Annotated in this window: 33 protein-coding genes; 19 read left to right on the forward strand and 14 right to left on the reverse strand. The window is 45.4% G+C overall.

Annotation, left to right across the window (positions count from 1 at the left end; all coding sequences use genetic code 11):
- Window positions 1–186: 186 nt before the first annotated feature.
- Window positions 187–771: an NADPH-dependent FMN reductase gene (locus PJF56_RS16195; protein WP_283763730.1), complete on the reverse strand. Its 585-nt coding sequence runs from the start codon at window positions 769–771 to the stop codon at window positions 187–189.
- Window positions 772–944: 173 nt separating this feature from the next.
- Window positions 945–1,670 (reverse strand): pirin family protein, encoded by a 726-nt coding sequence (locus tag PJF56_RS16200; RefSeq protein ID WP_283763731.1) that lies wholly within the window; start codon window positions 1,668–1,670, stop codon window positions 945–947.
- A 101-nt stretch (window positions 1,671–1,771) separates the two neighbouring features.
- Between PJF56_RS16200 and PJF56_RS16205 the strand changes: the two genes are divergently transcribed.
- A complete protein-coding gene (locus PJF56_RS16205) occupies window positions 1,772–2,107 on the forward strand; it encodes a winged helix-turn-helix transcriptional regulator (RefSeq protein ID WP_283763732.1) in 336 nt (111 codons plus the stop codon).
- Window positions 2,108–2,167: 60 nt separating this feature from the next.
- Here the strand turns inward: PJF56_RS16205 and PJF56_RS16210 are convergent, their stop codons facing one another.
- The 5 genes from PJF56_RS16210 to PJF56_RS16230 all read right to left on the reverse strand — a co-directional run bounded on the left by PJF56_RS16210 (window position 2,168) and on the right by PJF56_RS16230 (window position 12,315).
- Window positions 2,168–3,394, reverse strand: a complete 1,227-nt coding sequence (locus PJF56_RS16210) for a DUF790 family protein (protein WP_283763733.1) — start codon at window positions 3,392–3,394, stop codon at window positions 2,168–2,170.
- Window positions 3,395–3,741: 347 nt separating this feature from the next.
- The gene (locus PJF56_RS16215) at window positions 3,742–4,332 is read right to left on the reverse strand and encodes a D-glycero-alpha-D-manno-heptose-1,7-bisphosphate 7-phosphatase (protein ID WP_347179566.1); all 591 of its coding nucleotides are present in this window, start codon (window positions 4,330–4,332) and stop codon (window positions 3,742–3,744) included.
- A 117-nt stretch (window positions 4,333–4,449) separates the two neighbouring features.
- Window positions 4,450–6,369 carry a GTPase family protein gene (locus PJF56_RS16220; RefSeq protein WP_283763735.1) on the reverse strand — a complete coding sequence of 640 codons (1,920 nt, stop codon included), beginning with the start codon at window positions 6,367–6,369 and terminating at the stop codon, window positions 4,450–4,452.
- A 27-nt stretch (window positions 6,370–6,396) separates the two neighbouring features.
- A complete protein-coding gene (locus PJF56_RS16225; RefSeq protein WP_283763736.1) occupies window positions 6,397–11,679 on the reverse strand; it encodes an AAA family ATPase in 5,283 nt (1,760 codons plus the stop codon).
- Window positions 11,680–11,706: 27 nt separating this feature from the next.
- The gene (locus tag PJF56_RS16230; RefSeq protein ID WP_283763737.1) at window positions 11,707–12,315 is read right to left on the reverse strand and encodes a DUF8166 family protein; all 609 of its coding nucleotides are present in this window, start codon (window positions 12,313–12,315) and stop codon (window positions 11,707–11,709) included.
- A gap of 217 nt (window positions 12,316–12,532) precedes the next feature.
- Between PJF56_RS16230 and PJF56_RS16235 the strand changes: the two genes are divergently transcribed.
- The 11 genes from PJF56_RS16235 to PJF56_RS16285 all read left to right on the forward strand — a co-directional run bounded on the left by PJF56_RS16235 (window position 12,533) and on the right by PJF56_RS16285 (window position 28,499).
- Window positions 12,533–12,817 (forward strand): helix-turn-helix domain-containing protein, encoded by a 285-nt coding sequence (locus PJF56_RS16235; RefSeq protein ID WP_283763738.1) that lies wholly within the window; start codon window positions 12,533–12,535, stop codon window positions 12,815–12,817.
- 288 nt (window positions 12,818–13,105) lie between these two features.
- A complete protein-coding gene (locus tag PJF56_RS16240; RefSeq protein ID WP_283763739.1) occupies window positions 13,106–13,744 on the forward strand; it encodes a COP23 domain-containing protein in 639 nt (212 codons plus the stop codon).
- 7 nt (window positions 13,745–13,751) lie between these two features.
- The gene (locus tag PJF56_RS16245; RefSeq protein WP_283763740.1) at window positions 13,752–14,666 is read left to right on the forward strand and encodes a S1 family peptidase; all 915 of its coding nucleotides are present in this window, start codon (window positions 13,752–13,754) and stop codon (window positions 14,664–14,666) included.
- A 55-nt stretch (window positions 14,667–14,721) separates the two neighbouring features.
- A complete protein-coding gene (locus PJF56_RS16250; protein ID WP_283763741.1) occupies window positions 14,722–15,660 on the forward strand; it encodes a S1 family peptidase in 939 nt (312 codons plus the stop codon).
- Between the two features lie 259 nt (window positions 15,661–15,919).
- On the forward strand, window positions 15,920–16,888 hold the full coding sequence (locus tag PJF56_RS16255; protein WP_283763742.1) for a DUF4344 domain-containing metallopeptidase: 969 nt from the start codon (window positions 15,920–15,922) through the stop codon (window positions 16,886–16,888).
- A gap of 136 nt (window positions 16,889–17,024) precedes the next feature.
- Complete coding sequence (locus tag PJF56_RS16260; RefSeq protein ID WP_283763743.1) at window positions 17,025–19,322, forward strand: VWD domain-containing protein; 2,298 nt, start codon at window positions 17,025–17,027, stop codon at window positions 19,320–19,322.
- 483 nt (window positions 19,323–19,805) lie between these two features.
- Complete coding sequence (locus PJF56_RS16265; RefSeq protein ID WP_283763744.1) at window positions 19,806–21,158, forward strand: C1 family peptidase; 1,353 nt, start codon at window positions 19,806–19,808, stop codon at window positions 21,156–21,158.
- Window positions 21,159–21,256: 98 nt separating this feature from the next.
- Complete coding sequence (locus PJF56_RS16270) at window positions 21,257–23,605, forward strand: dynamin family protein (RefSeq protein WP_283763745.1); 2,349 nt, start codon at window positions 21,257–21,259, stop codon at window positions 23,603–23,605.
- 63 nt (window positions 23,606–23,668) lie between these two features.
- The gene (locus tag PJF56_RS16275; RefSeq protein WP_283763746.1) at window positions 23,669–24,745 is read left to right on the forward strand and encodes a TRAFAC clade GTPase domain-containing protein; all 1,077 of its coding nucleotides are present in this window, start codon (window positions 23,669–23,671) and stop codon (window positions 24,743–24,745) included.
- A gap of 77 nt (window positions 24,746–24,822) precedes the next feature.
- A complete protein-coding gene (locus PJF56_RS16280) occupies window positions 24,823–27,858 on the forward strand; it encodes a sigma-70 RNA polymerase sigma factor region 4 domain-containing protein (protein ID WP_283763747.1) in 3,036 nt (1,011 codons plus the stop codon).
- 14 nt (window positions 27,859–27,872) lie between these two features.
- Window positions 27,873–28,499: a hypothetical protein gene (locus tag PJF56_RS16285; RefSeq protein ID WP_283763748.1), complete on the forward strand. Its 627-nt coding sequence runs from the start codon at window positions 27,873–27,875 to the stop codon at window positions 28,497–28,499.
- A gap of 95 nt (window positions 28,500–28,594) precedes the next feature.
- Here PJF56_RS16285 and apcD read toward each other — a convergent pair whose 3' ends face one another.
- Window positions 28,595–29,080: an allophycocyanin subunit alpha-B gene (gene apcD, locus PJF56_RS16290; protein WP_283763749.1), complete on the reverse strand. Its 486-nt coding sequence runs from the start codon at window positions 29,078–29,080 to the stop codon at window positions 28,595–28,597.
- A 91-nt stretch (window positions 29,081–29,171) separates the two neighbouring features.
- On the opposite strand from apcD, the gene rlmD reads away from it, so the two are divergent.
- Window positions 29,172–30,542: a 23S rRNA (uracil(1939)-C(5))-methyltransferase RlmD gene (rlmD, locus tag PJF56_RS16295; RefSeq protein WP_283763750.1), complete on the forward strand. Its 1,371-nt coding sequence runs from the start codon at window positions 29,172–29,174 to the stop codon at window positions 30,540–30,542.
- Between the two features lie 191 nt (window positions 30,543–30,733).
- Here rlmD and PJF56_RS16300 read toward each other — a convergent pair whose 3' ends face one another.
- A complete protein-coding gene (locus tag PJF56_RS16300) occupies window positions 30,734–32,572 on the reverse strand; it encodes a sensor histidine kinase (RefSeq protein WP_283763751.1) in 1,839 nt (612 codons plus the stop codon).
- A gap of 185 nt (window positions 32,573–32,757) precedes the next feature.
- On the opposite strand from PJF56_RS16300, the gene PJF56_RS16305 reads away from it, so the two are divergent.
- Window positions 32,758–34,701, forward strand: a complete 1,944-nt coding sequence (locus PJF56_RS16305; RefSeq protein WP_283763752.1) for a C1 family peptidase — start codon at window positions 32,758–32,760, stop codon at window positions 34,699–34,701.
- Here PJF56_RS16305 and PJF56_RS16310 read toward each other — a convergent pair.
- Both PJF56_RS16310 and PJF56_RS16315 read right to left on the reverse strand, forming a co-directional pair.
- Window positions 34,698–35,936 (reverse strand): molybdopterin molybdotransferase MoeA, encoded by a 1,239-nt coding sequence (locus PJF56_RS16310; RefSeq protein WP_283763753.1) that lies wholly within the window; start codon window positions 35,934–35,936, stop codon window positions 34,698–34,700. The genes PJF56_RS16305 and PJF56_RS16310 overlap by 4 nt on opposite strands.
- 113 nt (window positions 35,937–36,049) lie before the next feature.
- Window positions 36,050–36,439, reverse strand: coding sequence for a hypothetical protein (locus tag PJF56_RS16315; protein WP_283763754.1), 390 nt, complete (start codon window positions 36,437–36,439; stop codon window positions 36,050–36,052).
- Window positions 36,440–36,556: 117 nt separating this feature from the next.
- On the opposite strand from PJF56_RS16315, the gene hslO reads away from it, so the two are divergent.
- Window positions 36,557–37,459, forward strand: a complete 903-nt coding sequence (hslO, locus tag PJF56_RS16320) for an Hsp33 family molecular chaperone HslO (RefSeq protein WP_283763755.1) — start codon at window positions 36,557–36,559, stop codon at window positions 37,457–37,459.
- 157 nt (window positions 37,460–37,616) lie between these two features.
- Window positions 37,617–39,707, forward strand: a complete 2,091-nt coding sequence (locus tag PJF56_RS16325; protein ID WP_283763756.1) for a hypothetical protein — start codon at window positions 37,617–37,619, stop codon at window positions 39,705–39,707.
- Here PJF56_RS16325 and PJF56_RS16330 read toward each other — a convergent pair.
- On the reverse strand, window positions 39,704–40,006 hold the full coding sequence (locus PJF56_RS16330) for a YkvA family protein (protein ID WP_283763757.1): 303 nt from the start codon (window positions 40,004–40,006) through the stop codon (window positions 39,704–39,706). The two genes, PJF56_RS16325 and PJF56_RS16330, sit on opposite strands and share 4 nt — an antisense overlap.
- Before the next feature lie 196 nt (window positions 40,007–40,202).
- On the opposite strand from PJF56_RS16330, the gene PJF56_RS16335 reads away from it, so the two are divergent.
- Entirely contained in the window at window positions 40,203–40,904 is a 702-nt protein-coding gene (locus PJF56_RS16335) for a MotA/TolQ/ExbB proton channel family protein (protein WP_283763758.1), read from the forward strand.
- On the opposite strand, the gene PJF56_RS22380 is transcribed toward PJF56_RS16335, so the two are convergent.
- The gene (locus tag PJF56_RS22380; protein WP_430540894.1) at window positions 40,901–40,966 is read right to left on the reverse strand and encodes a helix-turn-helix domain-containing protein; all 66 of its coding nucleotides are present in this window, start codon (window positions 40,964–40,966) and stop codon (window positions 40,901–40,903) included. The two genes, PJF56_RS16335 and PJF56_RS22380, sit on opposite strands and share 4 nt — an antisense overlap.
- A gap of 108 nt (window positions 40,967–41,074) precedes the next feature.
- On the opposite strand from PJF56_RS22380, the gene PJF56_RS16340 reads away from it, so the two are divergent.
- Window positions 41,075–41,950: an SDR family oxidoreductase gene (locus PJF56_RS16340; RefSeq protein WP_283763759.1), complete on the forward strand. Its 876-nt coding sequence runs from the start codon at window positions 41,075–41,077 to the stop codon at window positions 41,948–41,950.
- Window positions 41,951–42,204: 254 nt separating this feature from the next.
- On the opposite strand, the gene PJF56_RS16345 is transcribed toward PJF56_RS16340, so the two are convergent.
- Window positions 42,205–43,398, reverse strand: a complete 1,194-nt coding sequence (locus tag PJF56_RS16345) for a pentapeptide repeat-containing protein (RefSeq protein ID WP_283763760.1) — start codon at window positions 43,396–43,398, stop codon at window positions 42,205–42,207.
- Window positions 43,399–43,572: 174 nt separating this feature from the next.
- On the opposite strand from PJF56_RS16345, the gene PJF56_RS16350 reads away from it, so the two are divergent.
- Window positions 43,573–44,607 carry a YdcF family protein gene (locus tag PJF56_RS16350; protein ID WP_283763761.1) on the forward strand — a complete coding sequence of 345 codons (1,035 nt, stop codon included), beginning with the start codon at window positions 43,573–43,575 and terminating at the stop codon, window positions 44,605–44,607.
- Window positions 44,608–44,847 lie beyond the last annotated feature (240 nt).

Here is a 44,847-nt window from a genome sequence, read left to right on the forward strand (position 1 = left end):
CGATGTTATGAGGTACAGTAATCGAAATGTTCCTTGAGAGTGTTGTCCCATGAAAAGCCTGAAGAATGGGCACGCATAGCGTAAAAAATGGTTTTCCCATTACCCATTACCCATTACCCATTACCGCGCGAAGCGCTGTAAGTCCCGTTAGAAAGCGGGTTGCAGAAACCCACTTTCTACCGCTATCTATTGCAACTTCATCGCCAACTCCGCCAACTTTTTGCCCAAAGCTTGCACCGACTGCTGCTGCTTTTCATCCTTCAGTTGTCCCTCACCATCAAACTGTTGAAACGCATTGGGAATCGTCTTTTGATCCGGTAAAACTATCACGCCAATATTCTGCAAAATTGCCCGTAAATGCACCAATCCCCTTAACCCTCCTATTCCTCCAGGGGAAATACTCATAATGGCTGCCACTTTACCTCGAAAACAACTGAGCGCCAAAGGCGGTTCATCCGGTTCCGAACGGGACACCCAATCAATTGTATTTTTCAATAAACCGGTAATCGAGCTATTGTATTCTGGGGAGGCAATTAACAGCCCTTGGTGAGACTTAAATAATTGCTTCAAGGCTAAAACAGACTCCGGTAAACCCTCCTTCTCTTCTAAATCCTGGTCATAAATCGGCATCGGGTAATCCCGCAAATCAATAAACGTCACTTCTGCACCCGCTTGGGTGACTCCTTGAGCCGCAATTTTCACCAATTTTTTATGAAAAGAATCCTGACGAGTGCTACCAGCAAAGGCGAGAATTTTAGTTGAATTAGACATGATTGATTCAGTGAAAAAATGAGTAGTTAACCGTTGTCCTTATCCCCCAACCCCTTCTGCTGGAGATGAGGGAATAGGGATCAATTAAGTCCCTCTCCCGTGGGAGAGGGATTGAGGGAGAGGGCATTTTCCCCCCGTGGAAGAGGAAGATAAGCAGAAGGCATTAACAAAAACTAAGCCAAATCAAACAGCAGAAACTCCGAGGATTCTTGGGCTTGTAGATTTAAGGTTTGGGTATGGGCGATCGCCGCCCCATCTCCAGTTGCCAATACTGTACCATTAACTGACAGTTTCCCGCGAATCATTTGTATCCATCCATAACGCTCTGGGGCAAACTCATACGTTAACTTTATTTCTGGATCTAACACTGATGCAAACAATTTTGCATCTTGATGAATCACCACCGAACCCTGCTCGCCATCCGGAGAAACTAACAATCGCAGTTGATTGTGTTTCGATTCTGGACTAAAATACTCTTGTTGATAACCCGGATTTAGCCCCTTTTGATTCGGTAAAATCCAGATCTGCAAAAAATGACCCCAATCCTGCTGAGAATGGTTATACTCGCTATGGGTAACCCCCGTTCCTGCACTCATAATCTGCACATCTCCCGGACGAATCACCGAGCCATTGCCCATGCTATCCTTATGCTCTAACCCACCCTCAATCACATAGGAAATGATTTCCATATCTCGGTGGGGATGGGTTCCAAATCCAGAACCGCCCTGAATTCGGTCTTCATTAATGACCAAAAGATGGCGAAATTCCTGATACTTAGGGTCATAATAATTGGCAAAGGAAAAGGTATGATTAGACCGTAACCATCCATGATTAGCTTGACCTCGTTCTGAGGATTTCCGAACCGTAACTTGGGGGGTTGTTAAAGATGCATTAACCATAATATAAACTCTCAACTCAACCATTAATTATTAGTTTAGTCCAGCCTAACTGAGCCTGTAAAGACGGCACTTGAAAGTGCCCTAGTACCCAAAAAGTAACAATGGAGAGTCAATTTAAGTCCTCAACCCGCCTAACCTGCGCCGTAGAAACGACCATCAAAGTGATTGGGGGACGGTGGAAGGTGTTGATTTTGCGCGAGTTGTTCTCTGGGGTGAAACGCTTTGGAGAGCTGCAACGGGCGATTTCTGGAGTGACACAGAAAATGCTCACTCAACAACTGCGAGAAATGGAACACGATGGCCTAATTGAGCGCGTGGTTTATGCCCAAGTACCGCCGAAAGTTGAGTATTCTTTAACCCCCACGGGAGAGAGTTTAGAGCCGGTTTTGACCGCAATGCATGATTGGGGGATTCAGTATATGGACAATGAACAATGAACAATGAACAATTAACAATTAACAATTAACAATTAACAATTAACAATGCATACAGAACTTCTACAATCTGGTTTTTTCTAAGACTTCCAGAACTAACTTAGGCAATAACTTATCCTTAAACCAGACAATGGGAATGGGACAGTCGGTAATTTTAACCCCTGCTTTTTCTAAGTTCAAGCGGTCAGAAATTGCTAAAATAACCGCCTTATCATCAAGATATTTTACTTGATAAAATTTTTTCTGTAAATAACTCGGTCGCCAATACCCTACAATTTCCAATAAAACCGATCGCCCATCGGGATGGACAAAACGAAAGTCGGGAATCATCACACTACCGGGAATGGGGATTAAATCGACTTCTCGCTCTAAGACCCAATCGGTTTTCTGCTTGGCCCAGCGCTGGGCAAAGGCAGATTCGATCATACTATCGTAGGGTTTTCCGGGGGGATAGTGACTGACTAATTGACATTGGGAATCTAAGGAAAATTTACCTTGTTTGGGTGCGCCGGTATAGAAATCACGGGTTTGTAAGTTGGCTTCGATGCTCCATTTGGTGACATGCAGGAGAGCGGGAATTAATTTGGCTAAGGCGAGTCCGTAGCGCGTACTGACCCGGAGTAAACTGGAGGGCCCATCAATGGTAATGGTAAACCCATGGTCGGCATCGCCTTCAATGTATGCCATGAGTTGAAATAGTTTTAAGTAGCGAAATAGAAGCTTATATTCTCCGGGAACATTGCGATGGGCATTAATTTTAATATGGGTGGCGCGATAAAAGATGCCTTGCACTTGGGAGAGGTTATAGCGATGCAAAAGTGGCTCCGGTTCTGGGGGGTCAAATTGGGTGAAGATGCGATTTTCGATGAGATCGCAATAGAGTCCTTGACGCAGTTCATCAATGACGATTTCACGCTTGAGTTCTTGGCTCAAACTGTGGGCAATTTGGGTTAGGGTGTGTTCTGTCGAGTCTTCTCCTGGCCGACTTTGGGCGGCTGCGGTGAAGATGCGCTCTCTGAGTAGGGGAGGGTCAAGGGGGCTGATGATTTCAAAGGCGGAAAAGCTGCTTTTGAGGATATGAGCGAGTCCGCGCTTGATGCGAAAATCGGGACTTTCGCCTTCAAATTCTTGTAAGCTGCGATCGAGGTGTTTTTGGGGTTGACCGATATGCTCTTGAAAACAGGCAATTAAATCGGTGGCTATGCCTATCCAATAGCGGTCTAGTTTTAGCCTTTTGGGGATGATGGTTTCGCCGCTATAGCGATAAATGAGTAGTTCGCTGGGGAGCATGATCGATTAAAAATTAAAAATGGGTCTAGGTAAATTATTGTAGGTTGGGTTGAGGCACGAAACCCAATCCTATTTGCCGAGTTCATATCAAATTCGGTTAATTGGATTCAAGAAGCGGGCAAGATGCCCGCACTCCTCGAATTCTTTGATATGACTGGAGTGGGAGCATCTTGCTCCCTGGATTTTTAATTCGGGTATTTCCGCTTCGCGGACATGAATAAGCGGACTTGATATCACTAGGCAACATTAGCAACCTGCAACATCCGCGACTTTTTGGATTGTGGAATTGATGTGGTTAATCCGTGGGAAGCAAAGCGATGAATTTCCCCTCCGTTATTCCCTGTTCCCTATTCCCTATTCCCTCGTCCAAGAATCCAATTTACGCCGTCGGCTAAGTCGGTGGCGATATAATCGGGTTGGGTGTGGTGCTGATAGTCTCCAGAGAGGACTCGCGAACCATAACCGGTTTGGACTAAAATTCCTTGACATCCGGCGTTATGGGCCATGTCTACGTCGGTGGCTTTATCGCCGATGACAAAACTAGAACTGAGGTCTAAGTCATGTTCCCAAGCGGCTGCGACTAACATGCCGGTGTTGGGTTTGCGCCAGGTACTCCATCGGGCAAATTCTGGGTTTATTCCGCCTTCTGGGGGGCTGAGATAGGGGCAGATGAGGAGGGCATCTAATATGGCTTCGGCTTGGGTTTGTAGGAGGTGACAGAGGCGCTGATGGAGGGCATTAACGTGATCCATACTATAGTACGATCGCGCGGGGCCCGATTGATTGGTCACTAGACAACAGAATAGGTTACGGTCGTTTAAGCGTCGCACGGCTTGAGCGACACCGGGAATGAGGTTGAGGTCTTCGACGCGATGGATATAACCGACTTCCTGGTTGAGGACTCCATCGCGGTCTAGAAATACGGCAGGTTGGCTCATGGGATGGCAGGGGGTTTTCATGGGTCTGGGGCAATCCTTAAAAGGAAAGTGAACTTTTCCCGGTAAAATTTAATTTATAAAAATCTGCTCATCTGTAGCATATATCCTAGGTTCGTGCTATTTTCGCATTTCTAGATAAAACTTGATGCGATCGCCGAGTTCATCCACGCTCAAACCTTGCAGCCAGTATTCTACCAGGGCATGACCGAAGGCCCAGGCGTTTTTATCGGGGGTTTCTGGGTTCTCTAACAGTTGGGGCCAGAGGGTCAACAGTTCAAATTTAACTTCTAACTCTGGGTCATTACTCAACAGTAAAAATAAATCGTAGGCCATCTGTAATTTGCCAATCACAACGGGTAACTGTTCGATGGGGATTTGTTCGGCTAGGAGATAGGCGAGGGTGGGGGAACCGGTGGCAAGGGTTGATACAAAGCGGAGGACGGGACTTTTCAAGAGAGCGGTTAACCCTTGGGTGGTGGCCATTTGGAAGGTGTAGCGATCGATGATTTTGGCGGCGGCGAGGGTACGGGCATCGCGATCGCGTAAAAATCGGGCTAATTTCTCCTGTTTCACGGGCCCGATCGCCTCCATCAGTAGGGCGGCAAGTTGCTCGGTATTCCAACCCTGGCGACCCATCTGAGTATCTGCGGTGACCACTGGCAGGAGGCGATCGCACCATTGGCCTAACTGTTGCTGACGATACTCCGTTGCTTCCCGGATCGCCAACTCCTTGGGCCGCTCTCCGAACTGCCAGTCATAGGGGGGCGACCATTCCCGGATCGGGCGCAAGCGGTCAACTTGAGTCACCAAGGTAATCATCGGTAACTCCCCATTCTCTTCCCGCAGTTGCTTCAAAAACTTCACATCCATTTGCAAGGCTGGATCGAGGGCAGGAGTTACCAATAAGACCAAATCGGCCTTAGCACCAAACTCCAACACCTGCTCGGCCAAGTCTGCCCGGTTCACCTGCTCGTAACCGGGAGTATCCCACAGATTTAAGCCCTCCCCATTTGCTCCCTGCCAGTGATAATTCTTAATTTTGTCTGTGCTGGGCAAAACATCGACTTCCGCCTGTTCTGCTTGAAATAAGGTGTTAATCAGACTACTTTTACCGGCTCCTGTCCGTCCGACTAAGAGCAGATTTAGGGGTTGTTGCTCGACCTGTTCCTCTGGAGAGGCTTTGGCAATAATGGCCCGTAGGGTTTCGGTTTTGGCTTTGGGTAGGCTTAATTCGGAAGCCGAAACATTGAGATCGGGGGGGGTGACATTGCCGTAGAGGGCGATCGCCTGACGACAGAGATTCCGCAAAGCCGACTCCCGTAACATTTGACCCAGGTTCACCAATAACTCCTGGGTCGCCTGATTTCCCCATTTGCGCGTCGCTCGTTTGGTTGCTGCTGCGGCAGGATTGAGCAACCATTGGGCCCAACCCCACACCTGTAGCACTTTACGCGCCGAGGGTTCCAGCTTGCGATACATTTCATAGGCTTGATAGGCTTGGCCAACGGTCACCTGATTGAGAACCGGGGAGAGTTGGGTAATAGCCCGTCCCACATCCTCCACCGTGCCTTGAACTAACCCGTAGGCTTGGGGGATATAGATATTCAGCAGGGGATATTGGGCATCCTGTCCATAGGCCTGAGCCACACAGACCACCACCGCTTGACAGCGCTGAAAAAAGGTGGTTTGATCCTCCCAAATGGGGCGATCGCCTTTCGACTCCTTCAGAATCTTCTCCAACTCTGTCTCAATCTGGGCCCCAGTTTCCGCATTGCCAATGGCAGACTGAGTTTCTTCCGTCACCGCGTCCATCTCCGCGCTCACGGCTGCCACTGCTGCTTCGAGCTGTTCTATCATGGGGCGAGTCCACAGCACCAACAACCAGCGCCATCCCAGGAACACCAGGATAAAGACCGCCCAGATCCAACTGATACCCCAAGCATGGATCTGCCACCCGGCCGCGACCAGTAGTAAAATCAGGATGGAGGCGATCGGGGTAATTAAAACAATCCATTGCCACAGCTTAAAGCGCACCATAATCAATTAAAAATTAGAAATTAAAAATTAGAGATCTTTTTCTTTCAGAACCAACAAAGTAATATCATCAAACACTTTATAGTCGCCAATAAAAGATAGCACATCAGAAATGACCGCCTCTTGAATCTCTTGGGCTGAGTGATGCCAATGCTGCTGTATCACCTCACATAATCGTTCTAATCCATATAACTGACCTGCACAATTTTCTGCTTCCGGAATTCCATCGGTATACAGAACCACCCCATCTCCGGGTTCAAGTTTCACCGTCACTTGAGCAATAAAGTCGGCAATATCATCAATTAAACCCACGGTCATCCCCAAATCCATCGTATCAATCGCTTCTAATATTCCATCCGCCCGCACCACTAATACCTCTTCATGTTGTCCACTAATACTTAAATAACTATCCGTATAATTGAGTATAGATAAAGTTAATTGCCGGTCAACTTTCATCCGTTGCACATTTTTATAGAGGGTGCTATTGACCGTATTCAAAAATCGTACCGGATCATTCTCCCGCAGTTCTTTCATAGCTCGGATCACAGTTTGAGCCATCATCATCACCAACCCACTTTCTAACCCATGACCAGTAACATCCCCAATACCAATGGTCGTTACCCCATCTTCGACCAACACATCATAGTAATCTCCCCCCACTTCATCAGCAGCAGCCATGTATCCCGCCATATCTAAGGTGGGAATGGCCCGCAGTTCTTCCGGTCTCGGTAATATCATTTCTTGCACTCTGCGGGCAATATCTAATTCCGCCCCCAAACGCAAATTTTCCGCTTTCAGTCTTTCATTCAGTTGAGTAATTTCCTCATTCGCTCTTGCCAATTGAGCCGTCCGTCGGGCTACCGTATCCTCTAGAGTTTGATAAAATCGAGCATTATTAATCGAAATCGCCGCTTGAGTTGTCAGCAGATTTAGCACCTTCATTCGATCGGCTGTAAATGCGTCTGAAGTGAGATGATTTTCTAGGTAAAGAATACCAATCAATTGACCTTGGTTCAGGATCGGAGAACAGACCAAGCTTTGGGTTGGCTGCTGCAATAAGTATGAGTCACTGCTAAACGAGTGAACTTCTGATAAGTTATTGATCAACACAACTTCTTCCGTTCGTTTTACCCAGTTAATCAAACTTTGGGGTAAACTATTCACCTGCTCAAGAGGGACAATAGACAGATTACAATTACCCTGAAGGTACTGAGCCATAATTTCCCAAGTTCCCGTATTATTTAAGATTAAAACCCCTTGAGTCGCCCCTGCATTTTCAATCAGAATATGCATGAACTTAGAGAGTAAACTATTCAGAGAAATTTCTTCCGATAGCACTTGAGACGCTTTGATGACACTGGTGAGATCTAAGGCATTTGAGCTGCCTGTAGATGTACTCGTCAGAGTTTTGCCTTTAGAAGCTTGGCTTGATCGATTAAGAATGGGAGCCAAAAGTTGGGGATATTGGGCTTCGAGGTAGTCCGTTTTAGCTTTGGCTCCCCATTGTGCATACCCATAGTAAGCTTCTTGCATGTAACCGGCTGCTACTTTTTCTTTGCCCCAGTTTAAGTAAAATTTAGCTGCAAGTTCATTACTCAGGGCTTCTTCGTGGAGAAATCCATTTTCTTTGGCTCCAGTAATGGCGCGATCGTAGAATTCTGCTGCTTCAAATAAATTCCCTAAAACTCGATGCTTTTCTGCCTCAATCAGATCGCATTTATGCTGAAAATTCATCGGAGCAAAGCCAGCCCACATTTGTAGCTTCCGTCGATCATCTTCCAGAATTTTCCACTGCTTTTCTGTTAAACTTTCCTGAGATAACAAGACTAAACTGTAATAAAATACATGCTCAGACACATAAGTAGTAGAAAGGGCTGCTCCTCTATTTTTCCAACCTTTTTCGCCAACTTCTAGGGCCCTATGATAATCTTCAAAGTAATAAAAAAGACGGCTTTGCGCCTGATAAAAACAGTAGGCTAGATGACTATTGTTTTTTTCCCACTCTTGCAGATAAGATTGACGATCGAATATAGGGCCTTCCAGAACTTCTGGATATTCCGTTTCTCCCAAAAGATTAGCAATAATCTGTCGATACAGGATGAAGAAACTTTGATGAAAATCATATTTTGCTTTGACAATAGCAGGACAATACTGTTCATGAAGTTTGCGTACTTCTTGCAGAAAACCACCCGTAAAATAGAAATAGTTAGAACGGCCCAGGGCACCATAAAAGGCAAATTCTAGATCCCCTGTTTCAAAGCCACTTTTAATGACTTCAATAAAATCATCAACCGCATTTTTAAGTGGTTCTTTCCAAGGTCGAATAAACATATTAAACATATTTCTACTCTTGGTTTCAAATTCCCGCCAATTAAATTTTTCAATTACCTTTAAGGAGAGTATTCCAAATGCATATCCCGCTTCAATTTCATCATACACTCCACACAGCACGCTCCCATGCCAAGCGTAAAAAGTTACTGCATCTTCCGACTGTCCATAGTTGATCAGGTATCGAATGCCATGAAAAGCGATCAAGGGATAGAGATTGGGTTGAGAAATATAAGCCGCAGATGCTGTATTCGTAAGAATCTTGATTGCAGTTAGTTTTTCTTCATCCTCAAGCAATGGCAGATTTTCTAAATTGGCAATTTCTTCTATGGGTAATTCAACTTCCTTACGGAGCAACTCAACATCAGCCTTGATCTCTTCTGGATCGGATGGTAAATTAATTCCTAGAGGAATTAGGGCTTGTCGAGCAAGATCAATGGCTTCATACATTTTATTCTCATTGATTTCAAATAAGATTTCAAAGGCATTAATTTTTGCGCGATCTACAACTCTTTTAACTTGCGGCAATGTTTTTGTACATAAGCTTCTAGCCGCATCTAAATTATAATTCAGATGTTCGCTTTCAATGGTTGATATTGCCAAGGAAAACATCAGATCGTAGTTCGTTTCCCAAGCTGATTCATCTAGAAATTTTTGACCTTCATAACAATAATTGCGGCTGGCTTCGTAAGCCACTGATAATTTTGCTTTTTTACTCGCTTGTAAATTGAGTCTGGCAATTTCTTCTCGCTCATTTGGGTCGCTAATTAAATCTCGCGCTTCATTGAGATGATTGACAATGTTAAAAAATTGATCTTCTTTTTCTTCTTCACTTAAATTGTTCAAGAGTTGACGACCAATTTTTAGATGAATTTCCTGTTTTTTATCTTCAGGAATCAGAGAATACGCAGCTTGTTGAACTCGGTCATGTAAGAAACGATAGCCTACTAAAAAAAAAGATTTTGTTGGGTTTTCTTCTGTCGTTGATTTTTGGAAAAATTTGTAGCTTTCATTCGTTGGTAACACCAAACCTTCTTGCAAAGCAATCCACAAATGATCCGCTACTTCTTCTTTGGTTTGTTCGCAGACTACAGATAAATTATCTAAATTAAATTGGTTGCCAATACAAGCTGCTAGTTTTAAGGTGTCTTGTGTTTCTTGCGGGAATTTCTGCAAGCGTCTCGCCAGAAAAATCACTACATCATCTGGTAATGCACGATTATAAATTTCGCTTATATTCCAAGTCCAATCGCCTGATTTTTCATCGAAGTCAATTAGATTTTCATTATATAGTCCTTTGATAAATTGAGTGGTAAAAAATGGATTACCTTGAGCATTCTGGTACACTAAATCAGTTAAGGGTTGTACTTTGTCTAAAGGGTCGTTGAGGGTATCGGCAATCAGTTGATTGATATAATCAGAGGCTAAGGGTTCTAGGGTGATTGTAGAGATTACGGCTTTTTCTTGTTCTATTTGCTCTAATTGTAACATCAAAGGATGAGAAGGAAAAACTTCATTATCCCGATAGGCTCCTAGGATTAATAAATATCCGGTTTTTGAATCTTCCATTAATAGTTTTAAAAGATTTAAGGAGGCGGAGTCTGCCCATTGTAAATCATCTAAGAATATGACTAGAGGATGGTCTTGATGGGTAAAGACATGGACAAATTTTTCAAATACAAAGTTAAATCGATTTTTGGCGGCGTTGCCTTCGAGTTCTGGAGCGGGGGGTTGGGGGCCGACAATTTTTTCTAATTCGGGAACGACTTCGATCGCGACGGCGGCATTTTCACCTAATGCTTGCAGGATTTTCTGTTTCCAGTTCTCTAATTCTTCATCGGATTCCCCTAAAAGTTGCCCCATGAGTTCTCTGAAGGCTTGGACAAAGGCGGAAAAGGGAATGTTGCGATTGAATTGGTCATATTTGCCTTTGATGAAGTAGCCTCTTTTTTTGACGATGGGTTTGTGGACTTCGTTGACGACTGCGGTTTTGCCGATGCCGGAAAATCCGGCGACTAGCATCATTTCGGTGTTGCCTTGTGCTACGCGGTTAAAGGCTTGCAGGAGGGTTTGCACTTGGGCTTCTCTGCCGTAGAGTTTTTCGGGGATAATGAAGCGATCGCTCCTATCTTCTTTTCCCAGAGCAAATAAAACCAGTTCTCCCGTGGTTTCTAGCTGCTCTAGGCATCTCTCTAAGTCATGTTTTAAGCCCAAGGCGCTTTGATAGCGGTCTTCTGCATTTTTGCTCATCAGCTTCAAGACGATCGCTTGCAGTACCACCGGCACGTCACTTTCTGGGGGAAATCCGGCGGTTTGGGCAATATGTTTATGCACTAATTCGATGGGGTCATCACTGATAAAGGGGAGTTGACGGGTGAGCAGTTCATAGAGGGTGACTCCGAGGGAATAGAAGTCGGTGCGGTAGTCAATTCCCCGGTTCATGCGTCCGGTTTGTTCTGGGGATATGTAAGATAAACTGCCTTCGAGGAGGTTGGGACTGAGCAGTTGTTGTTGTTCTTTGGGAAGCTGACTGGAAATACTGAAATCAATCAGTTTAATCTGATGAGTTTCTGGGTGAACGATCAGGTTGGCAGGTTTAATATCTTTGTGAATAATTCTTTGTTGGCTTAAATAATGCAGGGCTTCTGTCAGTTGAATGCTCAGAGTGAGAACGTCTTTGGGTGATGAGTGGAATGAGTGCCAATATTCAGAAAGAGCGATCGCCCCAGAATCGGGCAGAATCAGAGCATAGCCATTGCCGTAGCGCTCTAATGCCACGGGTTGCAAAATGTGGGGATGTTCTAGCTCGCGAGCGATGACATACTGGTTACGGAACTGCACCAACTCATTAAAGCTGGGGTTGCGATTGTGTAACACTTTAATGATGACTGGCTGGCGATCGCTCTTTCGGACTCCACGATAGACTAGAGTGTGACTACCATCATAGACCAGCTCATCTGCTTGATAACCCGCTAAATTCAGCATAATTGTCACTCCAGAATCGAGTATCTTTTAACCCTTAATCGAGCCTAACGTATTCTTCCAGGCTAATTCCTTGCGTAGGATTTCCAGCGCTCGGCGATCGCCTCCTGAAAATAGATTTTGCTCAATGAGTTCCCCAATCACTTGTTGCACCAACTGAGATGCAAACATGCCCCCACTCCGCAACACATGGGCATAGTAGCCTAAATGGGGACGACCTTGGGCATTTAAGTGAAACTGATGAATTTCTTCGGGACTCATCTTCAAGACGGGGGTATTGACGGGAACAACTACCCTAGGGATACCTTGCGCTCCGTAGAGGCGATCGCCGACTTGCGTCAATTCCCCAATTAAAATTGTACCCAGTAACACCCGTGTTTCTACAATGAGATCTGGTGTAAAAAAGGGATCTGGATCGTTGGATAACCGAGGCCCGGTATTGAGAAACTGGGGATTAAACAACTGGGAATTATAAACTAAACCGACTGCCCAATGGCGATCGCCCAGATCTTCCAATTTCACAAAACAACCAAACCCATAATCCTCTGGTGCTGGTGGATGTAAGAACTCACCCTTGGCATCTAGTTGCACCACATAATCACAATGGGAATTCGATTTAACGACTTTACCTAAACGCATGATCGATTAAAAATTAAAAATTAAAAATTAAAAATGATTGTATACCAAATTTCCCACTTCTCTACTCGCAACTTTCCACTTAGAGCCTATTGGTAATGTAACAGAACGTTACTTAAAAGCCAATCGATATTAAGATTTATCACAATTTTCTGCCCATTTGCATAAAATCACCCTGATTTTTCAGAGAGATCTATAGAAGATCTCAAATTCGGGATGAATGAACACCAAACAACTGCTACGGGTTGCAGATGCCCAGCTTTATCGCGAAACCCAAAAACACCTGACGGATATCGAGCGACAGGTGCTAAGGGCCTGCCTAGAGGGAATCTCTTATAAACAAATGAGTCAAGAAATACCAAAAAGTCAGGAGCAACTGAGGAGGGTTGGCGCTCGTTTGTGGAACAAGTTATCCCCCATATTTGGGGAAGAGATTCATAAACATAACATTCGCGGCGCTCTAGAACGTTACCTGGAAGATCGGGAGGCTGAGGATAGTTCCTGAGAGAATTTTAAGCTTTTGTGAAGTTGCACAGAACGCTACAAAACGCTACTTAATGCTACTTACAAACAAAGCATAGAAGATTACTATAGATATGGGGCATGTATGGAACTCTATGACTCAATACTTGAGGAGAACTAAGTCGGGCTGGATGACCATTACCCCTATCCTGATTCAGATTCTGGAAACCCCGATGTGAGTTTCGCCGAAATTCTGAATTTCCGCTCCTAACTCTGTTCGCAAAACTTTCTCAAGGTTTTGTGGAACTTTTAACCTTAAGGATCTTAGAAAATGATGAACCTACCTTTATCCAATTTGTTTCGTACTGGCGCACAACTGTTGAGCGTTGTGTCGCTGACTGCCTTGAGTATCGCCCTGCCCCAACCCAGTCAGGCCCAAAGCGCCCGATTTTACTGCGGAACGAGCCAGGGTTCGCCAGCTACTCTCGCCAACACTCCACGAGGTGTCGTTCCTGTGATTGTTTGGCAATCTCCTTATTTTGAAGCTTCCGGTTATTCCCCCCAAAGACGCTGCCAGGAGGTGTCCTCTCGGTTCCAGACATTTTACAGCAAGGGATCTCTAGAGTATCTGACGACAGGTATCGTGAATGGTTATCCGGTCATTTGTGTTAGTCAAACTAATGGAGGCAGTTGTGCAGATACGGAGGTCTTATTTACTCTCAAACAAGGAGACGATGCTAACCGTGTCTTACAACAAATGTTTGATGTTCGCTCTGGTGCTTCGGGGCCGTTGTATCAGAGTACAGGCCGCCGCCCCACTAAACTCTATATTGATATGGAGAATTATCTGAATACAGCGCCCGTTGAAAGTGGGTCTTCTCCTAGCGTAGCTCCAAGCCAACCCCAGCCAGCTCCCAATCCTGCTCCAGCCAATAATCCAGGTTCGGGTTCGGGTGGCTCGGTTTGGTAAATCCTTGATGACTAAGCCTGTTGTAGCATTACTGGCTTGTGGGATGTGCGGCTTGGTATGGCATTACGGGCCGCTAGAACCTGTGTTGGACGATCGCCCCTTAACCACTGTTCCCATCTCATGGCACTACGGGCCCCTACAGCCCCAGTTAGACGATCGCCCATCCTGGACAACTGTACCCACTACTCCGGTTTCCCCAGCCAAATCTCCCCAGGAACTGCGCCAAATTGCTAGGGCGATCGCCGTTAAAGTCATCGCTGGAACCAGTCATGGTTCGGGGATTATTCTCGGCCGAGAAGGAGAAACCTATCAAGTAGTGACCAACCGTCATGTGTTGACGGCCTCGGATACCTACAAGATTCAAACCTCTGATGGTCAGGTCTATGCAGCCATTCAGGTCACTGCTATTGATTTCCGGGGCAAGGATCTGGCCTTGTTGACATTTAGGAGCGATCGCCCCTATACCCTTGCTTCTATTGCAGAAGTTTCTTCTGTCGTAAAGAGCGAAGTGTTTGCAGCAGGATTTCCCCTCCAATCTCCCCCTGATGCGGCTGAGGATGGATTTGTCTTTAACCAAGGAACCCTCCAATGGCTCCTAGAGCAACCCTTAGCCGATGGCTATCAGATGGGTTACGACAACGACATTCGTAAAGGAATGAGCGGGGGGCCTCTCTTAAACAACCGAGGTGAAGTCATTGGCATTAATGGAATGCACGCCTATCCCCTCTGGGGAAATCCCTATATCTATGCTGATGGCAGCCAACCCGATCCTCTCTTGCGGGAAACCCTGATCGCCCTCAGTTGGGCCATTCCCATTGGCCTATTTCAAAGTTTGAGTAGTTTCGAGGTTTTGTCCCAAGAGTCTGGGGAGGTTCATCCCATGCCCCCAGTTCCTCCATCTCATTCAGAACTCGTGTGGTGAGCAGACCCAAAGAACACTCTGTTTCGTGTCGAATCAAATATGAGGTACATCTAAAATGAATAGAAATTATCTATCTGCGGCTTTAGCAGGAACGGCGATCGTCAGCACAATCGTCATGACGCAAACTCAACCCACTTTTGCCCTCACTGGAGTCGAAATCAACAACATTGCCCGCGAAGTCACCGTTCTTATTAAAGATCCTGAAGGAGAAGGCCATGGCTCTGGAGTCATTATCGCCAAAGAAGGCAACACCTATTACGTTCTTACCGCCAATCATGTCGTCAGTTATGAAACCCAGTACAATCTCGTTACCGGAGATAAGCAAGGTTACGCGATCGACTACAGTAAAATCCAACGGTTGAATGGCGTAGACTTGGCTATTGTTCCCTTCACCAGTGACAAAGACTATCGCATTGCCAAATTAGCCAACACCAATACCGTTCAACAAGGACAATCCGTTTTCATTTCCGGTTGGCCAGCTACCAGTCAATCCATTCAAGAAGTGACTCGCCAATTTACGAGCGGTATTGTCTCCAGCCTACTGGAACAACCTCGTAGTGATGGATATGCTTTAGTCTACGATTCAGTCACCCGACGTGGTATGAGTGGCGGCCCAGTTTTTGATTCTGAGGGGCGCGTTATTGCCATTCATGGTTTAGGAGATGCAGAAACGCGAGATCAAGTTCAATCTGTTTCTCCCAATGCTCCAGGAATCGAATCCGTTGCCGATCTCATCGGGTCAGGATTTAACTTAGGCATTCCCATCACTATCTATTTGCAAACCGCTCCTGGGTCAAACATTTTTCTCACCGTACAAGTCGAAAACACCCCCGTGCAACAAGCCGTGGTTGACTATACACCGCCCGCGCAACCTGACCCACGGGATACCATGAACATTAACCAAGTCTTCTCCAACATTAATGAAGGTTTAAACACCATCAATCGAGGGGTTGACACCTTCCGTAGAGTTTGCGGATTCTTTGGCTGTCGATGATAGCACTTTTGGCGATCGGTGAACTACGTTTTGATCTTCCTATCCCCTCTTACAGCATTTTGCGCTCCTTCAAGGGAAATTTTGATCCCCCCAACCCCCCTTAAAAAAGGGGGCAGTAAAAGTCCCCCTTTTTAAGGGGGATTTAGGGGGATCGAGAGGGACTAAATATCAGAACCAAATACTGTAAACCTTCCTTCTGTAGGTTGGGTTGAACAACGTGAAACCCAACTAACGACTGAATCCATTCAGAGGCAAAATAATGATGCGTTGGATTAAATTTAGCCTAATTGCAGCCATGAGTATCTGTGCAGTAATTGGAGAATCTTTTCTTCCTCTATCTTCCGCTACTGCCGAATACGATCTGTTCCGCAACCCCAATGTTTCTCCCTCAGCGCCCTCTCGTCCTCCTGCTCCCAGATCCAATCCTCCAGTTTCCACAGGGCCCATACGAGGGCGATTCAAAATTGTTCACGTGCAAATCAAAAAGGAATATTTACAGCAACTGAACATTAGGCTGCAAGATTCTGGGGCGCTGAATTACATGCAAAATAACTTAAATAACTTAAATCTAAATTTACCGGCTGATGTCCCCGTTATTTTTGGCGAATGTGGAGAAGCCAATGCTTTCTATAGTCCCAGTAAACGACAAATTATCATGTGTATCGATCTGGTACATGCCTTTGTTGTGCGTTTTCATGAAGATGACCCAGATGCATCGCTTAAGGAACTACTAGATGTGGCATTTAACGTCACCTCTTTTGTCGTTCTTCATGAAATGGGACACGCTATTATCGATATTTTTGATATTCCCGTTACTGGAAGAGAAGAAGATGCGGTAGATGAAATGGCTGCAATTTTACTCTTAGAACAAGGAAATGCTAAGTCAGAACAAACTGTTTTACAAGCCGCCATTTCTTTCCTTCTTGCCGCAGAAAAAAATGAGAACATCAGAAATCTACCCTATTGGGGCGAACATTCTCTAGATCAACAGCGATTTTTCAGCTTACTCTGTTTAGTCTATGGTAGCAACCCGGACAAATATTCTCATTTAGTAGAACGTAACATTTTGCCAGAGAGCAGAGCCAAGAGATGTCCAAGCGAATATACTCAAAAACTAAGCAGTTGGAACCGCCTGCTGGCTCCTCATATTAACAATAATCCAGTGGTTGCAGGGAATCAGCCTCAACCTCAAACTTCTTATCAACCCGATCCCGGTTTGTTATGGTAATTAACCCCAAAAAACGTAGGTTGGGTTGAACGCAATGAAACCCAACAATCCACACCAAAAATGTTGGGTTACGCTGTTGCTAATCCAACCTAAACCAGAGAGTAGCAAGAAAAAGCCATCAATTACGAGGTGAGTTATGCGTCTAATCAAATATTTGTGGTTTGCCTTAATCAGTTTCGTTTTAGTCCTTGGTAGCGCCTGGATAAAGCGAAGTATTGCTGTTGCTTTATGTGGCATTCTAGGGTTTAACTCTAATGCCTGTTTTTGGGCAGAACAAAACCGAGCAGTTGCCATTCAACCCCCAGCGTATAATCTTGCTCAAGGCATTGATATTTTTCGCAATGATGGTGAAGCACCACCCCCACAATCTGGCGGTACTGATATTTTCCGCAACGATGGAGGAAGTTCTCCACCTCCCCCCGCACCCTCTGCTCCTGGAGGTATTGATATTTTCAGGAATCCGGATGTGAATCAACCGAATTCACCCATTCCTCAACCGGAAATACCTAATACTCCTCAATCTCAAGTTCAAGAAGAGAGTTTAGCTGGTATCTGGCTATATGCCATTTACGATCAGCCATTAGCTAATGAACCTGTTCTTATCACATCTATCAGAATTAATGAAGCTGTAGATAGAGAAACTGAAGAATTAGAATATTCGATACAAATATGTGATGCTGAATGCGATCGAATTGTTCAAAATTATGATTTTTATCCTAAAACCAGAACTCCTCACGAACAATCAGCTTTTGCTCGTTACCAAGATTTAACACTGCAAACTGTTGATAGTTTAGATGGACAGCAAATGTGGGGAGAACTCAATGATACAAGTACTGGGGAATATTTATATTTTACAATGTTAAGAATTGTTCCTGTTTCTTCACAATTTGGTAAATCTTTAAAGGTTAATCCTATCGGAGGTTCAGGAAATTTTCCTATTCCAGGAGGTAATCCTGGATCAAATAATATTAACAATAAGCCAACCACTCAAAATCCTAACTTAACTAATTTCACGAAAAATACCAAAAATGTAGATCGATTTGATAGATTTGTGAGTACTACTGATGTTGCATCTGGCAGTCAAAAAGTTCAAGCCATAAATAGAGTTGAAGCAGTTGATAATAATTCCGTTAAAAATTGGTTGCGATCAAAAGTAAGAAAAATTTCGGATTTTGGTAAATCTTTTTTTTGCAAGAGCAACTCCAAATGTATTAGAGGTAAAATACCGTCAATTTCATCTCGTTCAGTTGGGTCTGCTTTACGGGGAAGTAGAGTTTTAAGAGTCGCCTTGAAAGGAGCTAGATTAGGATTAAGAGTAGCTGGGAAATTAGCGATTCCTCTACTGATCCTAGATTTAGCATTGACTGCCTATGAATTCTGTCTTGCGAACCCCGATACTTGCAAGCGGATAGGAGAGAATATTGCACAGGGGTTGGAACGCTTTGGAAATCTACTCAAAGGTTCCAGTTATGGAGATCCTCATTTGGTTACCTTTGATGGGTTCCGATATAGCTTCCAAACGGTGGGAGAATTTATCTTAGCTAAATCTGTGGGGGGAGACTTTGAGGTGCAAACCCGTCAGGGAGCGATACCGGGACGCGATGTGTCTCTGAATACGGGAGCAGCAATGAAGATAGGGCGCGATCGCATCGCATTTTATAGTAAATTCTTCCCAGACTCGGATACCAGTACCCCCCTGCGCGTCAACGGTAGGCCCACCAGAATCTCCGGTAACTCCCTCTCCTTACCCGGTGGAGGCGCAATTTATAAACAGGGAGGTCGAAATTATCTCGTCAAATGGCCCTCTGGAGAAGAAGTCGCCATCCGCTTCATTCAAATGTCCGGTTCTGAATATATGAACGTCACTCCCCATGTTCTCAGTTCGCCTCCCGGTCAATTTACCGGACTCTTAGGCAACTTAAACGGCAATCCTGGTGACGACTTACGAACCCGAAGCGGTAATGTGCTTCCCTCCAAATCCAGTTACGGACAAGTGCGAGATGTGGTCACTCGAATCGTTCCCATTCCCGGTGCTATTCCTGTTCGTCGCATTGAAAATGCAGTCTTCAATCAACTCTATAAAAACTTTGGCAATAGCTGGCGCATTAGTCAAAGCGAATCCCTCTTTGATTATGCCCCCGGTCAAACCACGGAAACCTTCACCGATAAGAGCTTCCCCAGACGCTATAAAACCATGGATATGCTCTCGGCCCAACAAATCCGAGAAGCCGAACAAACCTGTTTAGAAGCAGGAGTTGAACCGGACTTATTGGAAGGCTGTATCTTCGATGTTGGCTTTACGGGCGACCGAAGCTTTGCTCAAGCTGCCGCCAGCGCCTTAAATATCATCGACCAACTCAATGATATTGTCCCTGGTGGCGTGCCCATTCCCCGACCGAGATTACCGATTCCGATTCCCGGTTTACCGTTTTAATCGCGCTCAACCCAACTTAACTCCGCTCTGGGTTGAGTTGGGTTTGACTGCGTTCAAACTAACTTACAAACCTCTCAACTTTATTGAATGCGAATCGCGAGGTAAATTATGCGTTGGATTAAATTTATAATCATTACCGTCTTCAGTTCTATCCTACTCGTTATCACTTCAGCTCTATTTAAGAAGTTTGTAGCAATTTATCTGTGCGGAATTCTGGGAATAAACACCAATCTCTGTCTCTGGCTAGATAGTCAGAAAGTTATAGCACTTGAACCAATACCTCAATTGTCTTTAACAGCATATAAACAATCTCAAAAATCAATTTGGATTCTAGAATTTCCTGGTTTTGAATGGTCAAATAGGACATGCAAATCCAGTAACATGGTGCAAATCGAGATGGTTTTGAATGGTTCTTCTTTTAGTGGACAAACCCAACGAACAGAAAATAATAGACCAAGAACTGTTGCTGTAGTTAATGGTGTAATGAGCGGTACTAATGTACAGTTAACAATTACATCTCCTTTAGATGGAGAGATTGTAGTCTTGAATGGTTCCTTAAATCAACAAGGTCAATTTTCTGGAACTGCAACTTACAGCAATGGTGCTGGGCGTTGTAGAGGACGTTCTTCACAATTCAAGTTAGTCCAAAGATCGGGCACTCCTATTCAACCACAACCGCAAAATATCGATAAACAAAATTTCCGAAAATCTGATGAACAAGCAGCAGCAGAATTAGCAGCACTGCGACAACAGGGACAGCGTGAAGGTTGGACATTTAATCTGGGTGATAGTTTAGCCTTTAGAATTCTTCTCGAAGTGCTGGCTGGTACTCGAATTCCCGATAATTTTAGTCCCATAATCATCGACATTGCCAGAATTTTAGCCCTATTAATTCAACAAGCCTCGCAAAATAATCCCACACCTGCGCCACCCGCTCCTACACCTCCTGCTCCTCAACCGAGACCTCAACCCAATCCCAATCAAAATCAATTACCCAGCCGTTTTGATGCTCGTGAATGGAATGTTGTTCCTAGGGTTAGACACCAAGGAGGTTGCGGAAGTTGTTGGGCATTTGCAGGCATCAGTTCTCACGAAATCGCCTACAGTTCCCGCTACCAATACCCCAGTAATAGCTTGAATCTGAGCGAACAACAACTGCTCTCTTGTAATCCTCAAGGCTATAGTTGTGAGGGTGGATTTGTCACTGAAGATGACTCCCATTATCGCTATCAATCTGGGGTAGTCACTGAACAAGTTTATCCTTATGAAGAAGAAAAAACTCCCTGTCGAAGATTAAGTCCACCAAGGTCTGGAAATATTTACAATATTAGAGCCTTTGACTTTATCCTTAGCCTCAGAGACAATCCAGGAAGTCAACCGAATATCACCAAAATTAAACAAGGGATTTATACTTCCGGCAGTGTTTGGGTAGGAATGGCAACCAATGAAGCCTTTCAAGCGTATCAAGGTGGAGTCTTTAATGCTTGCTCAACTTCCAAACCCGATCATGCTGTTAACCTCATTGGTTGGGATGATGCAGGAGGTTACTGGATTGCTCGTAATTCTTGGGGCGATGATTGGGGAGAAAACGGCTATTTCCGCATCAAGTATGGCTGTAGTCAAATTGGAGCGAGTGCCGCTATTCCTAGACTACCCGAACTCCAATCTTGTAACAACGGCAATTGTCGGGGTAGAGCAGCAGTTCCTCCCCCTTGGTTAAAAGGTTCTTCAGCTCCAGTTGCTCCACCTCCCGTTCAACCTGCTCCCGTTTCACCCCCTCCAGCGCAGCAACCCGCTCCTCCCTCTAACGAACCATCTCCAGGATGGTTATGGTAAGTCCAGCCGGAAATCTAGAGCTGTTCTCACTCAGTACAGCGTGAATTCATATCCAATTTGTCCATCCCTTTTCAATTGAGTATTTAGGAGTCCATCACATGGTTACCTCATCATCCCCTTTAGATAATTTACATGACACCATTAAAGGATATTTGCCTGATGCTACTGAGGATCAGATCAAACGTTTTGCCCATCAATTTCAGCGACTGCAAGAGCTTGAGAAATATTTTTCACAATATCCAGAGGATCTAGAAAGATGGAAAGATAAATCCGGTTTCCCCATCAACGAATTCGCTCGTGCAATCAAAGCCCTCGATTATCAGCGACCCTATCGAATTGCGATGATTGGTCTCACTGGTGCAGGCAAAAGTACGCTATTGAATGCTTTGCTGGGAAGATCTTTGGTGTTGATGAAAGATATTGGCAAACCGGCAACTGGAGCTGCTCTGGAAATTTTTCTAGATGTATCCCAAAGAGGCATTGAGAAAGCCGATGTCAGTTATCGAAAGGAGTCAAATATCCGGGAACTCATTAAGGATTTTGTTGAACGTTATCAGCTTGATGCTTCCGGACTCACTGGTAATTTAGATGCAGGTTTTGCCACGGCTCTTCGTCAATTACAACCTCAGAATTCATTGACGGAACGGGAACGCCGAGAATTTGAAGAATTACGAAATACGCTGGCTGATATCGTTATTCAGTCCGCCAATAATGGCAATCATAGTCTTCGTACAGAGTTTTTTCTATCTAACTCAACCGATGTGCAAGAACTGATGAATTTAATTGATGAGAATAGCCAGCTCAATAGCGAGAATAATCCTCAACGCCGCATTGGTTTAGTAAAATCTGTCACTTATCATATTAAGCCTCACAGCAACCTCAATGGATTGGCCACACTGCACCTTCCTGGAAATGTCTGCTTGGTCGATCTGCCTGGACTTGATGGTACTCCTCTCCATGACATTATCATCAGTGAGGGGATTAAAGATGCTGATGCCGTTGTCTTTATTTTGCGTCCCCCACGCATCCTCGGTCGAGGAGATGCTTATCTGCTGAATCGGGTACGCAAATATATCAGTCTTGAGGGTAGTAGTGAATCGGGCGATCGCATCTTCTTGGTCTTGAACGCTAGAGATAGCATTATGGTCGATGACAGACGGACACCAGATAACCTGCCAAGGGATATGCAGGATTTGATGGATTTGCTTGTGCCCAATTATGCTAGATATTTTAGCGATCGCGGTGGCGAGTATCCTTACTTTTTGACTTCTGCTTGGGCAGCATATGCTGCTCAGAAGCAACTGAATGGAGAACCTATCAAGGATATTCAAACCTATGAGTCAGTTAAACTCAAGCTGGGGGTTCAGGGAAGAGGCGATCGCGAAGTCCTAGAAGCCAGCCAAGTTCCCAAGTTGGCAGAAGAATTGACTAAATTTGCCCGCGAGCATCGCATTGAGGGACAAATTCGCGATGGTAAATCTGCTGTTGATAGTATCATTGAATGGCTGATTGACAGTTTCAAAAAAGACAGTCAAATTCGGGATCGTAGAGGCACATCATACTTAACGGAAAAACGAGAAGAAATCATCAAAAAAAGGCAAAAAGAGCAGGAGAGATTAGTTAAGCAAATCCGAGAAAGTCAAGAGAGTCGATTGGAGAATTTACGCAGTCAACTGGCAAAAATAGCTCAGTCGATCTGCGATCGCTGCGATCGGGCCATTCAAGAGAAGATGCCTGAACTGTGGAAAACCAGTTTTCTCGATGTAGAAGACCGTCTTGGTCGTCAAAACATTGCCAAACTCGGTTACGAATGTATACTGACTGAAACTCAAATTAACCTTTGGTATGAACTAACTCATGAAGTTCCAGATATGGCCAAGAAGTTGGTTCGAGCGTACACCGATCAGATCGCAACTTCCCAGATAGCTGAAAAAATTGCTCGCGGTTGCTACAACTATGTAGACGTTTCTCTACTCCACTCAACAATCCAAGAAAAAATAGACGAAAACATGCACCGCAACCTACCTGAAATAGCCCGTCGTATTGCCATAACTCAAATGACCGATCCCGCGCTTTATTTTACAGCTATGGATGCTAACGGTCACCCTGAGAAAAAGCAGCTTTTCGATCGTCTTGCTCAAATCCCACGTCAGCCAGAAGTAAGTAGTCAAAATTTCACTGCATTTATTACAGAAATCCGAAAAATATATGAAAAATTTGTGTCTCCATATTGCATTGTAGGCCTTTTGAATGTCTATCGATATGAAATGATTGTGATCGAAGATTCGTTACTAGACTACATTAAACAGATGTTTCACAAAATCCGTTATTCAAACGATCCGATTTTGAACGCAGCAATCAACGAAAGTCTCAGCGACGATCCTAACTGGAAACGTCTTGAGTTAATCCAACAAAAACTGGCTATCCTCGAAACGATCAAATCCTAATCAACTCAGCCCTTCCCAAAAGGGCACAGTTAATTTTTGACAATAATTCACTCAGGATATTTTATGAATACTAACAACCCATTCTCGCAATTACGAACCAGTTTAAAACAATGGTTAGATCGACAAACTTCACCAACTGATATACGCATAGGGCTTTGGGGAACTGTTGGCTCTGGAAAGACAACTTATTTGGCAATGCTTTACGATGCCCTAGAGGATTCAGAAGAATTGAGAGTTGAGGCAGGGGACGATCGCGCTGATGAGTTTATAAATGAACACATCAGTACAATTGATGGTGGAAACTTCCCACCTCCCACCGAAATAGCAAAAGGGAAGCAGCTAGATATTTTTACTTATATCCTAAGACCCGAAGGAGGAACAAGGTCTATCGAACTAAACTTTATTGACGCTCCTGGCAAGTTTTACGAAGACTTCCGTGGCAATACAGATCAAAAAGTCCAGATAGTTGAAGGCCAAGAAAATCAGGAGACATTAGGAGATATCGTAGACTATTTACGCAGTTGTGATGGCATTATTTTCTTACTCGATCCAATCCGCAGTAAAGAAGACGGTGAGTCCTACAAGACTTTGGTATTAAGATTATTTCGAGAGTTTCAAAGGCGATCTAGACAACAGGGCACAGACACCAAATTACAACAGTATATGGTATTCTGTGTAACAAAGTGCGCCAAAAAAGAGATATGGACTCAAGGAAAGAAATCAGCAGATTTAGCCAAAGAAGTCATGGGTGGGAAATTATTTAGAAGACTAAGAACTAACTATTGTCTTCCAGGTCGCTATGAATTCTTTTCTGTAGCATCTATCGGTCTTTGTCAAGATAAAGATGGCCATTGGAAAGAAGCTGTAATTTATCCAGACATCCCAGATAGCTCAAGCACATCAAAACCTCAAGCTCCTCAACCCTATCAACAGGGTTACGATCCTGATGCTCCATTTGGAAGACCTAACCCTCCTGATGACGACTGGGCAGATTTAAATAAGACATCAAGGAATGCAGAACCACCTCAGATACCTGTCCCGACTATTAATACAGAGGTGGAACATGAACCCATTAATGTGATCGAACCCATTCAGTGGTTAATTCAAAGCATTCAAAAAAAACCACCATCTCGGCTATAAGCTAAATACAAGCGATCGCTGATGGCTGGAGCATTTAAAAACAGATCGCATCCACATTACAAAAAACCTGTTGACCTATGTACTCACAGTTTATTTACGGAAAATTTGTTGGCAGCAGAAGTTCTGAGTATCAGCTTGTTGCTCGCAGTCCTGATTTGACTAATGAAGCTGACTTAAACACGATGGCCGAGAGAACCCATCGCTTTTGGGGATCGACACCACCAGAGAGAGAGGTGAAAGCAGTTGGAATCTTTTTGCACAATCAGAATCTGGTATTAGTCAAAGCTGAAACTGCTGTAGACGATCGCGGTCAGTTTGCTGTCAATGGAGTTAGAGGATTTAATCAGCACCGCTATGTTTTTATCCCGATCGCATCCATATCAGCGCTACAAGGCCGGACATTTAGACTACTTGTTTGGATATTGAAACAACCCATCCCTCTACTGGTAGAGTTTAATGCTCATTTAGAACCTTTATCGATTTCACTCTTAGAAGAGCCAATATCAGCCGAAATTCAGGAGCAAGAAATTGGAAAAATTCAGACCTGTTTGCAATATACTGATCAGCAAAAAACTCTACTTTTATCTGCATTAGCGGCAATCATCAATGGTAAACAGCTACTGCTCACCAATGAGCAAACAGATATTGCTCCTCAGAACTGGATGGATAGCCTATTGCTCCTACTCCCTGCTAGTATTCGCCCTCAAATCTCCGTTGCTGTTGGCACTCTTAAAGAGCAGGAATGTAGTTGGGCACAACTGGTTATTAAAACGAATCAACATTCTTCTCGATCGCTACCTGAAAATATGATTTGGCTTAACCGTGCTACTCAAACCTTTCAGGGACAGTTTGATGAGGATATATTTGAGAATCGCTATGTTGATTATATACGCGATCATATAGCTAAAGCCCCAGATACTCTTAAGCAACTGATCCAAAAATTAGATGAAATAGTTGAGGATGATATTACACTAGAGTCCCTAGCTGAACCCAAAATCATTGTCCGCCTGATTCCCGCATTACCTGAAGAACAACAAGATATATTTTTGTCAAAATATATTTCTGGATTGACTATCGAAAAGTGGGAAGAATTTATCCCACCGATCATCAAAGAAGATTATCAACAGGGGCTTGTATTTTCATGGATCGAGTTAGGCAAAAAGGCAATGTTAGAAGCTCAAGCAATCCCACTAATGTTACAGATTTGGAGTCGCCTTGAAAATATTCAATTAGTCCGGCTGTTAGATGAACTCAATAATAATTTAACCTTGGCAGAGATATTACTGAGGGAAAAGCGATTATTAGATCGTCCCATGCGCCAAGGTGAAAATACTATAATTAATTACACATTAAAATCTCAACCCTATCAACCATCTACACAGACTATGTATTCAGAGGGTTACGATCCTGATGCTCTATCAAGGATATCTAAACCTCCCCCTAGTTCTAGTTCGTCATCAACTGTAATTGTAAGAAAATTAATCGAACTTTGTCAAAAAGTGGTAGCGCATAAAGCAAAATCGAGTTGGCAAAAGGCATGGGGATTTGCTACTAATCTGGCAACTCATAAATTTTTTCCAGATGAGACAGAGGCTTTTTCTCTACTCGATACTGCCCTGTTAGGTGAAATTTCTCTTAAAGATTTATACAACTGTTTCACCTTAAAGCTGGCAATTTTGTTGCCGAATATTGAGGTGGAACAGTTCAAACACAGTAATTTGCACCGACAGCTTAACTCTAAAAATCTAGCGGTAGCAGACTTGCTTGAGGCCCTACTTGCAGAGTGCAATGCAGGTTTAGCAAATCTGCCAGAGATAGCCAACTTAATAGAGATGGATAATGCCGCTAAGGATAATTGGTACAAAATATTTCTGAAAAAATGGTCGTTTTCCTGGGAACAGGCAAAGTTGCTGTTGGTTGAGGTAATTAAAGACAACCAAAAGTATCGTAATATGTTTAGTCGCGATGAGCTGCGTCAAACCTATACTTGGTTTGAACAACAGCAGCCTGAACTCAAGGCGATTTTCGATAGTCTCCAGCAGGATTATAGCTGTGACAATTGGGTAAACTTGGCTCATGCTATTTATCAAACCCAAAAAGAGCAGACTGAATTTGTAGACAGCTTAGTGGGAAATATTTTTCCTGTTGCGGTGATGCAAAAATGGCTCCCGCTAATCGCTGATAATGATAATCTTAGGAAAAATTTTATTGCTACATCCTCTGCATGGCAAAGTCTTACGGTTGAAGGATTCAATCAACTTGTTCATCGTTCCCAACAGTATGTTCCTACGTTGACTCGCTGTTTGCGAGATGCCTTACGTCTTTCCTGGATTAAGGGTGACTTATTGCATTACCTTTGCCAAACCTGGATACGACAAAAGAGAATTGATGAGGACTTGAGGAATGTAATCACTAGCCCTAGCGTAACGAATACCTTTACAACTCAGGATTGGTTGATTCTACAACGTCTGAGTTGGGAACCAGGAATTGAACTCAATCTAGAACTACCGCTAGGAGTGAAAACTGCTTTGACACCTGAGCAGAAAATTACTTTGCAGATGAATGCTAAGACAATAGTAAGTCGCTACAATCATCCAGAACAAACACGTGGGTTGCTTCATGACTGTGCGGGATGGGGTTTAGAATTAGATGAACAGAAAGAGATTCTCAAAGCGGTTCAACCTTCAGCGTGCAATGCTAACTTAATTAGCCCTTACCTATATCGTGAAGCTAAAGTCATTAATCCGGCTGAAGAGCAACAGTTAATAGGATTATTACTTCAACTACAATTGAACGATAGTGAAAGACCTGATGTGGAAAAATTTTCTGTCGATGTTTTTAACCAGTATATATTGCCAAATTGCGCTCTGATTTTGCTCAAGTGGTGGAGAGATAAAGCCGTCGAAAAACAGCTTTACAAAGTCGCATTTTTTACGGCAACTCAAACATATGTGCAGAACCTCTCTATAACCGATTTTTTTAATTACCTAAAAGTATTGAAAACCCATTCGCTAGTTGAAGAAGCTGGCTGGATGTTCAAAGCAACGTTTAGTTGGATACCGGACTTGTTAATTCAACCCATTATTGCTTTTATAGTCGATTCCACATTTTAAGAAGACTCAATCAAATGACTGTACAACCTCCTAACTCTCCTAAGCCTGACTCCCCGACACTTAAGTGGAAATGCACTGGTGTTACCAACAATCCACATTCAGAAGTTATAAACCATCAATTTAAGTGCAAATACTGTTCACGAACATACGATGATGTTCGTGAAGAAAATCAGATTGCTATTGGGCAAAGAATACTAATATCTTCTGCTGGTGTAGCTGCTATAGTCGCTGTATTTCTAGTTATTGGGGCTATTTGGTACGCAGCGAGGAAAGTTTCTCAAGCACATAATCTAGTTAATCAAATTCCTGAATTACAAAAATCCCTGGATGAGGCTCAAGTTACATGGGAGTCAATTGAGGTTGAACTGGAAAAAACGAAGAACGATTTAAGACAGGCTACTGCCAATTGGAATGAAGCTGAAGCTAAATCAGAGGCATTAGAGAAATTACTGGCTGATACCCAAAAAGATTTGAGCGCATTTACAGCGCGATCGCAGCGATTAGAAACAAGAGTGACCAATACTCAAGCCGAGTTGAATTCAATGAAACAACAAATGGAAGATGTCACGTCTGATATTACACGAATTGATGGAGAGTTGCCCAAAATAAAAGAAAAATTGCCACCCGAACCTCTATGGTAATCCCTCTTGTGTTACCCCTTGAGGCCATTCCCGCACAACCAACCCCCGCCTTCTCCTGGAGAGAAAACAGGGGTTGGTGGATTGAGCTAATCCGATTAAGACATGGCTTGAATCAGAAAATCAAAATAAGGAGCCGCTTCCTGAGCATCTTCCACACTCAACAGAGCTAAAGACGCTTGCTTTAAGCAACGCATGGCTTCTGCCATGCCTGCTAGGGGTACGCCGAGGGAATTGTACATTTCCCGCGCTCCTAACACACCAATCTGGTCAACGGTCTCGGTGCTACCATCGAGAACTCCATAGGTCACCAGACGTAGATACCAGCCATAATCACGGATACACTGGTTCCGTTCCCGTGTACCAGAGGCATTTCCTCCAGGAGCAATGAAATCGGGTCGTCTGCGCCACAGCTCTTGGGTGGCCTTGTCTACGATCTTCTTTTCATTTTCCGTGAGAGTGGAGGCAATGCGAGTGCGCTTTTCTCCGGTGGTTAAGAAGGCTTCAATATTTTGCAGTTCCCCTGCGCTCGGATAGCGCAGCTCTTCGTCTGCATTGAGAATGATTTGAGTAACGACGCTCATGATTATGTTTGAGTCCCTATCCTAAACGGAATATCAATATCCTGTTAGTTTAACTATTGGGTGGGACACAAGGGAAGAGAGACTTAACAACATGAAAACAGAATCGAACTGGAAACAAGGTGATGTGGTGGAAATCGAGATCGCTTCCTTAAGCGATACGGGGGATGGAGTGGGACGGGTGGATAACCGGGTGGTGTTTGTGCCGAATACGGTTCCGGGCGATCGCCTCCGGGTTCGGTTACTCTATGTTAAGCCCCAATTTGCCAAAGGAGCGATCGAAGAACTCCTCAAACCCTCCCCCCATGGCATTCGTCCGGCTTGCATTGTGGCGGATAAATGCGGGGGATGCCAATGGCAGCATGTTCGCTACGACTATCAACAACAGGCCAAACAAACCCTCGTTACAGAAGCCTTAACTCGGATTGGCAAATTTGCCGATCCTCCCGTTTCTGCCATTATCGGCTCTCCCCAGTCCTTCGGCTATCGGAACAAGGTCTCCTACCCCCTAGAACTCTCGGATATTGGCATCTTCAAAGCCGGATATTACCAAAAAGGAACCCATAAACTGATTAACCTTAACCAATGTCCTGTCCAGGATGAGCGCTTAAACCCCCTTCTCGCTCACCTCAAAGAAGAGTTTGATCTAGCCGAGTGGTCAGCCTATGATGAGCAGACACACAAGGGACTCCTGCGCCATTTATGTTTGCGTATTGGTCAACGCACGGGAGAAATTTTAATCACTCTAGTGGCCACGAAGCGCCGGTTACCGAGTTTAGCGACCCATAGCCAGAACTGGTTAAACCAATATCCGGGGGTCGTTGGGGTTTGTCTGAATGTTAACCCGGATAAAACCAATCGCATTTTTGGTAAGCAAACCCTCTCCATTGTCGGCAAACCCTATGTCCGCGAGCAATTTGCTGGTTTAACCTTCCATTTGGGAGCGGATACCTTTTTTCAGGTGAATACTGAAGCCGCAGAAATGTTGCTAGAGGTGATGATGGAGCATCTGGACTTACAAGGTACAGAACGGGTGATTGATGCCTATTGTGGCATGGGTACGCTAACTTTACCGCTTGCCCGTCAAGTGCAACAGGTGATGGGAATAGAAGTCCAAGCCGAAGCCATTAAACAAGCGAGAGAAAATGCCCAGTTAAACGATATCGAGAATGTAACTTTTCAGGTGGGCAAAGTGGAGGACATTTTACCCCAATTAGACGATAAACCTGATATTGTCTTACTCGACCCGCCCCGTCAAGGATGCAAACCGGAAGTGCTGCAAGAGTTGTTAAAACGCCGTCCAAATCGTCTGGTTTATGTCAGTTGTAAACCGGCAACTCTGGCGCGAGATCTTCAAATTCTCTGTGAGGATGGAACCTATCGTCTGACACGAGTCCAACCCGTGGATTTTTTCCCCCAAACGGCTCATGTGGAGGCAGTTGCCTTTTTAATAAACAATGAATAATGATATCAAGTCCGCTTGAATATCATTATTAAAACCCTAGGGAGCGAGATGCTCCCACTCCTTAATATTAAATTAACCCATTAACCGGATTTGATATTATTATTCATTACCTGTAGGGGCGGGTTCACAAACCTTTTACAACACCCACTAATAACGTTCATAAACCCGCCTCCATTGAATTAGCTATTGATCTATGAAGAACAGCTCATTTGCTCGCTATACCCAATTCCTAAAGGCAAAGTTATTTCAAATGTCGCCCCTTTTCCAGGTTGGGAAACACAAGCGAGTTCTCCCTGATGTTTTTCCGTCACAATTTGATAGCTAATTGCCAAACCTAAGCCTGTGCCTTTACCCACCGGTTTTGTTGTAAAAAACGGATCAAAAAGCTTTAGTGCTGATTCTTCAGGAATCCCTAATCCATTATCTTCGATCGCAATTTTCACGGTATTTTGGTCTTGGTAAGTCTGAAGGCGAATATAACTGGGATTGTCCTGAATTTCTTCATAGGATCGATTTTGATTATATTCATCTAACGCATCGATGGCATTGGCAATCAAGTTCATAAACACTTGATTGAGCTGTCCCGCATAGCATTGTACCAGGGGAATATCACCATAGTTTTTAATGATCTGAATTTCGGGATGTTCGGGTTTGGCTTTCAGGCGATTGTGCAAAATCATTAAGGTACTATCTAAGCCTTCATGGATATCGACTTCCTTGAGTTGAGATTCATCCATGCGCGAGAAGGTACGCAGGGATTTAACAATTTCTTTAATCCGCTCTGAACCGACTTTCATGGAGCCGATTAAACGGGGTAAATCGTCTTTAAGGAATTCTAAATCAATGGCTTCGATCTCTGCTTCTATTTCTTCTTCTGTTTGGGGATAGTATTTCTGATACAGTTCAATCAAGTTTAAGACATCTTGGGTATATTCTTGGGCATGATTGAGGTTGCCGTAGATGAAGTTGACGGGGTTGTTAATTTCATGGGCAACTCCAGCCACTAACTGTCCTAAACTGGACATTTTTTCTGTTTGCACCAATTGGGTTTGGGTGCTGCGTAATTCAAATAGGGTTTGTTCGAGTTTCTGGGTTCTTTCTTGAACTCGTTGCTCTAAGTCTTCGTTGGCTTGTTTTAATGAGGCTTCGGCATTATGACGTTTGCGATCGATTTTGCCTAATGCTCTGGCATTCCAGGCAATTAAGCTGGAAAATACAATCACGTTGACGATCCCTAATAAACAAATGGCTAATTCGGCGGTGTAGATTTTGTAACGATATCCCAGCAGCATTAACCAACAGATCGATGGCGGAATGATGACAGCAGCGAGAATCAGGCGTTGTGCTAAAATTCCTCCGGCATTGTTCATTGTGATTAATGAAACTAAATTCCGTTTGGGATTAGCGAGGAAGATACTTAGGGTACTTAAAATAAAGGCGATCGCCGTATGCAGAGCCATCGCCGTAAATGCTGAACCGTATTTATAAAAGTAGGCGTTGCCGTAAAGATAGCCCAGTAATCCTAAATAAGCAATCAAAAAACTTACTAGGGTTAAAATCTGAGAACTGAGATAATTTTTACGGGGAAAAACAATAGCCATTAAAGCCGAGCCGACAATCAAAAAGTTAAAAGCGCTGTTGAGTGCCATCCGCCCTGGAGAGGCTGTGGCTACGGCATCGACTGATTCTTGAAAGACCAGTTGATCGATCCCCAAATCTACATTCCACCCATATTGAACCAGGGTCAAGAAACCAATAAGAAATACTAATATTGCTGAACCTTGGGCGAGCAGACGAGTTTTAGTATTCCCTGGAGTTTGATGCCATGCCCACAGGGAAAGACCACTGAAAATAAAGCCAAATGCTGTGTTGGCTTTCATGGTGACTAAACCCGGCAGCACACTTTTGAGTAAGCCAATATCAAAACACCAGCCAACAATCACGATGCACCCAATCCAAAATACAGCGATCGCACTGTGTTTTGATATTCTTTGTAGGTTATTTATTAGCAACTGAGAGTGCTTGTGCATGGTTTTTTTAGACCACATTATATCTTTACAGAGTCTATTGGATTTTGCAATCATTGATTGTGATTGTAGCTACGGTTTTACAAAATGTTTAGATTTGCAAATAAATCCTAGTTAACTCTGAAGTTGCCCATAAAATTAAATCAGTTACCCATAACCCACACGACTGACTCTACCTGTAAACCCTTATGCATAGTATTCTTAAAGCCGTCGATCGCATCCTAGACACCCGTCCCGATACCCTAGACTTTCGAGATAAACTCTACGAAGCCACCCTCGTGGAAGTTCCGGCTCGCATCGACTTGGAAGAATACATGAAATGGAATATTCCCATCCTCGATCAAGGACGGGAAGGAGCGTGTACTGGGTTTGCTTTGGCTACGGTTGCCCATTATTTACTCACGAAACGCTACGGTTTAAAAAATTTGACTCAAGTTAGCCCCTGGATGTTATACGCCATGGCCAAGCGCTATGATGAATGGCCGGGCGAAGACTACGAAGGATCGAGTGCCAGGGGAGCCATGAAAGCTTGGCATAAACACGGAGTGTGTAGCGATCGCATCTGGACTCATCGCTCCGGAAAAGTGAAACGAGACCTAAACGACTCCCAAGCCTCGGATGCTGCCCAACGCCCCCTAGGAGCCTATTACCGGGTCAACCATAAAGACTTGGTAGCCATGCATAGTGCGATCGCCGAAGTCGGTGTCCTCTATGCCACCGGCCTCGTCCATGAAGGATGGGAACAAATTGGATCAGATGGAGTAATTCCCCTGAAAAAAACCATCCGAGGCGGCCATGCTTTTGCCCTCGTTGGCTATGATGAACGGGGCTTTTGGTTCCAAAACTCCTGGGGCAACAGTTGGGGAAAAAACGGCTTTGCCCTGATTACCTATGATGATTGGCTGATCAACGGAACCGATGTGTGGGTGGCGCGTCTAGGCGTTCCCGTGATCCTCAACAACCCCATTCCCAGACAACCCAAACAACTCAGTGGTCTGCAAAAAACCAGCGCCTATATCTATCAAGACCTACGTCCCCACCTCATCAGTATTGGCGCAGATGGGGCATTAAGCGACAATGGAACCTATGCCAGTTCCTCGGAAGCTCTCCAACGGATGTTAATCGAAGATTTTCCCCGCATTACCAAATCTTGGCAGAAAAAACGCCTCTGTCTCTTTGCTCCAGGAGGCTTACAGTCCAAAGACCAGGTGGTTGAAGCGCTCACCGACTTGCGGCAGATATTCCTCAATCAAGAAATTTATCCCCTCGCTTTCCTCTGGAATACTGAGTATGGGGCGACCTTAACCCAGATTCTGGAAAATTGCTTAAAACAGCGCCGACCGGAAGGTACAGTAGAAGAGAATCAGGACTTTATGCTCGATCGCCTCGATGATGCCCTAGAACCCCTGGTGCGTCCAGAGGGCAGTCTGCAATGGAGCATCCTGAAAACGAAAGCCCTGCAAGCGGCAAAAGTCTACAATGGGGCGATTCGCTTAACCTTGGAATTTATCAATCAATTGCAAAAACAAGAGCCGAATCTAGAAATTCATCTCATCGGCCATAGTGTAGGCAGTCTGCTCTTAGAACCCTTGGTACAACTGTTAACCACACAGGGCTTAATTGGCGGTTCTCTGCTTGCGGGGGATGTGGGCTATGGTCAGGCGATCGCCTCCTGTACCCTCTGGGCCCCTGCATCTACTCTATCGGCCTTTCATCAAAGCTATGGCCAGGCGATCGCCAACGACAAGATCGGTAAATTTACCCTCTTTACCCTCACCGATGATGCGGAAAAGAACGACCACTGCGCGAACCTTTATCATCGGTCTCTGCTCTATTTGATTGCCCATAGCTTAGAAGAAAAACCCCGCATTCCCTTCTCCCCTACCCATGCTCAAGGAACGGCGATCGCCGGAATGGAGACCTTTATCCGCCAAGATGAACAACTGCAAGACTCGATTGCCTCTGGGAAAGTCGATTGGATTTTAGCCCCCAATACCGGTTCCCAAGGCGATCGATTCCATTGTAGCGCTCGTACCCATCAAGGATTTGCCCAAGATCGAGCCACCTTAAAAGCCACCTTAGCCCGTATTCTCAGGGAACCGGAACCAGAGGAGAGCCAAGAAAGCGATTAAATAGCCAGCACTTGCACCCATTCCCCTGGATGAATCCGATCTTTGCCTGCGGGAATGACAGCAAACCCGGTGGTTCCGGCTACATTAATTAAATTGGCGGAAATTTGTAAACCGGGGGCTAAATCAAACTCACAGCCTTGGGGAGTATAGGTTAAGTTGCCCCAAACATAGGTTTCTCTGGGGCCGCCGCGCAATAAACAGCGATTTTGGGCTAAGATAAATTTCGGTTGCCATCCACTGCTATAACCGGATAATTTTTTCAGCGCCGGTTGGACAAATCGCCAAAAACAAACTAGGGCCGAAACGGGATTTCCAGGGAGACCAAAATAATATGAACAACTGGGAATTGAGCTTTGGGGAAATGTGGCAAAGGTTAAGGGTTTACCGGGTTTAATCTTCACTTTGGTGACGTGGAGAGTTGCGCCTAAGTCCTGCAAAATGCGGTCAATATAATCATATTCCCCGACAGAAACGCCGCCAGAAGAAATAATTACATCCACTATGGATAAGGCTCCAGAAATGGCTTTTTGAGTGGCTTCTGGGTCATCGGGGATAATGCCAAAACAATGGGGAATGCCGCCTAATTGGGCAATTCCGGCAGCGATCGCATATTGATTAGAATCTACAATCTGACCGGGTGCTAAGGGGCGATCGCAAGCAACCAATTCATTCCCTGTCGCAAAAACAGCCACTCTGGGGCGACGATACACGGAAACTTGGTTACATTGAGCCGCCGCTAGAATAGCGACTTCGGGCATATTAATCGGTATTCCTGACTGGAGTAAAATATTACCCGCTTGATAAAAACTGCCCTGTTTGCGGATAAATTCCCCGGATTTAGGAGCCGCCAACACCGAAACTTTTTTCCCTTCTAGTTTCGTATTTTCTTGCATGACGATGGTATCTGCACCAGCCGGAATCATCGCCCCGGTAAAAATGCGGGCAGCTTGCCCGCGATCTAGGGTAAAAGCCGGTACTTTTCCGGCGGGGACTTCCCCCACCACATCTAAAAGCACCGGCTTTTCTGGGGAAGACTCGCGCACATCCAGATAGCGGACAGCGTAGCCATCCATAGCCGAATTGTCCCAATGGGGAAAATCCAAGTTGCTGGTTACGGGACTCGAAAGTACGCGCCCCCTAGCTTCATCCAGGGTAACCATTTGCGACTCAGTTTCGGGGTTGAGGGGATGAATTTGATTGAGGATTAAACGTTCAGCTTCAGCAACAGGTAGCATGGTTAGGTAATGGGTCACCATTTTAGGGTTGTCACGGCACTAGGGTGCGTTACGCTGTCGCTAACACACCCTACGATCTTTGACTGTATTGTGATAAACATCCTTGGCAGACATCAGGATCGATCGGGTTGGGTTAAAAATTGTTTGAGTCTGAGCAAACTAACGGTTTGGCCCAAATTGAGCGGTAGTAGGGTGACTCCTTCGAGTCGGGACTGTATCCATCCATCGCCCCACATCCATTCATGGAAGCCGTCAATGCCATGACTCAGGAGTAAGCGTAAATGGCGATCGCCAGCCAAGTCAACCTGATGAGCGATCGCCACCGGCCCCACCTTACTGGTAAAGGTGACCCCTGCGCTCAACTGTTCGGGTAACCCCTCCGATAAAGTTTGGGGCCATAACCACTGACGTAGGCGATCGGGATACAACAGACTCTGGCGAATCTTAGCTTCAGAAGCCTCAACTTCTATCCGTAACTGGCTCGATTGAAATGTCCCAAACATGCTATCTATCCCAATTGCAAGGGTTCCCTTCTCCAGTATGCCAGAGAGATTTGTCGTTTTGTAAAGCTCACTTCCCTGTTTAGAATAAAGAAAGTGTAAAGAAATGTAAGGGGTTTTATGGTAGACCAGCTAATTCGGGCCACAGCAGCCAATGGCGGTATTCGAGCAGTAGGAGTCATTACCACCCGCCTCACGGATGAGGCTCGTAAACGGCATAATCTGTCCTATGTGGCGACAGCAGCCCTGGGACGCACGATGACCGGCGGACTCTTACTGGCTTCGAGCATGAAACGGCCGGGATCGCGGGTGACCATTAAAGTGAATGGTAATGGGCCATTGGGTTCGATTTTAGTCGATGCGGGTTTAGATGGGAAAGTGCGCGGTTATGTCCATCATCCCCATGTGGAATTACCGCCCAATGACAAGGGTAAACTCGATGTTGGTGGCGCAGTGGGCCAGGAAGGCTATTTATATGTGGTACGGGATGTGGGCTATGGTTATCCCTACTCCACCACAGTAGAATTAGTCTCTGGAGAAATTGGTGAGGATTTAACCCATTATTTGGCAACCTCTGAACAAACCCCTTCGGCTCTGATTTTGGGGGTCTTTGTGGATGCCGATGGGGTACAAGCGGCTGGGGGGCTGTTGCTGCAAGTGTTGCCGAAAGCAGCCGAAGATGAGAGTTTGGTGAGTGCCTTAGAATCCCGTTTTTCTCAGTTATCCGGGTTTACGCCCCTGCTCCGGGCTAATAAAACGCTGCCGGAAATTTTTCAGGATCTCTTAGGGGATTTCGATCTGCATATTTTCCCAGAAACTCAGATGGTGCAATTTTCTTGTCCCTGTTCCGTGAATCGAGTGTTAGGGGCTTTAAAATTGCTGGGACAGACGGAATTGCAAGATATGATTGAAAACGATGAGGGTGCAGAAGCCACTTGTGAATTTTGTCAGGAAATCTATCAGGTGAACTCGGATCAATTGGCAGAACTGATTGAAGATTTAAAAACCAATACGGGTTCTTAAGCAGCTAACCCGAATTTATATTCAGGATCGATCGGTTGGCGTTTCTGGACGGCAACGGTAGGATAAGAACACCCTTAATCTCCTTTTAATCTGCTTTTTTCGTTGGCGATCGCCTGAATTGCCCCCATAATATAGCAAGTCTTGACAAACTGGCCCTATGAATTCTCCATCCCATACCCCCAACTCCAATCTCAAGGTTCAGACCATTGGCCCTCAATCCTGGTTATTCTGGATTGCCCTGATTATCCTTGTGCCAGGAGGTTTAGGGTTTTTAAGTATCTTGACTTTGCTGAAATTGCCCAAGTTACCGAACTGCGACCAAGTTCAATGGGCAACAGCTTCGGCTTCCCTGCGCTTGCATTGTGCGGAAATGGCGGCTCAAGAGCAGACGGGAGAAGGGTATTTAGAGGCGATCGAAATTGTAAATGCTTTGCCCATGGATCATCCTTTGCGCCCTCGAATTAATCAATCAATTGAGGATTGGGCAGAAAATATGCTGGTTTTGGGGGATATGCTGTTTGAACAGGGGAAGTTGCAAGAGGCGATCGCCACAGCCCAAAATATTCCCAGTAATACCACGGCATCAGGTCTGGTGAATAATCGCCTGGAGCGCTGGCGGGCTTTATGGGAAAAGGCGGAAGGGATTTATGAAGAAACAGAAGCATTGATCCGCAAACGACAATGGACGCAGGCGTTCCGCAAAGCAACGAGATTGCTGGAAATTAATAACGTCTATTGGTCGGAAACCCGCTATCAGGAGTTGACCCAATTGATCCAAACTGCTCGTCGGGATGGTCAAACGTTGGTTGAGGCCGAAGATTTGGCCGACTTGGGCACGGTGGAGGATTTGCTCAAGGCGATTGCTTTGATGGAGAAGGTGGAGAAGTCGAGTTATTTGTATGGAGAGGCTCAAAATCTGATCCGTAAGGTAGGTCGCCAGATGATGGAATTGGCACAAGAGCAGTTAGAACTTGAAGATGCCCAAGGGGCGATCGCCATTGCGGCTAAAATTCCGGCTACTGCCCAAATGGAGAAACAGGTAGAGGATTTTACGGTTTTGGCTAAAGCCCATCAATTGACCTGGAGTAATACGGTTTCAGGATTAGAAAAGGCGATCGCTGGGGCCCAACAAATTGATATTAAACGACCCCTCTATGGCAAGGCCCAATATTTTATCTCTCGATGGCAACGGGATATTGAAGATGTGGCGCGGTTGGAAAAAGCCCGCCATCTAGCCAGTTCTGGCGGAGTCAACGATCTAGCTAAAGCGGTGGCGGAGGTGTCCTTAATTTCTACCAATGCGCCCCGCTATGAGGAAGCCTCTACCCTGCTCAATACCTGGAATGCCGAAATCCAAACGATTGAAGACCGGCCGTACTTAAATCGGGCTGAATCTTTGGCCATCGGAGGGACTCTAGACGATTTGCGATCGGCCATTCGGGAAGCGAGTATGATTAGTCCGGGTCGCAGTCTCTATCATCAAGCCCAAGATAAAATTGACCGTTGGCAAGACCAAGTGGAGCGCATTGAAGATCGGCCCTATTTAAATAATGCCCAAAGTTTGGCCTTTGCTGGGGATGCTCTCTCCCTACAATCTGCTATTAATGAAGCCCGACGCATTTCTCCAGGACGGGCGCTCTATCCCCAAGCTCAGGAGAAAATCCGCATGTGGACGAATCAGTTAGAGCTACTCGAAGATAGACCCTATCTGGATCGAGCGCGAAATTATGCCAATATGGGCGATCTCAGTGGGGCGATCGCCACTGCGGGGCAAATTTCCCCCGGTCGCGCCCTTTCCGGTGAAGCCAATGATTTAATTGATGATTGGCAATGGCAACTCAGAGGTCGGGATAATTTGCAAACAGCTCAACAAATCGCGGCTAAAGGTTCACCCGAAGACCTAGCAGCCGCCATTAACCGCGTCCAACAAGTGCCTTGGGAACATCCCTTACGTCAAAGTGCTGAACAAGAAATGACTCGTTGGGGACAACAATTACTGAATTTAGCCCAAGCTCGATCCAGTTACGATCTGCCAGGGGCGATCGCCATTGCCGCTAAAATTCCTCCGAGTCATAGCCTCTATTCCAGCGCCCAATCCCAGATTACAGTCTGGGAAGCCCGTCTTGCTCCTCCCATCTATACCCCAGAACCTGCGCCCCCAGAACCCGATGCACCAGAGTCTGTTGCTCCAGTACCGGGACTCGAAGTTCTACCGATTTCTAATCCGAACTCAGAATCAGAGCGTTAATCAAGGGAAACTGCATCCACATCAACCGTGTTTTGGGGAGCGCTTTCGTCACTGGAGGAGGTGGTCGCTGATGGCTGTTTGGCTTTCACTCGGTCTAAAATCAATTGGGAGACCTCGGAAAGCAAAATTACCATGACGGCCACATCATCAATTTGACCGGCGATCGGAAACACATCCGGGGAAATATCTAGAGGGCTGAAAATATAAACCAATGTCCCCAGAATAATCCACCAGCGATACTGGGGATTGCGAATCATATTTCGATACCAGGTGTACAGGGATTGAATGGGGTTGCTCATAGGATCGTTTTCTCTCAATGCCTCTATTGTGGCAAACTCTTATCTAAAATGCGGGTAAGGATTACCCCACCTAGCTCCACCGGAAGCAAAAACCCGATCGCAAACTCCGAACACCCGAAATTTCACCCTAAAATGTAAGACAATCGAAGAACACCGATCCATTATCCAGCGTTTAGGCACAGAGAACCAGACAACCATGACGATCGCAGAAATTTTAGAGAAGGGGGGGTTAACCATTGGCCCATTGCTGTTCTTATCCGTACTTGCCCTCAGTACGATTATTGAACGGTTGTGGTTTTGGTGGACAGTTTTAACTAAGGAAAAAGAACTGATCGAGCAAATTCTAGAAGCCGCACGGGAAGACTGGAGAACTGCGCCAGAAATTGCCCGACGCGCCAGCGATCAACCCGTCGGTCGGTTTCTCTATGCTCCGCTAAGGATCAGAAATGCCGATCCAGAGGCCTTTCGTTTAGCCTTGGAAGCAGCAGCCGATGATGAACTAGCAGCCATGCGTCGGGGGGATAAAATCCTAGAAGCGGTGATTTCCCTCTCTCCCATGTTGGGACTCCTGGGAACGGTATTAGGGTTGATTAATTCCTTAGGCTCCATTCGTATTGGGGATTTAGCCACTGCCTCCACCCGTGGCGTAACCTTGGGGATTGGTGAAGCGTTAATTAGTACCGCCGTGGGTTTGGTGATTGCGATTACTGCTGTGGCCTTTTACCGCTTGTTTCAAGGCTTGATTTTTATGCAAGTGAAACTCTTTCGCCGCGCTGGAAGTGAGTTAGAGCTGTTGTATCGTCAATATTGGTCGGAGGAGGAAAGCAATTATTTGGAAAAAACGCCCCGCACGTTGGATAAAGGTTCCGTGCAAGCTGATGGTTCAGATGCGCCTTAGTGGGGGAATAGGGACTCTTGCTCTGAAGTTGGGTAAAATCGGTAGTTAAATGCTCTTTCCATGGGTGAGTCGAAGGACTTCTCACATTGTAGCACCTAAGATGTAATTGTGGTAGCCTATGCTTAGTAAAGCCGCCCTGGAAGGGCGGGGTTTCAGACCCAATTTTTCTGATGAAAAAACTACTCATTACCGGGGCAAGTGGCTTTTTAGGCTGGAATCTCTGCCAAATTGCCCAATCTAATTGGCAAGTTTACGGCACATATCATACCCATAGCCTCCCCTTACCCCAAATTCGTCTCACCCCCCTTAACCTCCTCGACTTCACCGCTCTAGAGGGCCTCTTCACCGATATTCAACCCGATGCTATCATCCATACTGCCGCCCAATCCAGCCCCAACTATTGCCAAAACCATCCTCAAGAAACCGACAAAATTAACATTAACGCTGCCGTCGAAATTGCCCGACTCAGCGCCCAACTGCAAATTCCCTGCGTCTTTACCTCCACCGATCTCGTGTTTGATGGCACAAGCGCACCCTACCTAGAAAGCGATCGCCCTTCCCCCATTAACCATTATGGACAGCAAAAAGTAAAAGCAGAACAGGCAATGCGCCAGATCTATCCCCAAGTTACTATTTGTCGGATGCCCCTGATGTTTGGCGCTGCCCCTGCCCATGGGAGTAGTTTTATTCAACCCTTTATTCGCACCTTGCGATCCAATCAACCCCTCGCCCTCTTTACCGACGAATGGCGCACCCCCGTCAGCGCCACCACTGCTGCTCAGGGACTTCTGCTTGCCCTCAACCATCCAGGGGAACTGCTCCATCTCGGAGCCAATGAACGTATTTCTCGCTATGCATTTGGCCAACTCATGGCAGAATCCCTACACCTACCCACGGAATTCATCCAACCCGCCCGCCAACAGGATGTCCCCATGGCAGCGCCGCGCCCCCAGGATGTTTCCCTCGACAGCTCTAAAGCCTTTGCCCTCGGCTACAATCCCCCACCCCTACAAGCCCAATTAGAGGCGCTCCAGGGGCAAGTTTAGGGGTTCAAAAACCCAGTTTTTTAAAATGCTAATTTAACCCAAGCTTGAGAACTGCTCCGTTTAACCTATGGCCAAACTTTTTAGCCCTCATTATGTTTGGCAACCTTATGAGGGTGAAGTCTATAATCCCTTAACCGCATCCCCAGATTTAAACAACCAGTTGAAAGAGCTTCTAGCATTTAGCAATTAACACTTATAGCCCTTTGCGCTGGTAATCGGTAAACGTTTTTTACTCTTGAAATCTGCTCTTTTCCTTACTCCCCATCTTCTTCAAAAATAGCTCCACTTTGCAACAAAGTATCGTGCAAGGCTTTTGTTAACCCCGGATTATCCTTAAATCGCGTATTGTTAACCTTAACTCCATCGAGAATAACGTCGGTAATATCGGAAAGCACCATACCTGCACCCGTTAAGTCTGCTCCGGTAAACTTCGCCCCTTTTAACTGGGTATCGCTGAGGTTGGCATTGCGGAGGTTAGCCTCAGTGAAGTCTGCCCCCGTTAAGTTCGCTCCACTGAGGTTAGCGAGGGCTAAACTGGCGCGGTGGAAGTTTGCCCCTTCTAAATTCGCATCGCTGAGATAAGCGCCACTGAGGTCTGCACCGCCAAAGTTGGCCTGTTGTAGATTTGCACTGCTGAAATCCACATCACACAGTTCTGCTCCCCGTAAATAGACGCGAGAAAGGTTCGCTTCGCTCAAGTCTAAACCGTTTAAATTGGTTCCTAAGAGTTTAGCTCCGGCTAAGTCTTGGGCTAGGTTTAAGCCAGCCATGTCGGCGAGTTCTTGGAAGTTGTCCGTGTTGGCGGTGGTAATTTGGGTAATCAGGTCTAAGGCTGGAGTTTGATCGAAGTGGGGTTGATAGGGGGGTTGCATCTCCACTTCCCCTTGAGATTGCCAGAGGGTGCGACTGATGTAGGGTTGCAGTGATGATTTTAGCAGCATCAGGGCCAGTTTTTGCTCGGCGATCGCCACTTGATTCGGCGTGACTTGATGAAGCCATAACCCTTCTGCCCCCATAATTTGGATATCCGTCGCCTTCAGAGAAAACGTCGCTTCTAGCGCTCCCTGGCTAGAACTAGCTCGAATACGCCCCCACTTGCATCCCGTGATAGAGCCGGCCAATATCTGGCCGGATTTCAGGGGAGTTAACGTCCAGGTGGGGTTTTCTGGGATTCCAGAGGCTTTAGCCCGTGCCCCAATCCCGCCCAAATCCGGCTCCTGACCCGCTTCTAAACACCAAATTCCTCCTTTCAACCTCAGCGCCAACTCGCCCCCCTTCAAGCCCCATTGCAGCTTGCCATTCCCCAGGGACTGCCACTGACGACCCAAGGTCAAACTCAAATACAAATCATACTGTTGCTCATCCCCCGTAGACTCAGAAAGGGGTACAACAGACCACTCTAGAGATAGCACTTCCGGATATCGATTCTCAGTCAGGGGTTGGGACATAAAGGTTGCTCTCACTCGTTCAACCTGTTATTGTCTCATGCTTTGCGGCTCAATAACGGGCTTGTACAACCTTAAAAGCAAGCCAAAACGGCCTCTTGTCCCGACCGTAGCGAATAGGAGATAGTGATAGGGAAGTGAACTACCCACGAGTCCTTAACCCAGACCGGCCGCAGTATGCTCTTTTCCCTACTCACTCGGCTTTTGCTCTGGCTGCTGATTGCAGTCATTGCTTACGCGATTCTCCTGCAATGGATTCCGAAAAAATATTATACCTGGTTGGGCGGAATCCTGATTTTCACCCTGATTATCTTGACCTTTTTCAATCCCAGTACGGTGGTGGTGGCAGACATTTGGAGGTTGTTGGTTTTTCCCCTCACCCCCCTCGGACTCTCCATTATCCTGATTTTATCGGGGATGCTGCACTTCAAAGGCAAGGAAATTGCTAAACCGGGGAAAACTTTGTTGTGGGCTGGGTTTGCTATTTTGGTTGTGTTTAGTCTGCCCTTAGTTGCCTATACCTTGGCCCATCAAGCCGAATCGGAATCCGTGAGAACCACGCAACAACGGTATCTGAACTGTCAAGCGGCTTGTCCTGTTCCCTTAACTGAACAAGCTCGGATCATTGTCCTTTTAGGTCAAAATACGACGGAAGCATTGACTACGGAAAATCATCGCCATGTGCAGTTGAGCGATCGCGGTAACCTAATTTTTCATACCCTAGAAATATTTTGGGCCTCCGTTTCCCAAAACCAAGACCCCCAAATCATTGTCACCGGACGGTCTAGGGTAGAGAGTGTCAGCCTCACTGAACCCCCGAACGAAGCCCAAGATATTGTCAATGTACTCCAGCGTTTTGGAGTCCATAATTCTAACCTGCAACCCATTTCTCAAGGGAATAATATGTATCGCGCTGCCCTACAAGTCCAAAAAATTATGGAGGTGCAAGGATTACAAAAGACTCCGATTATTCTGGTCACCTCCGCTTTACAAATGCATCGGGCAGAACTCACCTTTTCTCAACTGGGAATGACCGTTATTCCTAGCCCAACTGATTTTATTACTCGTCAAGATTTATCGATTTTGAAAAAAATAACCTTAGAAGATCTTATTCCTAGTGCCCAAGCCCTAACCTTAAGCACCCAAGTCACCAATGAATATTTAGTGACCATCTACTATTTTTTACGCGGATGGTTGTCACCCTTTATTTAAGAGAATTAATGACTCATTACTCATTCTAATGACACAAGGAGAGAGCAATCAACCCGACAGTCAATGGGTTAACAGTAGGCTGAACCCCGCTCCTTGTCATCACGAAAAAAAGAGTGGGAGAACGGAAGCCGGGTTACTTTAGTACGCGGAGGAAGTTCGACTCAGGCGGTTTTAACCGCCGTGAATCTTAGAATAAACTTAGTTGCTCTCCTTCTGTTCCTTTAGATTTACGAGTACGTT

This window comes from Roseofilum halophilum BLCC-M91 (assembly GCF_030068445.1).
GTDB classification, from domain to species: Bacteria; Cyanobacteriota; Cyanobacteriia; order Cyanobacteriales; family Desertifilaceae; genus Roseofilum; species Roseofilum halophilum.

What these genes read in the sequence shown, in the direction of transcription:
- PJF56_RS16195 (WP_283763730.1), bottom strand. Translation starts at nt 771, where the DNA reads ATGTCTAATTCAACTAAAATTCTCGCCTTTGCTGGTAGCACTCGTCAG.
- PJF56_RS16200 (WP_283763731.1), bottom strand. Translation starts at nt 1,670, where the DNA reads ATGGTTAATGCATCTTTAACAACCCCCCAAGTTACGGTTCGGAAATCC.
- PJF56_RS16205 (WP_283763732.1), top strand. Translation starts at nt 1,772, where the DNA reads ATGGAGAGTCAATTTAAGTCCTCAACCCGCCTAACCTGCGCCGTAGAA.
- PJF56_RS16210 (WP_283763733.1), bottom strand. Translation starts at nt 3,394, where the DNA reads ATGCTCCCCAGCGAACTACTCATTTATCGCTATAGCGGCGAAACCATC.
- PJF56_RS16215 (WP_347179566.1), bottom strand. Translation starts at nt 4,332, where the DNA reads ATGAGCCAACCTGCCGTATTTCTAGACCGCGATGGAGTCCTCAACCAG.
- PJF56_RS16220 (WP_283763735.1), bottom strand. Translation starts at nt 6,369, where the DNA reads ATGGTGCGCTTTAAGCTGTGGCAATGGATTGTTTTAATTACCCCGATC.
- PJF56_RS16225 (WP_283763736.1), bottom strand. Translation starts at nt 11,679, where the DNA reads ATGCTGAATTTAGCGGGTTATCAAGCAGATGAGCTGGTCTATGATGGT.
- PJF56_RS16230 (WP_283763737.1), bottom strand. Translation starts at nt 12,315, where the DNA reads ATGCGTTTAGGTAAAGTCGTTAAATCGAATTCCCATTGTGATTATGTG.
- PJF56_RS16235 (WP_283763738.1), top strand. Translation starts at nt 12,533, where the DNA reads ATGAACACCAAACAACTGCTACGGGTTGCAGATGCCCAGCTTTATCGC.
- PJF56_RS16240 (WP_283763739.1), top strand. Translation starts at nt 13,106, where the DNA reads ATGATGAACCTACCTTTATCCAATTTGTTTCGTACTGGCGCACAACTG.
- PJF56_RS16245 (WP_283763740.1), top strand. Translation starts at nt 13,752, where the DNA reads ATGACTAAGCCTGTTGTAGCATTACTGGCTTGTGGGATGTGCGGCTTG.
- PJF56_RS16250 (WP_283763741.1), top strand. Translation starts at nt 14,722, where the DNA reads ATGAATAGAAATTATCTATCTGCGGCTTTAGCAGGAACGGCGATCGTC.
- PJF56_RS16255 (WP_283763742.1), top strand. Translation starts at nt 15,920, where the DNA reads ATGATGCGTTGGATTAAATTTAGCCTAATTGCAGCCATGAGTATCTGT.
- PJF56_RS16260 (WP_283763743.1), top strand. Translation starts at nt 17,025, where the DNA reads ATGCGTCTAATCAAATATTTGTGGTTTGCCTTAATCAGTTTCGTTTTA.
- PJF56_RS16265 (WP_283763744.1), top strand. Translation starts at nt 19,806, where the DNA reads ATGAGCGGTACTAATGTACAGTTAACAATTACATCTCCTTTAGATGGA.
- PJF56_RS16270 (WP_283763745.1), top strand. Translation starts at nt 21,257, where the DNA reads ATGGTTACCTCATCATCCCCTTTAGATAATTTACATGACACCATTAAA.
- PJF56_RS16275 (WP_283763746.1), top strand. Translation starts at nt 23,669, where the DNA reads ATGAATACTAACAACCCATTCTCGCAATTACGAACCAGTTTAAAACAA.
- PJF56_RS16280 (WP_283763747.1), top strand. Translation starts at nt 24,823, where the DNA reads ATGTACTCACAGTTTATTTACGGAAAATTTGTTGGCAGCAGAAGTTCT.
- PJF56_RS16285 (WP_283763748.1), top strand. Translation starts at nt 27,873, where the DNA reads ATGACTGTACAACCTCCTAACTCTCCTAAGCCTGACTCCCCGACACTT.
- apcD (WP_283763749.1), bottom strand. Translation starts at nt 29,080, where the DNA reads ATGAGCGTCGTTACTCAAATCATTCTCAATGCAGACGAAGAGCTGCGC.
- rlmD (WP_283763750.1), top strand. Translation starts at nt 29,172, where the DNA reads ATGAAAACAGAATCGAACTGGAAACAAGGTGATGTGGTGGAAATCGAG.
- PJF56_RS16300 (WP_283763751.1), bottom strand. Translation starts at nt 32,572, where the DNA reads ATGCACAAGCACTCTCAGTTGCTAATAAATAACCTACAAAGAATATCA.
- PJF56_RS16305 (WP_283763752.1), top strand. Translation starts at nt 32,758, where the DNA reads ATGCATAGTATTCTTAAAGCCGTCGATCGCATCCTAGACACCCGTCCC.
- PJF56_RS16310 (WP_283763753.1), bottom strand. Translation starts at nt 35,936, where the DNA reads ATGCTACCTGTTGCTGAAGCTGAACGTTTAATCCTCAATCAAATTCAT.
- PJF56_RS16315 (WP_283763754.1), bottom strand. Translation starts at nt 36,439, where the DNA reads ATGTTTGGGACATTTCAATCGAGCCAGTTACGGATAGAAGTTGAGGCT.
- hslO (WP_283763755.1), top strand. Translation starts at nt 36,557, where the DNA reads ATGGTAGACCAGCTAATTCGGGCCACAGCAGCCAATGGCGGTATTCGA.
- PJF56_RS16325 (WP_283763756.1), top strand. Translation starts at nt 37,617, where the DNA reads ATGAATTCTCCATCCCATACCCCCAACTCCAATCTCAAGGTTCAGACC.
- PJF56_RS16330 (WP_283763757.1), bottom strand. Translation starts at nt 40,006, where the DNA reads ATGAGCAACCCCATTCAATCCCTGTACACCTGGTATCGAAATATGATT.
- PJF56_RS16335 (WP_283763758.1), top strand. Translation starts at nt 40,203, where the DNA reads ATGACGATCGCAGAAATTTTAGAGAAGGGGGGGTTAACCATTGGCCCA.
- PJF56_RS16340 (WP_283763759.1), top strand. Translation starts at nt 41,075, where the DNA reads ATGAAAAAACTACTCATTACCGGGGCAAGTGGCTTTTTAGGCTGGAAT.
- PJF56_RS16345 (WP_283763760.1), bottom strand. Translation starts at nt 43,398, where the DNA reads ATGTCCCAACCCCTGACTGAGAATCGATATCCGGAAGTGCTATCTCTA.
- PJF56_RS16350 (WP_283763761.1), top strand. Translation starts at nt 43,573, where the DNA reads ATGCTCTTTTCCCTACTCACTCGGCTTTTGCTCTGGCTGCTGATTGCA.